Annotated in this window: 46 protein-coding genes (2 of these 46 only partly in view); 9 read left to right on the top strand and 37 right to left on the bottom strand. The window is 57.6% G+C overall.

Going from position 1 to position 57,671, the window contains the following annotated elements; translation table 11 throughout:
- The 5 genes from ACGK9W_RS04305 to cysP form a co-directional block, all read right to left on the bottom strand.
- Positions 1–680, bottom strand: the 5' end (the start) of a protein-coding gene (locus tag ACGK9W_RS04305) for a Lon protease family protein (protein ID WP_405419216.1). 1,720 nt of this gene lie to the left of the window's left edge; the window shows 680 of its 2,400 coding nt (coding positions 1–680); the start codon lies at positions 678–680; its stop codon lies beyond the left edge, outside the window.
- A gap of 130 nt (positions 681–810) precedes the next feature.
- Positions 811–1,902, bottom strand: coding sequence for a sulfate/molybdate ABC transporter ATP-binding protein (locus ACGK9W_RS04300; protein ID WP_405419213.1), 1,092 nt, complete (start codon positions 1,900–1,902; stop codon positions 811–813).
- Positions 1,903–1,911: 9 nt separating this feature from the next.
- Positions 1,912–2,742 carry a sulfate ABC transporter permease subunit CysW gene (cysW, locus tag ACGK9W_RS04295; protein ID WP_053114946.1) on the bottom strand — a complete coding sequence of 277 codons (831 nt, stop codon included), beginning with the start codon at positions 2,740–2,742 and terminating at the stop codon, positions 1,912–1,914.
- 3 nt (positions 2,743–2,745) lie between these two features.
- Positions 2,746–3,618: a sulfate/thiosulfate ABC transporter permease CysT gene (cysT, locus tag ACGK9W_RS04290; protein WP_008172088.1), complete on the bottom strand. Its 873-nt coding sequence runs from the start codon at positions 3,616–3,618 to the stop codon at positions 2,746–2,748.
- 18 nt (positions 3,619–3,636) lie between these two features.
- Positions 3,637–4,671 carry a thiosulfate ABC transporter substrate-binding protein CysP gene (cysP, locus tag ACGK9W_RS04285; protein WP_008172090.1) on the bottom strand — a complete coding sequence of 345 codons (1,035 nt, stop codon included), beginning with the start codon at positions 4,669–4,671 and terminating at the stop codon, positions 3,637–3,639.
- A 256-nt stretch (positions 4,672–4,927) separates the two neighbouring features.
- Between cysP and ACGK9W_RS04280 the strand changes: the two genes are divergently transcribed.
- Together ACGK9W_RS04280 and ACGK9W_RS04275 are read left to right on the top strand one after the other, a co-directional pair.
- Positions 4,928–6,412 carry a hypothetical protein gene (locus ACGK9W_RS04280; protein ID WP_405419208.1) on the top strand — a complete coding sequence of 495 codons (1,485 nt, stop codon included), beginning with the start codon at positions 4,928–4,930 and terminating at the stop codon, positions 6,410–6,412.
- Complete coding sequence (locus tag ACGK9W_RS04275) at positions 6,409–7,449, top strand: succinylglutamate desuccinylase (protein WP_405419206.1); 1,041 nt, start codon at positions 6,409–6,411, stop codon at positions 7,447–7,449. The genes ACGK9W_RS04280 and ACGK9W_RS04275 overlap by 4 nt, the downstream gene beginning before the upstream one ends.
- Before the next feature lie 80 nt (positions 7,450–7,529).
- On the opposite strand, the gene ACGK9W_RS04270 is transcribed toward ACGK9W_RS04275, so the two are convergent.
- From ACGK9W_RS04270 to ACGK9W_RS04215, 12 genes are all read right to left on the bottom strand, one after another.
- Positions 7,530–7,802, bottom strand: coding sequence for a hypothetical protein (locus tag ACGK9W_RS04270; RefSeq protein WP_199185522.1), 273 nt, complete (start codon positions 7,800–7,802; stop codon positions 7,530–7,532).
- Positions 7,803–7,985: 183 nt separating this feature from the next.
- Positions 7,986–9,215: a hypothetical protein gene (locus tag ACGK9W_RS04265; protein ID WP_008172094.1), complete on the bottom strand. Its 1,230-nt coding sequence runs from the start codon at positions 9,213–9,215 to the stop codon at positions 7,986–7,988.
- A complete protein-coding gene (locus tag ACGK9W_RS04260; protein WP_008172095.1) occupies positions 9,212–9,526 on the bottom strand; it encodes a hypothetical protein in 315 nt (104 codons plus the stop codon). The genes ACGK9W_RS04265 and ACGK9W_RS04260 overlap by 4 nt, the downstream gene beginning before the upstream one ends.
- Positions 9,527–10,243 carry a sulfite exporter TauE/SafE family protein gene (locus ACGK9W_RS04255; protein ID WP_338355072.1) on the bottom strand — a complete coding sequence of 239 codons (717 nt, stop codon included), beginning with the start codon at positions 10,241–10,243 and terminating at the stop codon, positions 9,527–9,529.
- 14 nt (positions 10,244–10,257) lie between these two features.
- On the bottom strand, positions 10,258–14,103 hold the full coding sequence (locus tag ACGK9W_RS04250) for a hypothetical protein (protein WP_405419201.1): 3,846 nt from the start codon (positions 14,101–14,103) through the stop codon (positions 10,258–10,260).
- Positions 14,100–17,561 carry a hypothetical protein gene (locus ACGK9W_RS04245; protein WP_405419198.1) on the bottom strand — a complete coding sequence of 1,154 codons (3,462 nt, stop codon included), beginning with the start codon at positions 17,559–17,561 and terminating at the stop codon, positions 14,100–14,102. The genes ACGK9W_RS04250 and ACGK9W_RS04245 overlap by 4 nt, the downstream gene beginning before the upstream one ends.
- Positions 17,558–17,893 carry a hypothetical protein gene (locus tag ACGK9W_RS04240; protein WP_405419195.1) on the bottom strand — a complete coding sequence of 112 codons (336 nt, stop codon included), beginning with the start codon at positions 17,891–17,893 and terminating at the stop codon, positions 17,558–17,560. The genes ACGK9W_RS04245 and ACGK9W_RS04240 overlap by 4 nt, the downstream gene beginning before the upstream one ends.
- A gap of 9 nt (positions 17,894–17,902) precedes the next feature.
- Positions 17,903–18,865, bottom strand: a complete 963-nt coding sequence (locus ACGK9W_RS04235; RefSeq protein WP_039881919.1) for a hypothetical protein — start codon at positions 18,863–18,865, stop codon at positions 17,903–17,905.
- Positions 18,862–20,898: a hypothetical protein gene (locus ACGK9W_RS04230; RefSeq protein ID WP_405419192.1), complete on the bottom strand. Its 2,037-nt coding sequence runs from the start codon at positions 20,896–20,898 to the stop codon at positions 18,862–18,864. Before ACGK9W_RS04230 ends, ACGK9W_RS04235 begins: the two co-directional genes overlap by 4 nt.
- A 57-nt stretch (positions 20,899–20,955) precedes the next feature.
- A complete protein-coding gene (locus ACGK9W_RS04225; protein ID WP_405419190.1) occupies positions 20,956–30,783 on the bottom strand; it encodes a DUF6603 domain-containing protein in 9,828 nt (3,275 codons plus the stop codon).
- A 1-nt stretch (position 30,784) separates the two neighbouring features.
- Positions 30,785–31,381, bottom strand: coding sequence for a hypothetical protein (locus ACGK9W_RS04220; RefSeq protein WP_273071005.1), 597 nt, complete (start codon positions 31,379–31,381; stop codon positions 30,785–30,787).
- 397 nt (positions 31,382–31,778) lie between these two features.
- A complete protein-coding gene (locus ACGK9W_RS04215; RefSeq protein WP_039881921.1) occupies positions 31,779–32,654 on the bottom strand; it encodes a LysR family transcriptional regulator in 876 nt (291 codons plus the stop codon).
- A gap of 94 nt (positions 32,655–32,748) precedes the next feature.
- Between ACGK9W_RS04215 and ACGK9W_RS04210 the strand changes: the two genes are divergently transcribed.
- A complete protein-coding gene (locus tag ACGK9W_RS04210; protein ID WP_008172104.1) occupies positions 32,749–33,249 on the top strand; it encodes a lactoylglutathione lyase family protein in 501 nt (166 codons plus the stop codon).
- Between the two features lie 52 nt (positions 33,250–33,301).
- Here the strand turns inward: ACGK9W_RS04210 and ACGK9W_RS04205 are convergent, their stop codons facing one another.
- The 3 genes from ACGK9W_RS04205 to ACGK9W_RS04195 form a co-directional block, all read right to left on the bottom strand.
- Positions 33,302–33,838, bottom strand: a complete 537-nt coding sequence (locus ACGK9W_RS04205; protein ID WP_008172106.1) for a GNAT family N-acetyltransferase — start codon at positions 33,836–33,838, stop codon at positions 33,302–33,304.
- A 98-nt stretch (positions 33,839–33,936) separates the two neighbouring features.
- On the bottom strand, positions 33,937–34,200 hold the full coding sequence (locus tag ACGK9W_RS04200; RefSeq protein ID WP_008172108.1) for a Txe/YoeB family addiction module toxin: 264 nt from the start codon (positions 34,198–34,200) through the stop codon (positions 33,937–33,939).
- The gene (locus tag ACGK9W_RS04195; protein ID WP_008172109.1) at positions 34,197–34,439 is read right to left on the bottom strand and encodes a type II toxin-antitoxin system Phd/YefM family antitoxin; all 243 of its coding nucleotides are present in this window, start codon (positions 34,437–34,439) and stop codon (positions 34,197–34,199) included. The genes ACGK9W_RS04200 and ACGK9W_RS04195 overlap by 4 nt, the downstream gene beginning before the upstream one ends.
- A 427-nt stretch (positions 34,440–34,866) precedes the next feature.
- Here ACGK9W_RS04195 and istA point away from each other — a divergent pair, with 427 nt between their 5' ends.
- The gene (istA, locus tag ACGK9W_RS04190) at positions 34,867–36,411 is read left to right on the top strand and encodes an IS21 family transposase (RefSeq protein ID WP_169054557.1); all 1,545 of its coding nucleotides are present in this window, start codon (positions 34,867–34,869) and stop codon (positions 36,409–36,411) included.
- 14 nt (positions 36,412–36,425) lie between these two features.
- Positions 36,426–37,181, top strand: coding sequence for an IS21-like element helper ATPase IstB (gene istB, locus ACGK9W_RS04185; RefSeq protein ID WP_011786423.1), 756 nt, complete (start codon positions 36,426–36,428; stop codon positions 37,179–37,181).
- Between the two features lie 50 nt (positions 37,182–37,231).
- Here the strand turns inward: istB and ltrA are convergent, their stop codons facing one another.
- From ltrA to ACGK9W_RS04115, 14 genes are all read right to left on the bottom strand, one after another.
- Positions 37,232–38,536: a group II intron reverse transcriptase/maturase gene (gene ltrA / locus ACGK9W_RS04180; protein WP_405419182.1), complete on the bottom strand. Its 1,305-nt coding sequence runs from the start codon at positions 38,534–38,536 to the stop codon at positions 37,232–37,234.
- A gap of 470 nt (positions 38,537–39,006) precedes the next feature.
- Complete coding sequence (locus ACGK9W_RS04175; protein WP_405419179.1) at positions 39,007–39,498, bottom strand: hypothetical protein; 492 nt, start codon at positions 39,496–39,498, stop codon at positions 39,007–39,009.
- A gap of 81 nt (positions 39,499–39,579) precedes the next feature.
- Positions 39,580–39,882, bottom strand: coding sequence for a type II toxin-antitoxin system RelE/ParE family toxin (locus ACGK9W_RS04170; RefSeq protein ID WP_405419176.1), 303 nt, complete (start codon positions 39,880–39,882; stop codon positions 39,580–39,582).
- Positions 39,879–40,160, bottom strand: a complete 282-nt coding sequence (locus ACGK9W_RS04165; protein WP_405419173.1) for a type II toxin-antitoxin system Phd/YefM family antitoxin — start codon at positions 40,158–40,160, stop codon at positions 39,879–39,881. Before ACGK9W_RS04165 ends, ACGK9W_RS04170 begins: the two co-directional genes overlap by 4 nt.
- A gap of 360 nt (positions 40,161–40,520) precedes the next feature.
- Complete coding sequence (locus ACGK9W_RS04160) at positions 40,521–41,774, bottom strand: IS256 family transposase (RefSeq protein ID WP_008172221.1); 1,254 nt, start codon at positions 41,772–41,774, stop codon at positions 40,521–40,523.
- A gap of 99 nt (positions 41,775–41,873) precedes the next feature.
- Positions 41,874–42,032 (bottom strand): hypothetical protein, encoded by a 159-nt coding sequence (locus ACGK9W_RS04155; protein ID WP_405419171.1) that lies wholly within the window; start codon positions 42,030–42,032, stop codon positions 41,874–41,876.
- Between the two features lie 122 nt (positions 42,033–42,154).
- Positions 42,155–42,460: an NIPSNAP family protein gene (locus ACGK9W_RS04150; RefSeq protein WP_138441980.1), complete on the bottom strand. Its 306-nt coding sequence runs from the start codon at positions 42,458–42,460 to the stop codon at positions 42,155–42,157.
- A gap of 622 nt (positions 42,461–43,082) precedes the next feature.
- Positions 43,083–43,700: a DUF2931 family protein gene (locus ACGK9W_RS04145; protein ID WP_075267703.1), complete on the bottom strand. Its 618-nt coding sequence runs from the start codon at positions 43,698–43,700 to the stop codon at positions 43,083–43,085.
- Positions 43,690–45,558 (bottom strand): phospholipase effector Tle1 domain-containing protein, encoded by a 1,869-nt coding sequence (locus ACGK9W_RS04140; protein ID WP_405419167.1) that lies wholly within the window; start codon positions 45,556–45,558, stop codon positions 43,690–43,692. Before ACGK9W_RS04140 ends, ACGK9W_RS04145 begins: the two co-directional genes overlap by 11 nt.
- Before the next feature lie 161 nt (positions 45,559–45,719).
- The gene (locus tag ACGK9W_RS04135; RefSeq protein WP_200365435.1) at positions 45,720–46,034 is read right to left on the bottom strand and encodes a HigA family addiction module antitoxin; all 315 of its coding nucleotides are present in this window, start codon (positions 46,032–46,034) and stop codon (positions 45,720–45,722) included.
- Between the two features lie 10 nt (positions 46,035–46,044).
- Positions 46,045–46,323 (bottom strand): type II toxin-antitoxin system RelE/ParE family toxin, encoded by a 279-nt coding sequence (locus ACGK9W_RS04130; RefSeq protein ID WP_349557827.1) that lies wholly within the window; start codon positions 46,321–46,323, stop codon positions 46,045–46,047.
- Between the two features lie 975 nt (positions 46,324–47,298).
- The gene (locus ACGK9W_RS04125; RefSeq protein ID WP_405419163.1) at positions 47,299–47,574 is read right to left on the bottom strand and encodes a hypothetical protein; all 276 of its coding nucleotides are present in this window, start codon (positions 47,572–47,574) and stop codon (positions 47,299–47,301) included.
- Between the two features lie 89 nt (positions 47,575–47,663).
- Entirely contained in the window at positions 47,664–47,978 is a 315-nt protein-coding gene (locus ACGK9W_RS04120; protein WP_008174257.1) for a HigA family addiction module antitoxin, read from the bottom strand.
- Between the two features lie 14 nt (positions 47,979–47,992).
- Positions 47,993–48,274 (bottom strand): type II toxin-antitoxin system RelE/ParE family toxin, encoded by a 282-nt coding sequence (locus ACGK9W_RS04115; protein WP_008174260.1) that lies wholly within the window; start codon positions 48,272–48,274, stop codon positions 47,993–47,995.
- A 408-nt stretch (positions 48,275–48,682) separates the two neighbouring features.
- Between ACGK9W_RS04115 and ACGK9W_RS04110 the strand changes: the two genes are divergently transcribed.
- Positions 48,683–49,669, top strand: coding sequence for an integron integrase (locus ACGK9W_RS04110; RefSeq protein ID WP_405419159.1), 987 nt, complete (start codon positions 48,683–48,685; stop codon positions 49,667–49,669).
- 45 nt (positions 49,670–49,714) lie between these two features.
- On the opposite strand, the gene ACGK9W_RS04105 is transcribed toward ACGK9W_RS04110, so the two are convergent.
- Complete coding sequence (locus ACGK9W_RS04105) at positions 49,715–50,062, bottom strand: 4a-hydroxytetrahydrobiopterin dehydratase (RefSeq protein ID WP_008172116.1); 348 nt, start codon at positions 50,060–50,062, stop codon at positions 49,715–49,717.
- Between the two features lie 128 nt (positions 50,063–50,190).
- Between ACGK9W_RS04105 and imuA the strand changes: the two genes are divergently transcribed.
- From imuA to ACGK9W_RS04090, 3 genes are read left to right on the top strand one after another with little or no spacing between them, the layout of a single operon-like run.
- Positions 50,191–50,880 carry a translesion DNA synthesis-associated protein ImuA gene (gene imuA / locus ACGK9W_RS04100; protein WP_092031874.1) on the top strand — a complete coding sequence of 230 codons (690 nt, stop codon included), beginning with the start codon at positions 50,191–50,193 and terminating at the stop codon, positions 50,878–50,880.
- A gap of 9 nt (positions 50,881–50,889) precedes the next feature.
- On the top strand, positions 50,890–52,308 hold the full coding sequence (locus ACGK9W_RS04095) for a DNA polymerase Y family protein (protein WP_008172120.1): 1,419 nt from the start codon (positions 50,890–50,892) through the stop codon (positions 52,306–52,308).
- Positions 52,308–55,427 carry an error-prone DNA polymerase gene (locus tag ACGK9W_RS04090; RefSeq protein WP_053114932.1) on the top strand — a complete coding sequence of 1,040 codons (3,120 nt, stop codon included), beginning with the start codon at positions 52,308–52,310 and terminating at the stop codon, positions 55,425–55,427. Before ACGK9W_RS04095 ends, ACGK9W_RS04090 begins: the two co-directional genes overlap by 1 nt.
- Before the next feature lie 52 nt (positions 55,428–55,479).
- Here ACGK9W_RS04090 and ACGK9W_RS04085 read toward each other — a convergent pair whose 3' ends face one another.
- Both ACGK9W_RS04085 and oadA read right to left on the bottom strand, forming a co-directional pair.
- Positions 55,480–56,814, bottom strand: a complete 1,335-nt coding sequence (locus ACGK9W_RS04085; protein WP_053114931.1) for a sodium ion-translocating decarboxylase subunit beta — start codon at positions 56,812–56,814, stop codon at positions 55,480–55,482.
- Positions 56,815–56,827: 13 nt separating this feature from the next.
- Positions 56,828–57,671: the 3' end of a sodium-extruding oxaloacetate decarboxylase subunit alpha gene (gene oadA, locus ACGK9W_RS04080; protein ID WP_053114930.1), read on the bottom strand. It continues 944 nt past the right edge of the window; the window shows 844 of its 1,788 coding nt (coding positions 945–1,788); the start codon falls outside the window, past its right edge; it ends in the stop codon at positions 56,828–56,830.

The raw sequence follows: 57,671 nt of genomic DNA, 5'->3' as shown, positions 1-57,671 counted from the left end.
CGCATCCTGGGTATCTGCTGGATGGTTTGCTGAAGCTTTTTCTGAAGCTCCTCAACCTTGGATTCGACCAGCGCTTTCTCCTCGTCCGAGAAGTTCTTGTATTCCTCCGGGTCGATCACCTCGCCCTTGCGCATCGGGGCAAAGGTAAAGCCGGCCGGCGTGGTGATCATGGCAATGTTGTTCCGGTTCGCCTCTTCCTGGATATCAAACAGGCCCTGATGCTGACGCTTGGCCATTTCTTCCTGGAGTTCCTGCAACCTGGCCTGGTATTCCTCGCTTTCGAAGGCAGCAGGGATTGCTGTTCGGAGCTCCTCTGCCAGTTCATTCATGTGTTTCTTGAATTGCCGCCCTTCACCGGCCGGCAGTCGAATGGCGCGTGGCCGCTCTGAAAACTGGAAGTTGTAGACATGGCACCAATCCGGCGGGACCGGCTGGCTTGCCGCATGCAGGCAAAGAAAGCGTTCGACCAGCTCGTGCTTGCCGGCACCGGAGGGTCCGAGAACAAAGAGATTGAAACCGTCTGCCTGAATACCGGCACCAAATTCCAGCGCCCGCAGTACCCGGTCCTGACCATACGGACGCTCAAGATCCTGCAGGTCTTCGGTAGTGATGAAATCCAGCTTGTCTTCGGGGCAACCGTGGTAGACCTGGTTTTCCGTTAACGGGGCGGGTAGTGGCATTACATCCTCCTGATGGTTCCCACCCGAAAGTGGGATACGCCGATTACGTCGAACGAGTAATCCGGGGGCAACGGCCCCTCATCAGGAAACTATAGATGATGGCTGGCGCCCTGCTCCAACGATCAGGGCACTAACGCCACTCGAGGGTCTTGGGCTCCACCGCATGTTCGCAGAACAGATGCCCCACATCCGGCACGGCGAAGCAGCGGTCACCCCGCTGGGGCTGACGGGCGTTAAACTCGGTATGGCTGATGCCAACCTCCCAGAGCTCCTCGCACTCCCAGCCATCGGGCTTGAGTTCGATGCGAACTTCCGCACCGATCAGGTTGATTGCCTCGATCCGGAAAGGCAGATGGGCCTCGTCACTGGCAGACTGGGTGAGGCGCACTTCGTGGGGCCTCAGGTAGAGCTGCGCGTCATCGTTTTCACAGCCTTCGGGCAGTCGAATCCAGGCGTCACCCTGGCGCATGACACCATCGCGGATCTTGCCAGACAGCACATTAACCTGCCCCAGAAACTCGAATACAAACCGGCTGTCCGGGCGACCATAAAGCTCCAGGGGTGTATCAACCTGCTCAATCCGGCCATTGCTCATCACAACCACCTGATCGGAGAGCTCCAGGGCCTCCTCCTGATCGTGGGTCACGAACACACTGGTGAAATGCAGCTCATCGTGGAGGCTGCGCAGCCAGCGGCGAAGGTCTTTTCGCACCTTGGCATCAAGCGCCCCGAAGGGCTCATCCAGCAGAAGAATCTCCGGGCGCATGGCCATGGCCCGCGCCAGGGCGATGCGTTGCTTCTGCCCACCTGAAAGCTGCGCGGGGTAACGGTCGGCCAGGTGTTCCAGCTGAACCATTTCCAGCAGGTCTTTTACCCGCTTGCGGATCTCGGGCTTGCCGGGGCGCTCCTTGCGCGGAAGCACATTGAGGCCAAAGGCCACGTTCTCGGCCACTGTCATGTGACGAAACAACGCATAGTGCTGGAACACAAACCCCACACGCCGGTCCCGCACATGCAGATCGGTCACATCCTTGCCGCTGAACCGGATTCTGCCCTCTTCGGGAGTTTCCAGGCCGGCAATGATCCGCAGCAGCGTGGTCTTGCCCGAACCGGAAGGGCCCAGCAACGCCGTGAGCTGGCCATCCGGAATGGTCAGATTGATGTCATGCAGGGCCTGGAACTTGTCGAAAAACTTGTTGATACCCTGTATCTCGATGCTCATTGGAAACCCTTAGTTACGACTCTGACGCCATTCAACGATGGCCTTGACGACAAGCGTGATCAGCGCAATGCCTGCAAGCAGCGAAGAAGCTGCAAAGGCGCCCACGGTGTTGTAATCCTGGTAAAGCAGCTCTACCTGCAACGGCAGCGTATTGGTCTCGCCCCGGATGTTGCCCGAGACCACCGACACGGCACCGAACTCGCCTACAGCCCGGGCGTTGGTGAGGATCACGCCGTAAAGTAGCGCCCAGCGGATATTCGGCAGGGTCACCCGCCGGAACAGCTGCCAGCCGGACGCGCCCAGCACCACGCCGGCCTCTTCCTCTTCCCGACCCTGTTGCTGCATCAGCGGGATCAGTTCTCTGGCCACGAACGGACAGGTCACAAACACGGTGACCATCACGATGCCGGGCCAGGAGAACATCAGTTGAATGTCGTATTCACCGAGCCACTGCCCCACCCAGCCATTGCTGCCGTAGAGCAGCAGGAAAAGCAGGCCGGCAACCACAGGCGAAACGGCGAACGGGATATCAATCAATGTGGTGAGCAACTTGCGCCCGGGGAACCGGAAGCGGGTCACAAGCCAGGCCAGAAACACGCCGAACACCATATTCAACGGGACCGTGAGCAGCGCAACCACGAGCGTCAGGCCAATGGCATGAAGCGTGTACTCGTTGAGAATATTGCTGACGTAACCGGCCCAGCCCTCGGCAAACGCTTGCACAAAAATCAGCACCAGGGGCATGAACAGCAGAAGCACCGTCAGGCCGACGGCGATTCCGATCAGAGTGCGACGAACCAGAGGGCTGTCGCCAACGCGGCGATGTTTACGCGCAGCCATACCCTAACCTCCGTGCAGGCGCTTGAGATAGCGCCCCTGCCAGACGTTGATCGCCAGGAGCAGCAACAGCGATACCGTCATCACCACTGCGGCAATGGCACTGGCCGCCGGAAAATCGTATTCCTCCAGGCGAACAAAGATCATCAGACTGATCACTTCACTGATGTAGGGTGAGTTGCCGGCAATAAAGATAACCGCGCCGTACTCACCCAGGCTTCGGGCAAACGAAAGCGCACCACCGGTCACCACAGCCGGCCAGAGTGTCGGGAACAGGATTTTCCGAAAGACCGTCATGTCCGAAGCACCCAGGCTCATGGCGGCTTCTTCATCCTCCGGCGCCATTTCCTCCAGTACCGGCTGAACCGTGCGCACCACAAACGGTACACTGGTGAAGGCCATCGCCACCACAATACCCAGCGGTGTGAATGCCACTTCAATACCCAGATCGGCGAGATACTGCCCATACCAGCCGTTCTCGGCAAACAAGGTTGCTAGTGTGATGCCGGCCACGGCGGTTGGCAGCGCGAAAGGCAGATCCATGATCGCATCCAGCAGCCGCTTGCCGGGAAACTCGTAACGCACCAGCACCCAGGCCATCAGCAGGCCGAACACGCAGTTGAATAGAGACGCTGCCAGGGCTGCCAGCGCGGTGACTTTATAGGACGCAACCACCCGCGGATCGGTGATCACAAACCAGAACTGCTCCCACCCCATGCCGGCGGCACGGATAAACAGGCCGCTGATGGGCAGAAGCAGCACCAGGCTGATAAAGAAAAGCGAAATGCCGAGGCTCAGTCCGAACCCCGGCAAAACGCGTTTGGTGGCGGGAGCGCTCAGCCGCTTTGACGGGCGCTCCGAAACGTCAGTGGTGGCCATGAATCAGCTGCGCATCCCTTAGCGGCGACGCTGCAACTGGTCCAGTTTGCCGCCACTGGCAAAGTGGGTCTCCATGGCATTTTCCCAGCTGCCGGCGATGTCCTGAATCGGCATCAGCTTCAGTTCGGGGAACTTGTCAGCCACTTCCGCTTTCACGGTTTCGTTGTGCACCCGGTAGTTGAATCCAGCCAGCATGCGCTGGGCTTCTTCGGAGTACAGATGCTTCAAGTAGGCCTGAGCCAGTTCTTCGGTGCCCTTCTTCTCGATGTTCTTGTCGATCCAGGTCACCGGGAACTCGGCCAGGAAACTCACTCTCGGGACCACAACCTGGAAATTCTTGTCCGGGTTCAGGGCCGGAATGTTGTTCACTTCGGATTCGAAGGTCAGCAGCACATCACCCAGGCCCCGTTCCACAAACGTGGTGGTGGCACCACGACCGCCGGAGTCGAATACCTTAACCTGGCCCAGCAGGTCGCTGAGGAAAGCATCAATCTTCTCCTGGTCGTCACCGAACTTGTCCTGGGCAAAACCCAGCGCCGCCAGGTAGGTGTAGCGGCCGTTACCGGAGGTTTTCGGGTTCGGCATGATCAGTTCGACATCTTCGCGGATCAGATCATCCCAGTTCTGGATATTCTTGGGGTTACCCTCGCGCACCAGGAACGCCATGGTGGAATAGTACGGAGAGCTGTTATTTGGCAGGCGTGATGCCCAGTCCTCGGGAATCAGGTTGCCGCGCTCGGCCAGAATGTTTACGTCGGTGACCTGGTTGTAGGTAACCACATCCGCACCCAGCCCCTGCAGGATGGCGCGCGCTTGCTTGGAAGAGCCAGCGTGTGACTGCTGGATATCGACGGTTTCGCCGGTTTTTTCTTTCCAATAGTCCTGGAAAAGAACGTTGTATTCGGCAAACAGCTCGCGGGCAATGTCGTAGGATGAGTTCAGAAGCTCACGCTCCTGGGCAGAAGCCGGCCCTGTTAGCGAGAACGCCAGTGCCAGCGCACTGAACCACAGGCCCTTACGGGCTTTGGAACCGGAAAAAATCGAATTCGGCATAGTCGGCAGAGCTCCCAGTTAACTCGGAATCTTTATATACGCCAGAGGAATAGGTCGGCGTTTTCTTAGAACGCAAAGATAAAGTAGTCACCTAGGAACAACAATACTCCACCTAGATGATTTATAACTCCTTTAATAACTTTGAGCTATATAAATCACCATTGAAAACCCTACCGATGATTTAGCGTCGCTGAGGTGGTGTACAGCGCATCTTCCACTACTATCAAGGTAAGTCAGCGCTAGAGAAGACGTTGCCGTGGGACTGTCGATCAAGACAACAGAGTTTGCGCCGGAAGAGTTTGAACGTTTTGCCGCCAAGGTCAGGACGGATCTCAAGGCACTTACTCGTCTTCTGAACAGGCCCGGCTTTGGCGAAGGCGCAAGCTCCATCGGAGCCGAGGTAGAGTTCTACATCGTAAACCCGGCCCTGCGCGTTCAACCTATCAACACCGAAATCGCCGCCCGCGTTCAGGACCCTCAACTGACGGTTGAGCTTAACCGCTTCAATCTCGAATACAATCTCAGCCCCCAGGCTTTCAAGGGCTCTCCCTTCGCCAGAACAGAGCAGGAGTTGCTCTCTGCGATCCAACGGATCAACCAGCACGCCGCATCACTGGATGGAGAACTGGTGCCGATCGGCATTCTGCCCACGCTTCGCCAGTCTGATATGGGTGCGAAGGCAATGACAGACGAGCCCCGCTATCATGCGTTATCCAAAGCGCTGATCCAGCAACGGGGAGAGCCATTCAGCATCCATATTGGTGGTAACGACGTTATCAATCTGGAAGCTGACGACGTCTATATGGAAGGAGCAAACACGTCCTTCCAGCTTCACTGGCGGGTGCCCGCACACCGTTTTGCCGATTACTTCAATGCGGTCCAACTGGTCACGCCGGTTGTCCTCGCTCTGGCCAGCAATTCACCCAGCCTGTTCGGCCACCACCTGTGGGACGAAACCCGCATTGCCCTGTTCAAGCAATCCATCGACAGCCGATCGCCCAACCATAAAACCTGGCGCCATCCGCCACGGGTATACTACGGCAATGGCTGGACACGCAGCGCCTGGGAACTCTTTGCCGCCTCGGCATCGCTCTATCCGCCCATCATTCCACTGATGTCGGAGGAAGACCCGATGGCGGTGATTGATCGCGGTGATGTGCCGAAACTGGCTGAACTGCGACTGCATCAGGGAACCACCTGGCCCTGGAACCGTGCCATCTACGACCATACCGAAGGCGGCCACCTGCGCATCGAGATTCGCTCAATGCCCGCAGGCCCTACGGCTGCTGATATGTGTGCGAACGGGCTGTTCATAATTGGCGCTGCGCTGGCAGTCCTTGATGATATTCATCATCTGACGTCGATACTTCCCTTCCATTACACGGAACACAACTTCTACCGCGCCGCGAAATATGGCGTTGGCGCAGAAATCATATGGCCACACAAGAATCAGGTTCAGTTGCAGGATACGCCCCTGTTAAACGTGGCCCGGGATCTGCTACCCCGCGCCCGGGACGCACTGGCACAAACAGCCGTGGACGAGTCAGAAATTCACCGCTTGCTGGGAATTATCGAAGGCCGCATTGAAACCGCCATGTCGGGTGCCCGGTGGCAACGCCATATCACCGAATCCCTGCTCGAATCCCTGAGCCCCGATGAGGCCTTCCAGACCATGCTCTCCCTGTACATGGCCAACCAGAAGACAAATACGCCGCTCCATGAATGGACATTGTCGCCGTGAGTAACTCGAACGTCCTCGATTATTTGAATGATCCCTCGCCCCGGACCCTGGGCCGCTCCGCCCTTGAGTGGCTGAACCAACTACAAAAGCCCACGATTATTCGTGTTGCCGGTCGTGATCGCTCCCGGACCCGAGCCATGGCAACGCTGCTTCACGGCAATGAGCCTTCAGGTCTGTTTGCCCTTCACAGGTGGCTACTTGAGCAGCATACCCCCGATGTCAACATGCTGTTTCTGCTGGGAGGCGTCTACCCGGCGAAGATCCCACCCATGCTCTCACTGCGCCAGTTGTCGGAAGGACGTGATCTGAACCGGTGTTTCAAAGAGCCGTTTGAGGGAGAAGAAGGTGCGATCGCAAAGGCCATGCTGGCAGAGTTGCACAAAGTGAAACCAGAGTGCCTGCTGGACGTACACAACACCTCAGGCACGGGCCCCTCCTTCGCGGTGACCATCACCAATGATGCGGCCCACCAGGCGTTGACCTCTCTGTTCACAGACCGCCTCATAATGACAGATCTTCGCCTCGGCGCCCTGATGGAATACTCCGAGCAGGAAGTCCCAACGGTAACCATCGAATGTGGTGGGTCCCAAGATGATCAGGCCCATCAATTGGCGTATGAGGGCCTCGTGCGGTATGCCTCAAGGCCAGACGTGTTATCACTCGAAAAGGCGGAGTGGGACGTGGAGGTACTAAGAAATCCGATTCGGGTGGAGCTGGTTCCGGAAGCAACCATAGAATATCTTCCTGAACCCTCCGGCCGGGCTGACCTCACTTTACCACCAGACATCGAACACCGAAATTTCGGGATCGTATCGCCAAATGAGCCGCTGGGATGGATTGGAAAAAAAGGCCTCAGCGTACTCAACGCCATCGGCCATAACCGGACCGAGAACATGGGGCAGGTTTTTCAGGTCAGAGAGGGGCAAATCTTCCCCGCGCAGGCCATCAAAGCCTTTATGATCACCACCAATCCGGTGATTGCGAAGAGTGATTGCCTCTTCTACGCGGTCAAGGCGACTGGTGAGCCCATTTTCTGACAAGAAACAATAAGGCAAGCGACCCTTTCGTCCCTCCAATATGGCATGGACTCGCCCATTAAGCACAAACCGTTCGTTATCTATGGCTGATACGTCTTTATCCTGTGACAATTTCGAACATCAAAGTGAAGCCACGATACGTTTAACTCAACGCTTCCAATCATCTCAAAATCAGGGTCTGTTGAATGGCTCAAAATGTCCTGGCGTACTTCTTCAGCGGCTCGTTCAGCAAAGAGACAGTCTGCCGCACGACCGAAAGTATGTTGGCTGTAGCGTGAGTAAAATGGGCTGTCTTTGGTACGCAGCCCGCTCCACTCTCTTTCTTTGCCCCAGTAGTAGTTGTTAACCGTCATGGGGCCGTATCTCCGCCTCAGACGGTCAAGGGTTATAAGGAGCCGTTCGTCCAACAGTTCCCAGGCTTTCTCTCCCCATTCTTGGAAGACCTTGGGTGGCACCAACTCGTGAATAGCAAAATACTCGCAGCGATACATGGCATTGCTCCTCCCACAAAAATAACGTTCAGGCAGCCAATGGTTTTATGGCTTGAATGTAAGAACCTGCGGAACAATATTTGCCCTTCCCGCACCTCCCTGAAGAGTAAAGGCGGACGCCATCCAGTAGGTTTTACGGCGTGGGTCTGGCTGGATATCGAGGTAGTCTCCCCATGCTCGAGCGTGGGGCTGGTGGCTAGAGGCATCGCCCAGGGCCATCTGCCAGTTTGGCAAAGCATTCGACTCTCTGTCATCCAGCCACCCGACCCCCAGCGTTGGGTGGCGGCCTCCGGCACCGCACACCGCGACTATGCCCACATCGCCCCGTTGGTTCGGGCAAACTGACGGATAAGCCCAGGCCCGGTCCGAATTCCACAGATCGGGCTCATCAATCAGCTCATTCGAACTCTTCCTGATTCTCACCACGCGTACGAAGGGAAAAGGGTGCTGAACATCCGCCGAGGCCACCCAGACGAAACCAAGAACACCGCCTGACTCCCACGCTCCGAGAACGCGATCATCCATGCGATTCATCCATTGACTTGTCGCATCATCAGGTTTTGCGTAAGGGCCGTCGCGCCAATGCCTCACAGCGACGGAAACTTGCGAGACATCCTCTTCGTCGTCAGGCCATCGGAACACCTCGATAGATGGCTGAAAATAGCTCAGGCTGGCAAAGATCGCCGTACTTCCCATGCCACGACAAAAACGGAGAGATCCGAATTCTTCCGTTGACCAGGCTTCCCGGGAGATCGCTTCACGCGCCTTCAATTGATCCAGGGACAGTCGTAACACCACCGCTCTTTGCCAGCGGTCTGTGGTTGTGCTGAAAACGTTGAACGACAGCAAGAGGTGGTTATCTGATTCGGCCAGATCGGGGTAATCCAGCCAGGTCCCCGACCACTGTTCGTCAATGTCCGTCGGAGTTGTATCCCACCAGGTCCATGTACCAGGCGCGCCGGATGAACTGACAGCGACACGGATCAGGTTTCCTTGGGTGGTCTTGGAAAACTGCAGAAGCCAGATCCAGAGCCGTCTGGCAGAGCAGTAGTGAATGAGCTGATCGCAACAGAATCCAGCGCCTGCGGGAGGCAATTCCGTGTAGGGGTCTACAAACACCCAGTTGTCGCCACCGTCGGTGGTTCGGGAACAGAACCAGTTGCCCGTGACGATAATGCGTTTGCCGGAGCATGCAAGAGCAGGTTCCAGGATTGTAGCTGCCTGTCCCCCGGTGTCGCCACTGTTCAACCGCTTGGTATCGACGATAGCTGTCATGGCTTTTTGCCTTTCCGGCCTTTTGAACCCTCGTCGATGACGGCCTCAGGCAGTGCCGATGTTTGCTCACCCGGTCCTCCCTCGGCTTCCGGCTCCGGCTGGCTTTCCGATGACGGACGAGAGATTTTGCCGGGCCCCGGCGCCTTTCGACGCGGCGAAATGTTTTGATCTTTCTGATCGAAATCAGGTTTTTCTGCCGGTTGTCCGGAGGCCACCTTTTCGGCTGCGTCTCGTGCAGGTTGCTTTTCAGGTGCCTGGTCAGTCAAGGAATGGTGTTTTCCCACTCCCTTCTTCTCTTTTGGGTCCGCCATTTATGTCACCAGTCGCAAGATATAGCCGCCCATTACGGTCCAGAACAGAACGCTATACCAGCGTTCTCCCAGTTTCCTGTTGATGGTTCTTCCCAGCAAGGTACAACCCGCCATAACAGGGACCAGAGTACCTGCCAGAACCAGATGCTCGATTTGCAGCAAGCCGGACTGACTGAACACCACGGCCTTGGTCGTGTCGCCGACCAGGGACACCAGAGAGGCGGCGCCCACAAAGTAAAAACGCTCAAGCTGCAGGCTGCGAAGTGCAACGCCCTTCAGCGGCCCCGAAGTACCTGAAATACCTGAGGTAGCGCCAGAACAGAACGCTAGCCCAACCCCCCAGGCTTTTTTCGCGCGATGATAGGGCGAAAACTCCCACACGAGGGTGACAACAATCACCAGCGCAACGGCATACCGAATCCATAGCTCTGGCAGTTTGAGCATCAGAGTCGCGCCCAGTGCGGTGCCCAGCAGAACTGCGATGATGACGGCGCCGGAGGCCCTCCAGGGCAGGGTTTTCCGGTAAACCGTCACCTTCGCAACGTTGTTGCAGGCCAACAACAAAGCAGCCACGGCGATCCCCTCTTTGGTACCGATGGCCATCATCATGGCGGGCACCAGAATCAGGGAACCGCCGAGGCCCGCTGCAGCGGAGACAATAAACGACGCCGGGATGGCCAGGGCCAGAAGGATCAGAGATATCGCATCAAGTTCCATCGGTGCGTCCTTGCTTAAGGGAAAAGTTGATTGCCGGGTCGAGGCCAGACGCTGACAACCCGGGCCGCAGCATGGGGCCAGTTGCGCACCAGATTTTCCACGGAGGTAACCGGACCCGTTGGTACTGCCGAAAAGACATCGTTTGTTGAGCCGACAACAGCCAGGAGCAGTATCCGATGACCGGTCGAAACGCCGGAAAGGTCCACGTTGATTGACACGGCTCGTGGCATTCGAGCAGCCAGGTCAACCGACAAACGGTTCAATGGCGTGCCGTCAGCCGCCAGCGCCACGTTCCATCCCGGAGGTGTTGGCTGCGGCGCTCCGCCGGTCAGGCTGCGGACAAAGGGCACGAGGTTTGTGCAATCGGTTCCCAGCAATGTGTTTTGAGAGGCTCCGGAACGCCATAACAGCACCACAAACGCTCCGTTTGCTGCCACCGGCCGGGTGTCTCGATGGTGCAGCAACACATCAACGGTGCTTCGCTCGCGGTATACCTGCCAGACTGAGTTCCTGACTCGCCGGGGTACCACTGTTTCCATCAGGTCAATCTCCGAACCGGGTAACGCTGGTACGGCTGCGTTTTGCCAGGGTGCCCTGTAAACACCCGGCGAGCCGTTCTCGTCAAGTGCGTTGGCCATGACGTCAGCCCACAAGGCTGCATCTATTCGTCTTGCGCCCGGGTTTGCGATGCCTCTCAAGCGGCGGTGGCGCTCAACGAGATCACCCATTTGATCACTCCACTCACCATTTGGGATGACGCTGGGGTAAATCCACCGGAAGGCGGTCTGGAACGTCCAGAGTTGGTAGCGCAGGTTTCCGTTCCAGATGTTGGTTCCCCGGAACGATGGCGTTGTCCCTACTGGGGCCTCGGGCCGCACGACGATATCCGGACTTGAGAAGAAAGGCTCTGCCGCTGCCCCGGGACGAAGATGCGGATTTTGCATGGGGGTCGGGAACATGCGACGGTCATCCCTCGGGTGCACGCGCACATAGGTTCGGGCGGGCTCAGCTGCAGCGAGATTGACCTCCCAAACGCCCCGGGACTGCAAGGTGGCCCTCATCAACCGGGGTGACGTGCCCGCGCCGGACGGATCTTGCCAGATGTGAAGGTCCTGCACGACCGCTTCCGGCAGACCGTTCACGAACAGCTGCCACGGTCCGTGGGCGTTACCCGCAATTCTGGTTGCCGTCCACACCGCAGTCGAAGTTCCAACGTACACGGTATTGGGATTCGCCGGGTCAACCGTAACCGAATACGCCGGGTCGATCGGACTGGTTGCGAGAGGGGGCATGGGTGGCAGGGCCTGACCCAGGCCTGTCAGCCGACAACCGCCAGCAGCGTCATCGTAATAAAAACAGGAGTCTGCAGCAGCGGTTGGCGAAACGGCCGCCACCGCTGCGGATGTTGGCGTAGCTGGAACCGCCGGTGTCCAGGTATTGGTCTGGCCGGTTGTCACGAGATAGAAATCGCTGGTTCCCGGAACTGGAGCAATATCTGTGAAAAACGTAGCCTGCGGTGTTACCAGTGGCGCAGCCGGCGCCGCAACGCCCGGGCCGATCAACGCGGTTGACGTCCAACGCCCCGCATTACCGGGATCCTCGCTGTAACGGATAACCCCCTGATTAAATAAGGCCAACAGGGTGCGCTCATCGACCCATTTCACCGTGACCACCGGCCCAAAACCTGCTGGCGGTACCCCAAAGGCCATGTTGGCTGCAGTGCTCGGGGTTCGGTTGCCCGGACGGCCATCCCGCCACTGCACAAAGGTGCCAGCGGCGGTTATGGGTAATACTCTCCACGTGTTCGGGTTGCTGGTACCCAGATTGTCGGTCACCCAAACCCTGTTGGTCCCCAGCGCTACCCTTCCCAGGTTCCCTGCCGCACGTCGAACAGTATCGATACCCGAATAGAAGTTACTGGCATTGGACTCCGGATCGTTGTTGATCAGATTACACGGCGCTCGGTATCGGCCCGCCGGGTCACAGGCCCAATCCGCATTGGCAAATTGCCCCATCACGTAGTGGGACTGAACCGGGTGAAACGTTACCCCACCACCGTCGCCCTGCATCGACGTCTTCATCTCCCAGACGGTGCTTCCCACCCGGACCTGTCGGCCATTGTCCTGACAACCGAGCATCGAAAAATGGCTGGAGGTGGGATGACTGGCACTGAAGATAGATTCGATGGACGCAAGACCCACGTTTCGGCTGCTGAAGGTATTGGTTTGGCCATCGCGCAGGGAAACGAACACGCCGCCATCGCAACCCACCCAGATTTGCCGGGATCCATCTGCATTGGTGGCTTTCCTGAGAGAATGAACGTCCGGGTGAACTGCATCGCCGATCAGACCAGGCTGTGTGGCTCCTGAGTTCGTGCCGACTGGCTGATCGGAAACGCCCGGAGACGGTACGAGGTTGTTGCCATTCACGTCGAAAGCCCAAATGGACGCGTTCCAGTTATTGACCTGAATGAGCGACCCGCCGATATAGACCCGGTCTGTCCGTACCGGCGGTGGAACCAGAGCCGTATTCCGGGTCGTAACGACGATGGCCTGATCATAGTCACGCTGCCCGGGCCAGAGATTGGCGGCGGATGGAATGTTATTCAATGGGTTGGCAATGGGCGCAGCATCACCCGGATTTGCTATTTGCCAGATATGGGGCACAGGATTCCCACCGGCGGGATTAGTGGTCACCTCACCGAGAATATACAAAGCGGTGTTGTCATCATTCACCGCCATGCTCATTCTTCCATCCAACCTTCCCGTGGCCGGGACAGTCGGTGCCGGAAGAAAGTTCTGCGTAATCCAGTTGAAGGTGTTGCCGTGATCGTCTGAGAACGCAATGCCTGAGCTTCGAAAACACACAAACAGACGATTTCCGACATAACACAAATCGGTCGGCGCACGATTGACCGGGGCCATGGCGGCCCCGTTTGCGGGCGGCGATGGCGCGGGGGCAGGCAACGGCAGGGCTGACCAGGTAAACGAGAGGTTACCGCCAACCATGGATCGAGTGCCCAGATAAAGTCCGCCGCCCTGGATGTTCCAGCCAAGATCCCGACCACCTGAAGTGGCTGCGATCACACGATCTCCGGCAGCTCCGGGTGCGGAGCCGGGAACGCGTACCATGCGTGTTATCGACACGCCCTCCAGAGCGGCAATGCCCGTCGCAGTTTCCCAGGGGTCCGAACTGACCGCACCGGCGGCGGGTCCTGATGCGGCGAGAATGCCAACCCCGCGAATTGCATCAGCGCCATCAACACCCTGCATCGCGTCGAATTCACCGGTACCCACCATCACAAAATCAGCACCGGCGTTGGCACCGAAGTTCACCAGTAAACACCCACAGGCGAATGCGCTGGTGTTGCCACCGAACCGCCTGGGCTCGTTGGCCCAGCCCCCCAGGGGTTCCCAGGTAGCGCCACCGTCGCCGGTATACCAGACGCCACCTTTGGCCGTGCCTGCGTAGGCGCGTTGGCCATCAGGGCTTACGGCCAGATCACGAACCCGGCCAGACACTCGCGGCCTACCCTCAGCCTGCCCCTGACGAACCACCGAGGGCCCGATCGGCACCCACCGATTGGTATTGTTGGCGGGAAACGCCATGGGGGCGGGCCCCAGGCCAGCCGAAGAACGGGCAGACGTTCGGGCCGGAGGTTCGCCGAATGGACCAATACCCTCGCGCTCCATTAACGCCTTCATGGAGGCCGCCAACGCCTGTTTGTCGGGTGAACCCGAAATTGATGTTAAGAAGCTATCCCTCGCGACCGCGTTTTTTCGCTTCTCGGCTTTCCTCTTGCGGCGCCGTGCAAGCGCTCGTTCCTGAGCGAGAGTAGGATCAACCGGTACATCACTCATGACTGATCCTCCTCAATGATCCGAATCCAGCCCTCCTGGAATTCGTGAGGCGTTCTTGGCAGAAGTGCTGACTGCGTCGCGGCAACGATGGGGTCGTCTCGCCAGGTCAAGGGGCCGGTCCGACGGGTGAACTGTTGCTTCTCGCCCAGAAGATTGACCTTGGGTAACCGAATCTCTTCAGGATCAACAAGCACCGGACCTACCCGAACAGAGGGGATAACCCGCTTAAGGCCATCATTGATCCAGGCGTCATTAAGAGCCAATGACTTCCTCGGCAGAACGCCGGAGGTAAGGTGTACCTTGCCAGCAGGCAGCATCAACATCGTCAGCGTATGGCAGGTACCGGGCCGGACGTAGAAAAGATCCTCGTCAACCAGATAAGGATGGTCCAGTGGCTGGACATCCGGAACATGAACCTTGCCCAGCAAACCCAACTGCCCTCGCCGACGACCGCTCTCCCGAGCCAGCGCACCGATGGACTTGTCGACGAGATGGAACTGGTCGTAGTTGTCATCAATAAAATATCCGAGCAGTGAATCGTCGCTGCGCTGGAGATCGCCCAGCCGTACCGGAAACGCCTGATCCCGGAGCGCCTCGAACGCGGCCTTGCGGGTATTCGCCGTTTCAATTGAATCCACTCGCACATCGTCAAGATCGTCGGGCACATCCAATCTCAGTGTCGCCTTGACCACAGCGATGGGACGCCCCACCAGGCCGGCAATAGATGATGACCCCAAGGTACTGAAGGTATCCACTGTCCAGAGTGTGGTGTCGATTGCCCTCAGTAAACCTGCCAGAGAGCTTTCGGTAGTCGGTAGCTCCCCCTTCCGATGCTGCACATCCGTTCTGATCACCCCGGAAACAAGATTGCCCACGGGCGTTGCATCGGGCGGCAGATCGGCCATAGGCCCAGCGCCCGGGGGCAAGGGCCTCCCCGGAGCTGGCTCCCAGCGGACCGCTCCGGTCAGCTCATGATGACTGATCTGGCCCAATGGATTACCCCTCTTATCGAAAGCTTCGAGAGATTCATCAATGTGGTCAGGTAACAGAAAGCCGGCAACAGGGTTAACCGCCAGGGTTGGCTCCAATTGATTCACAAAGGCTTCAGGAGCCAGTGCCGGGTCGCCCTGGTAGGCCGGATCGACCAACCGAAAAAGCCAGCGCCCGCCCCCCTGGATGCGCAGTGGCATCTTCATGGCAGAGGTATCATCTGGAATTTCCAGGGGTGTGGTGGTTTGAATGTCCGTGGTAGGCACATCAAGGACACGGCCAAATGCATCAACCAATCGAAGCGCCTTAAAGGAGATGGTTCCCCCGAACAAGGTCAAAGGATCGGCAATAACCTCCGGTCGGTCATCGGCGCCAGGCGTGGAGAAGAACCCGCCCAGATAGTTCAGACCCAGGAGTTGTTCCCTGACACCATCCAAAGAGGCCGACGCCAGATCCTGGGGTTTGATGAAATCCGCCAGGGTATTCAATGTGTTTTCCTGCGATGCCGTCAGCGTATCGCCGGTGGCGTCCCTCTCCTGCTCCGCCGCAATCCAGCGACTGATACCTGCCTGAAGAGCCGTCCCCAGGCCCCGATGCAGCGGGCTACGCCCGGTAATCTCAACCATCTGGACATCATTGGCGTCGGTTTTTCGAACCATCTCCAGTTCATCGAGCTCCCAATCAGTCAAAGAAGTCGAGCCCTCCAATTCAATCCGCCATTCCAGCCAAAGCGGCACCCAGGGCTGTCGCCAGGCGGTAACCCCCAGTGGGCTCGGGCTCAGCCCCTCAAGGTAAGAGGCAACAGCCAGCTCAGCCGTGATTTGCTTTTTCAGGGACGTCTCCCGGAAAGAGAATTGCTGCCAGGTTTCCTTTCCCGGCGCTTGCGGATCCGCAAGGCTGCCAGACAAGGTGTACGCCCCGCTGCCGTCGTAGCGACCATCTGCGGAGTAGAGCCGGAGCATCTCTCCTTCAATGCGGCTCTGATACTTCGGGCGAACCTCGTCCTTGTCGGTGGCAGCGTTGGCCAGCCAGCGGCTGCAGTAGGGATTCAGAACCAGAGCTTCACGTACGATGGTCAACACTTCGGGCGGGATTGCGCCCGATCCCAGCGTGGGCACCAGGTCTTTCGCCTTGACCACGCCTTTGATGCCTTTCACCGCCTCATTGGGGTAACGGCACCGTAAACGGCCATTATCATCGTGGAGCCCGTCATAATGATGGCGCAGGCTTGGCTTGGCACCTTTTATGGCCAGCGACGGGGGCTGGGGCATGAAAAGACGGGGTGCGGGTCGTTCAACGGTGCGCCGGTCTTTGAGCGCACCCCGAATCGCATCGGATTTGAGCTCGATTGGTGGAGCTTTGGGCGCTTGCATTTCCTCGCTGAAGACAACTTTGTCACGCCAACGAGGCAGCGGCGACACCCGTTCGGCGGTGCTCTCCTTGCTCATCCTGGCTCGCCCTTTTCGCCCGACCGAAGTTGCGTTAACCGACGCGGAGTCCTCAACGCGCAGATGATCGAGTTTGGCTGCAGGCAAGGGTTTGCCCGGACGAGAGCTGAACATGTCGTCGTGCTCTCGCTCGGCAATATCCCGCAGGCCGTCCTGAGTGCCCATACGGTCCATCAAATCGCTGGTGAAGGCAGCGGCCAGCATTTCAGCGGCACGCCTCTGGGAAACGCTATCGCCAATGGCATCTGCGCCGAGCGCGGTAACCAGATCATCCGTATCAAACCCGGCCGCGACCGACAGCGCCTCTGAGGATGGTCGCTCGTCAATGACAGGCATGTTCTCTCCGATGGGGACGCCTGAAATCATGCCGTGAAAAAGCGACATGAAGGTGGGAGATTTCTGGGCAATAAACAACTTGGAGGCTTTATCAACCGGCAGGCCCATTTCCGGAGTCATGTCGGCGTATGTGAAAGATTCAACGCGGCCTTTTGCCACAAAACTGGTTGGAGTTGCCTCAGCTGGCTGCTTCATCTCCCCTTTCGATAACAGACGTTCCAACACGGCCAGATCCGGTTCGTTGCTGGGCGGCTCGGCTTCCGGATCCAGATACCATCCAAGGTCGGCCATCACATCCAGCAAGTCTTTTTTGCTAACCACCGCCAGCGGATCTTTGTCCATGTCCGTATACCAGCCCGCAACGGTGTAGGTACCGGCATCTTTCTCAAAACCGTCTTTCGCGGTCTTTCGAAGTTCTGGCAGATCTTCCAGGGCATCATGGAAAGCGAAACGATTGGCACTGGCATGATAAGACGCGGTCCAGAGGGGCGATCCGCCTACGGTCCCGTCCAGAGGTTCATAGGTAGGCTGTTCCGAGGTACCGAAATTCGATCCGTTAAAGGAGCCCAGAGGCCGAATGCTCGCGGTTTTTGCATCGATCACCCAGCCTCTTATCATGGGCCGTTTAATCCCGACGGGGAAAAGCGCTCGCACCACAACCCAGTGGTTGGGAAGCTCTGTCATTTCCAGCTCGCCGCCTGCAGCTGATTCGCCCCCCTCAGGAGCGCATCGGGAAGTGCCCAGTGCAGGTGAACACCATTTTCCGGCACCTGCCCTTCAGCAAAAGGCGCAGGGTCGCCAGGCCCACCGGTCACGGACACCAACGGCTCCGGGTTGGATTCTTTTGCAACATAGGCCTGAACATCGATGGGAACCAGGATGCGTTTGTTCCGCCGCAAATCCGGGTCCCAGGTATTGACGGCGGCCAGGTCAGTATCCGCTCGAACCAGCCAGGCCCATCGTTCGTCATAGACCGCTTTCGTGAGGGTCTTTTTCTTCAACAGGTGTTTGAACATAGCGCCCCCTCACAGCTTGAATGTGGCGTTAACCATGGGCTCATAAGCCACGGTCGCCCGGAACATGGCAGATATCGGTGGAACCTGAACCTCCCCAAACACCTGCCGCCATGGGAATCGAATTAACTGCAAGGCGTACTCCGCGCTATCCAGACCATCGCCCGCGCCGGTTTCATCATGCTCAGCCAGAGCCGCGGATAGCCGCCGAATATCAACAACACCGGATGACCCCACGCGAAACGGCACATCTATGTCCTCCACGTCGAGGTAGCTGAAGTCGCTCTTCCTGCGGGGAGTCAGCGTTGCTGAGCGTTGGTTACCGTTATCCTCGTGTTTGAAGCCAAACTGGACGCCCTGGCGCGGTTCCTCCAGGTGAACAACTTTGGGAACACCATCAAACAGGCAGAGCAAAACGGCGGGGGCCAACCTTTCCAGACGCAGCAGCCGGATTCGTCGGGGATCGTCCTCTTCGAACCGGGCTTCGTCGCCCTCCTCCGGGTCTACATCAAAAGCCCGAACATGCATGCCCGGCCACCCGGATACGGCGGCGGAGCGAAGCAGAAATCCGGTAATGGGACCCGTTTGCCCAGTCAGACGTGGGGCGAGCGTGCGACGACGTACGTTGCGCTCTTCGGTATCCAGTTCGGCGCGGATGGCGTTGTATTGGGCATCCAGTTGGATGCGGTCGTCACTATTCACCGTGCCAACGCTGAGCGCGCCCTGGACCAACGCATCCGTCCAACGCCGATCCATGTAAAACCAGCGAATCGATTCTTGCGGGAGTAGTTCGGAGTCCGCCACCAGATTGGCAAATGGAACCCCGTTGAGCAGCCGCAAGCTGACTAACCAGTTCCTCAGCTCCGCGGGCATCGCGGTGTTTTGGTCAATCCTGAATTCGCTGAGCGGAGCCCGTGCGGTTTTTTCCAGCTCCTGGCCGAGGTTTTCGAGGATGTCCTGGTTTTTGTTGATCATGACTCGTCCTCATCCGTGAAATCTCTGGGGCGGTCCCGCAGGATCACATCCAGATTGTCATTCAAGCCCTCTCTGATCAGGCGATCTGTGACCGGAAATGCAGGGCCGGTCAGGTGTTCGTTGATCAGTTCATTCGACAGCGTGCTGGACACCAGATCGACACGCTGCCGGTCCAGATCCGCCTCCAGGGTGTCCCGCAAATCGACTTTGCCCAGTTCACGTGTAAGCAGGTCTTCTTTGGGCACTTGGACACCCCGCAAACCCTCGAAAACTTTGTTCAGGTCGCCGACGAATAAGGCCGGCGGCAGCCCCAACCCCCGAGCAAGCACGGTGGTGGGCTGACCATTGAATTCCAGAGGCCGTCCCGGTCCGACTTGGGGCATTGGATTTCCCAGAAACTTTTCAGGGGTTCTCACAACAGCATCGGCAAAGAAACGCCCTGAAAGCCGGCCCAGATGGCGGATGTCGATTTGATCAATGCTTGCCCCGAGCACCTCCTCCCAGAGAGTTCTGTTTTTTATGAGCAGGGACTTCAGTCGGGCAGCGTGATAGTCGTTTTGTCGCCACCGCATCAACGAAGCGATGATTGACGGTTGAGACAGTGTGAGAAGACGGCCCGTTTCAAAGGCAGTGGCCAGTGACAGATCTTCTCGGCCATCCGGTATAACCACTCGGAGCTGATCTGAACTATGTGCCAGTTTCAGTCGATCAGCACTGGAATTTCGGGTGGGATGCGGCACCAGCGGTCCTCTGTACCAGGACCGTACCTTGTCACCCTCACGGGTTTGGTGGCCCAGACCGACATGCCCACTTTCGGCAACCTCCAGAGGCAGGCGGCCACTCACGGATTTCTGACCTGGCCCAACATCGCCAAGCAGGCGGGAGTCCAGGTTTTCCATCAATGATCGGAAGGTGGTGTCGCCGGTCGTGGTGAAACTCCAGTGCAGTAAAACCGGGAACCGATATTCGGGGTCCAAAGGCAGGGCCTCGAAGGTTTGAATCACCCGAAAGGGCTCGGCCATATTGAGAGCAATGTCTGCCGAAGTGGAGCCTTTGGACTTTTTGATGGCCCAGGTACCGGAGCCGGAATATGGGACCGCGCCGGCCGTTGCCGCAGCGCCGGACTTGAATTGTGTCGACCGGGAGCCTTTGACGCCCGGCGCCAGAGGCACCGGCTGAGTCAGATTCTGAAGGTCGCCGGCATTGATTCCCGCAGCTCGTGGAGCCAGAGCCGTGCCCATCACCTGATGGTCGTCGTAACTGGCCATACTCTGGTGAACGGTACTCTTGACCATGAAAGGTGTAACGAACGACGGCACCGGATCCGGGGACCGGTCCAACAGCACATCGTATTGGCCCTCAAGATTCACCAGGCAGGCCAGATACTTCACCGGGGCATCATTGCCGTCTTCGTCCTTGCCCGGCACAGGCAGACGGTTGCTGATGACAACGGCAAGAAACCCGTCATCATCCCCCATCATCAGTTCGGTATCGTGGATGTCCACTTCCCGGGCATGAGCCAGCAGGTCAACGTCGTTTTTGGTGGGAAAAACCTTATCGATGATTGATTTTCTGATGGCCAGACAGTTGCCCTTGGCGACTTCTTTTAATCCATCGAGTTCAACACCCGCGGTTACACAATTCGCGACATCAACGCTGGTTTCCAGCCTGGCTTCCCCTTCGGCGATGAGCACAAGTGCCAACCAGGGTGTATTGGCGGGTGCACCGTCAAGGCGGCGCTCCCAGGGCAGAGTCCGCCTTTTGATGACCACCTGTGGCAGGCGGCTGCCATAGCTACCAAAGGAATTGGCCGGTGGATAGGTCGACAGAATCTGATCAGGCGGCAGGATGTAGCGCGGCGACCGAATCCTGAGGTGAATATTCTCCTCGTCCACCTTCAGCGCACTGGCATCCAGACTGGCCTCCGGCGTTTGCGCTGAGAATTTCTGGTTGGCCCTTATACGCCACAGTCCCGCCTCAAGAGGCGGATTCAGTTTGGCGTAGAGCTTGAATTTTCCTTCACCAACAGGCATCGCTTGCTTCCTTCTTGCTATCCTCTTTCGCCGGTCTCTGCGTGGATCTGCCCGGCGTTAATCGTCCTGTGCCGGCACCCATTCGATTTCACAGTTGCTGCCGCCAACGGCGCGCAGCCTTGAAACCGTTGCGGGCAATCCCTTTTCCGCAATCAATTCGGCCATCGCCTCAGCCGAGGCGACCGCCCCAATCATTCCCGCAATTTCACGGGCGCCGCCCTGCAGGGCCCGAACGGAAACACCGGAATAACCGGCAAGGGAATTGATTTCAAACAGCAGCACCGAGCGCGCCCCTGCCTGAACAACCACCGGCTGAACCGGCTGCCTGAGGTGCCGTGCACCGTGCAGCTCTATTTCCACATCACTGGCAGACCGACCCTCACCGGCTTTCAGAATCACACCAACACAGGTAACCGTGTGATCAAACCGGGTAGACACGGCAGCCGCACCACGCACCACATTCTGGGCCAGATGCCACCCCACGGAGGCTCTTCCGGCTGTGCCGTTCAGCGACAGAACGCATCCGGCCCCCAGCGCTGATCGACCGGTCAGGCGAACCAGTCTGGATTGATCGTGCCAGCCCACAATTCTCAGACCAGTGGCGCGACCATCGCCTCCACCACTGGCCTGCACGGCAATTGTCGCAGTGTGTTTCGGAACGGCGATCTGACGATCCTGAACCTGCTCATCGGCAACCACAGCACCATTGCCCAATAACATGACCACTCGTGCCGCGCCGGTGATCTTGAGTTCAGGCCGGGTATCTTCCCCATCAATTGCGGCATCCGGAGATCGCATGGTGACTATATCTCCCGGGCGCAGTTTGCTACCGGGCGCCTGGGGGACCGGTCCAGCTCCTGTTCCGAGGCCCTTCACATAGGCGGCCCCCGCACCCGAGCCAACCCGGCCGCCGAGATACGTCTGGCTGGCGCTGGTAACGCTGGTGCGAGGTACAGAGCCACGAACAACGACCGTCAGATCGTTGAAGCTGGACGGAGCATGGGTTGTGTTTAGTTTGATCGGCAGACTGCGGCCCAGTCGGCCGCGAACGGATTCGGTGGACGGTGCCGGACGGCGCTTGATGCGTTTATCCGCAACGGTTGTGGTCGCATCCCGCAAGGCTACGCCCGCCCCGTTGCTCATGAATCCGGTCACGAACGGCTTCGTTGGTTTGATGACCCGGGGGCTCTCATCCAGAGACATGAAGGCGGTCGAACCGTTGCTGGCATTCGACGCCTCCAGGCCATCCATCAGTGTGCCAAACATGGGTGGCGCGGTGCGGGAGCTCTCGTAGATAGCCTGCGCTTTGGCACTGCGCTGCCCTGTGGCCAGAAGCCCCTCGGGTAACGCGCCGGTGCCGTCCGCAAACAGATACTTCCGGGCTTCAATAAAGGCTTCATCAATGCTCGCGCTCTCGGCAACAACTCCCAAAGCGGTGGCCCGGTTCAGGTTGTCGGCCCGCAACGTACCGGCGGCAGACAACGGAAGTGGGCGCCGGCCTGCTTCAACCCGGTAGTAATCGATTTCCGGGCCGGTTTGCGAACTCATGTCCGCCTCGGCAACCATCTTTAACCGGCTGCCAGCGAAAATAACGTCGCCTTTCGGAATGGGACTGGAGGGTTGCTCGGGATCTTCTGGCGGCCCCCAAACACCGATCGGGAAGGCTTCCAGGCCATAGGTAGGACCTTCCTCGGCAGTCTTTTCGTCCTTCATGCCCTCCACCAAGGGGCGCAGGTCCGAGGTGCGATCCGTCCATGTGTTTCCAACCCTGCGCTCAAGGCGAATTTCCAACTCACCCTTCAACCCGGCGGCGTTCATTGGGCTCAGCCCCATCGCTACCGCGGCGCCACTCGGCAATTTGGGCGTAATGTCCTTGTCGATGGCCGGGTTGTTGAAGTCAAACCGGGTGACCGGGCCGGTTGCGACAACCGACACTTCGAACTCTGCGAAGACTTCGAAGGGCCGCTCATAACTACCGTCACTGGAGGGTGCCGAGGTTTCACCCTCCGTGGACGCGGGCAATGCCCCCTTACCCGCTGCCCCCGAGAGCGTCCGCGCCCGGCCCGGCGAGGTTTCTTCCAGATACTTGGGTACGAACTCATCCCAACCCACGAATATGCCGCGAATCTCGCGGGAACTGCCGAACTTCACCTTGATGTCGCAAGGACCTACTTCGATGGTCGCCTTGCCCCGGAAATCAGGCCCCTCGACCTCAATGCGAGCACCAAGACTGATGCTGATTCGAATGGTACCCAGGAAGGTTTTTATCTTCACACCGGCGGAAATGCGGGCGTAGGCGTCCGCCATGAAGTAGAACGGATCGAAATAGACAATGGCATTCGCACCAAAGGCTATGCGGGCCCAGGCGAAGCCAAAGTCGGCACTGACCTCCACTTCCACCCCTGCCATCAAGGCTTCTGATGTGAGGGCAAAGTAAGAGCCACCCTTGATCACAATGGCGTTGGACACCCGCCATTGCAGGCCCAACCTGGCAACAATCGGATACCCGTCACGCTGAAAGCTGGGATGATAGCCACCCAAGGTCAGAACAAACTGGCCCGCATTGGGGCCGAGCCACCAGGTAGCAAAAGCAAAGCCCCCCGTCAGTCGGACTTCGGGGTACAACAGCCAGCTATTGTCGGTAAGCTGCGCCTGAATCAGGAACAGCCCCTCCGAGGACGAGAACCGGGCTAGCAACCCCAGCTCAATGGATACCAGTGCGGCCTGGGGCCTGGGCAAAGCCATTCGAGCCAGACCAAAGAGATTGAGTTCCAACCCGTTGCCCACGGAAACCGACAACACCGCGACACCGTCCACCAGAGAAAAGCTGGTAAAACTGATGCCGGCGGCAAACCAGAAGTTACCCGGCTCCGGAGGGAAGTATTCGGCAAGCTTTCGCAACTCCTCCAATGGATCGGAGGACACGCTCGCCGCGGGATCCAGAGCCTTGATGAAGGGGTATTCGCCAAACTTTGACAGGTCATCCGGAACGCGTAGCCCCCGTTTGATACCCAGACCGCCCCCAATACCAGTCAGGAAGAAGGCGGGAGGACCACCAATGGGGCCTTGAATGGCACCGAATACAAAGAACGAAGGCAGCCCTTTGTCGTCGCTGTATCCGCCGAACAAGGAGAGTCCATACACCCCGAAGCGACCCATCAGCATTCCGACGTAGCCGATCTGTCCCTCCAGGTCTGTTTTCAGAAGACCACCAGCGATAGACAGACCACTGAAGTCCCCGGAAACACCCAGGCCTTTCAAATCGACCGCCCAGTTGGTCAACTCGAAAACGTCCCCACCGAGCCAGTGCAGGCCAAGCTCCTCAACCGATGCCGTTAGCCCGAACAGTGAGACGCGCGCATCGAACAGCAGCGAAATCCCGGTAACGGACCCATCAACTTCGGTGACATCAAAACCGAATTGCTCGAGATAAAGCGGGCCTAACTGTCTCTGGATCGCCAGCCACCAGGGGCCAGGCGGATCCCCTGCCCGCAATGAAATGCCAAGGTCGCCGCCCGGGTTCTTCTGAATCGCCAACGCCGGGCTGAAGGCAGGACGGGCCGAGGGCGACGCATCGTTTCCGGCGTCGCTCATGATGTTATTGGCAACCGCATTGTCGCCGCCAGCCGCCGAGGGCACGATGGCCAGCCCATCAAGCTGAACCTGAACGCCGCCACCTAACCCTGCCGGCACCGCCTCGCCGTATAAATGAACGCCGATGGCGTCGATACTCATAATACCCAGGTTCAGCAAAGGCCCTGCATTTTTGCCAACGCGAACGCCCAGACCAGCGATGGAGAAACCCGCATTCAGTTGAAAATCGCTGCCGACCTTTTCAACGAGCAAGATCGACAAACCCGGCGCGATTCCGGGCGACGTCACCCAGTTGGCGACCACTTCGAGATCCACCGTCGGGTCGCTGCCGCCGAGCGAAATACGCTCGCCCGGGGGCAAAGACACGAAGATGCCTGCAAGATCGCCGTTGCGGGTGAAGCCGACATCCACTTTGCCATCAATGGTAATTTTCAGGTTGTGGTCGGCCAGGTTGAAGCCGAGCTGGAACAGGCGCTTCAACAATGCTTCCGGGTCGACGATGTCGTCAAACAAAGTGGGATCAAGAGTTGGTGTGCCACCGGTGAACAGGACATCCTGCAGGGCATCAACCGCATCCGCTCCCAATGTACCAAGTGCTTCCAAGGTGACACCCGCTGCCATGGAAACAGCCTGGGACAGGAGCGCCAGGGCCACAGCTGCGGGCTCGCTGTCTTCTGTTTCACCGGACGGCGACTCTTCAACAACAACCACCCGCGGCGGCGTCTGATTCAAAGCCCACCGGAACTGAACGGACTGGTCACCCGCACCATCGGTGACGAGACCAAGGGCGGCCATTCGGGAGAAACCGGCGCCGGACACGCCGGCTTCAATTTTCGCTACAGGGCGAAGAATCAAACCATTGCCAACGTCGAATCCGCTTGCCACATAGGAAACAGCAACGGCAACGCCGCTCGCGCTGAGTCGCACCCGGTCGAATCCGACCGTTCCGACATCCGCTATCGAAAGAGCCGCGGCCAGTTCAATGGCAGGGCCCGTGGGGCTGGCATCCAGAGTGATCTCCACAGGATCCGTGCTACCCAGTGACAGTCGACAGATTCCCGTCGCAGGCGTCGATGTCGAAACGACAGTACCCGCAGGGTCGAGAGCATTGGCCAACTGCGAAATTGCGGTAACAACCAGATTGGGCAGGCGGGATAAAAGTACCCCGGCGGGGTCTGCGGCAAAGGTCTGAATTCTGGCGTCGGCAAACTGATTGGATTCCAGAAGATCCAATGCGCTACCCAACTCAAACACTGCCGTAGCCACATTTTTTTGCAGCGACGGCGTCGGGTTGGCCCTTTCGGCAATCAATGCGTTAAGCGCGACCGGGATGGCCATACCTGCTCCAGTCGCCAGAAGTGATCCCAGGCCCGGTCCCGAAGGGTAAATCTGCATGGGCGCTGCAGGGGCAGCCCGCAAGAGGTCGATGCGAATGTCTGGCGATAGGGAGATAGCAACGCCCTTCCCATCAAAGGTCGCCGAACTGGAAACGAGGGTGCTAATCGAGCCGTTGGTGGCTATGGACAGGCCGCCGCCCAGGCTGATGATGACCGGAGTCGCGCCCAATGAATGACTTGTTTCGATGGCGACGGCTACATTCAGTCGTTCTGAGGCCACCCCGTAGGTTACGGACACCTCATTACTGAAATCGAATCCGCCTCCGGTGAAGCCGGGTATCAACAACTGGCCGAGCGCATCGAACGCCTGAATCGCCTGGCCAAACGGGTCGGCCTTCCAGGGTGCAGCGCCTGTCTTCAGCCAACCCACCGGGTCCATAAACAACGCCCAGGGCAGCAACACCCTGCGTGAGGGCAGTTCAGAAGGCGGCGCCAGCAAATCCAGGCCATCCATTATCACCTCAATGGCGACCCTCGCATCGTCAGAAGCGGTTTCGCGGAGGTGATCAACCAATCCCGCCAGAAGCGTTGACGGGATGAACCCCGCTCCCAGTTTCGCCAGGGCGGCCTGCTCGGAAGTGCTTAGCGATGACAGAAGATTGATTGACGTCGCGGACAATGAACCAGGAGTTTGCCAGGCAATAGTCAGGGCGGGTGAAACTCCACCCGTTGCTGCACTGGCTACAAGCCGAAGACCACCCACATCCGGCTCGATTGCGCCGATGGAGCCGGAGATGGAGGCCGAGGATGCCGAAGCAAATAGCGTCAGGCCCAGTGGAACAAGGTCTGCCGCCACATGGTTTACGTCCAGAGCAAAGGCGCGGGAGTTCAGATCGACGGCAATGGTTGCCGCATCGAGTGCCCAGGATATCTCGGCGCCTGCGCCACCAAATCCGCCAAGCGCCCTTAGTGCGCCGGCAAGGTTGGCCGGAGATGCATCTACCGCCGCGTTGATTGCGGCACTGGTATCCAGAATAAGCTGATCAAAACCTTCCGGATCATAACCACCTCCGGCAACCAGCCCGATGTCGGCAAGCAGTTGGCTGAGATCCGGAGATGCCGCAGCCAAGCGCCCCACAACTTCGGCCAGAATCAAATGAACCTCAGACGTGGGCAAGCTCGGCGAGGCTACACCAGCCCCGCTTTCAATCACCCACTGGTCCCGCCGCACCCCGAAGCAGTTGGCCTCGTGCAGAACTATCCGGGCGCCAGATACCCGCGTGCTACCGGCCAAGGGCAGGTACAACCGGGCAGATACCCAGCGCACCTCAATGTCGTTCTGGCCGGCGCCCGGGCCACCAACAAGCCAACCATCCTGAACGCCGAAATGCAGATCCACGATGACCTGCCTATCTGTTTGCACCTCAAAGCCATCGCCACCGGGGCCTCGATCGCAGGTCGCCAGTTCCAGGATGGCCCCCGCCCCGAGGAAGACGCCGCCGAGATTGGCATCAATAACTGGCAGATCCACACCGGCGTGCAGTTTGGTTGGTGGCGTTGCCGGAGGCTCATAGGTTTCGTGGCGGTAGGCAATGGCACCGGCAACGGTTGCAGCAAGACCGGCTTCCAGGGCTTCGGCGTCAAGGGCGCCGAATACCGCGTCTACCGGAAGGCCGGACCGGATCGCTTGCTGGTCCGCCCGCAAAAGCTCATCAAGGCTGTCGGGTGTTAAACCGGCGGCCCGGGACGCCCGCTCAAGAACATAGCCAAACTGCAAGAGGGCGTTGGATTCTCCGGCAATCTCCTCTTCGTTAATCGTCTCGGGCTCTGGTCGCTGGAGCTGCAAGAGGAGCCGCAACGCGTCGCCGCTCAACCCCGACAACAAGCCATTCAGGGAAACCGGCGCCCAGGGCGCGCCTACCGTTACCACCCGATCAATCGAAGTGATCGTACTTGCCGCCTTGATGGCAGCCGCCCCGGCGGAACCGAAGGCAACAACCGTTATGGGCGTGGCCCGATCCTGCAACACCTCGATCAGGCGCTGGCATTGCTCGTCTATGGCACCACGATCAGGTCTCGCTGCCGCGGCTGTTGTTGGATTCGGCAGGCAGATGGACCAGTGTCCGTTGGCGGACGCCGGAACGCCGGGTCCGCTGACCTCTCCCCGAACATCCAGGCTGTCGCTTCCGAAACAGGTACTCCAGAGGTCCTCACAGCCCACGTAAACCACAGAGTCAGGTGCGCTTCCGAAGGCTTCCTGCGGCAACAGGTTGATGGCACCGAATGCCACCAGTTCACGATAGCTCAAGCCTCCAATGTCGATGCCATTCACACCGGTTGGCAGCGAGGCTGGGCGGCCGATCAGGCCGTCGGTACCGGTGAAGCGATCAATTAACGCCTGAAACCCCTCGTCCAGGCGGTTCCGGCCCGTCATCAGATCGGCGAGCTCCGGAAGCTCCGTACCTGCCGTCCGAATCGCTTCTGCAATGGAGGCCAACTCCGTCGGCTCGCTGGAATCGAAATTGCCAGCTGGAGGTTGATACCGCCCGCGGTGGATGTCGCAGCCAGGGTCCAGCCACACCGCAACGCCCGGCGCCCTGGAGTCTGCGGCAATGGCGGCTCGATACGGCGTGCGTTCATTGCCATTGCCCAGCGGTGCCCACTGGCGGAAGCCGCTGAAAAGGTATGAGAGCGGGCTCATCGCCACCCGAACATTGCTGCAATTCAGTACCAGATCACCCATCCAGGATTTCAGAGCAGCTTCCGGGTCGCTCAAAAGCTGCTCAATGGATAGACGAGCTCCCTCGCCGTTCCAGCCAATCAGGTCCGTAAGCGCGGTGATAATCGGCGAGCCCAGTCGCCGAAGCAACGCGGCCACCGAGTTTTCGATGCCCCCCCAATCCGCGCTAAAGCGGACCGTGCCATCGCTGCTGAACTCAGGCAGCGGCAACGGAACTTCGATGGTTGAACTGTCGGATGCATCGACGGCTTCAACTTCGACTGACAGGTCTGGCGCATCCACACGCACGGCAAAGCCCGTTGAAGCCCCCCAAACCACCGAGGCACCGATCGACCGGGCCGAGACATCAACCTGCCCCATATCCAGCCTGAGATCAGATCCATCGGCTTCCCGCAGCCGGGTGCCAGCGTTAATTCGGCTCAGGAACTCCGCACTCGGCGCCGAAAAATTCAGCCACAACAACCTTGCGCTGACAAAAACGTCTGATCGCTTGTCGTCCAGAACAGTGTTTTCGAGGCGAGCTTCCAAATCAAAATTGATCCAATCACCGTCGATCGAAACCTCAAGCGCTACAGGGTCCAGATCAATGCTCCAGGGATCCGCTGCCGTCCCGGCGCCCGAAACACTGGTTGAGTTACCGGTGATGAGTTCCTGGGTTGACGTTAAAACAACCGCCATGGCTGCCGGCGAGGCAACGAGTGAATTCCAGTAGGCGGCCGTTTTACCCAGAGGGTCGGTCAGGAGTTCGATCGCCGAAGGGCCGGAGATACCGGTGGGCGGATCAAGCCCCAGCAGTTGGGAACAGATCTCGCCGGGGCGACCCAGAGTGGCCAATGCAGAAACCAAAGCACCGTCGACCAGGCTCTCGGCGGCGTCCAGCGCGGCATCGGGAGACGACAGATCCAATAGCTCATGATTGGTGCCGCCGAGCGTGACGTTGTGAGCCGTCAATGCAAAAGCCGGTTTTCCGCCGGTCAGAGTAATACCGGTTTTGATTGACCCAATTGCCGGGTCGCCCGCAAGCAGTGGCGACCCCATGCCCGCTACCTGCCCGAATACAGCAAGAAGCGACAAATTCGGCACGGCTTTGATACTGCCATCCAGGGTTGCCAGCGTAAGCAGGTCCACCTGCGCCTTCACTTCCGCCCCGGCCTGAGGTCTGAGCGAACCTTCCAGCCAGGGCGTGATGATCAATCCCCCGGCAGCTGACGACGCCACACGTAAACCAACGGCTCCGGCCAATGATCCGTCACTGAACTCAATGGCGCTTCGGCCAGAATTGACAGTACCGCCGAGCAGCGTGGCCCACTGGCCGAGCCAGGCATTGCGAGCGGGTGCGGAAGAAAGGATGGATTCAATCCAGCCGGTCAGCGCAGACACGCCATTTGTAATCAGTGACTCCAGCGGAAATGGTGGAATATTCGGAACAGATCTTAATCCCGCCAAACCGGTGAGCGCCGCAAACGGAGCGGTCGCCGCATTGGTGGTATCGAGCGCCTCGGCCTGGGCCTGAATCAGGCCCGTCATGAATTCCAGAAAATCGGAGCTCAGCTCGTTAATGTTATCCACGGTGAGCTCAAAATCCCTGGGCGCATTGGTGCCAGGGAGCTGAAGCCGTTCAAAACCGAGACTGAATTCCAGATCATCAGAGGGGCTGGTTGGAACGTCCACACCCACGGATACGGCGCCAATGTATAGGTCCCCTGGCGCAGGGGCATCGTTGGAAATAATGACTTTGATGGCTAATTCGATGTGCGCGTCGTCCCGACCCAACACCAGCCAATCGGGTTGCGCCCCGGAAATGTCCAGCGCTCCAGCGCCTTCCCGTTCGAACTGGAATACCGGAACATAGGCACTTACAGAGATTGCGGGCACTGAGCTAGCGCTGTCGTATTCGATGCCAAATCCGACTCTGGCGCCGTTGTCGGCCTCCTCCACCACTACGAAAACAGTCGCACCGGAGTCGCTGAAAAGCGGGACCCAGATAGCGCCCCCTTGCTCTTCCCTGTCCGGTGCTCCCAGCACGTCATCAACAAAAGCGATCAATGCCTCTCGCTGCTCGTCGAGGTACATCATCGAACTGAGGCCGCGCTTGCTACCGTTGGGATTGCCTAACGGGTCCTGGAACCAGTCACCCTGTAGTTCACCGTCTCGGGTCAGGCCAACTGCTTCCGCCAGTGTGCCAAAAACGTCCAGATTCTGGTCAGCACCCATGTCAGACTCCCGGCATCAGTGAAAACCGGGCAACAGGTTGCACCAGCATTTTGTTCGGAGCAGCGGCGATCGCGCCAGGAACCAGCGGCAAACCACGCTTGTCGTTGCCAACCTCGGCGCAGAACACGGAAGCGACTTCCAGCACGGACTCCCAGGCGAACGCCTGAATCGCGTCCCGCCAGGCCAATATAAGTTCTTCCGGGCCCTCGAGGTCTTCGAACGTGGACATAACAAGGCCGCTTGGCGACTGTTTGGTGCCAACGCCAATCGGTACCGGAATACTGAGCTTTCCATGCTCTTCGCATTCCGCGCTCACCGTTACCGTGATAACGCCGCTGGAGAATTGAATACGGGTTTGGTCACTGTGGATGAGCAACTCGCTGTCGCCTTTGGTCCAGACAACCAGGGGTGTGCTTTTTCGCGGCAAATCGAGAACCAGTCGAACCACTTCCGAAAGCACACGCTGGGCGTCTTTACCGGGAACAGTCAGCAGGTCTGGTGACAGGTCACCGACATCAAGCAGAACATCAGCATCGATGCGGTTTAGCCAATCGAATTGGGAGAAGTCGACGGTGATAAAGCGGGCGAAATTTGCCATAGCGATCCCTCGCAGCGAATGCCTTGCGCAGGTTTCGAGACCGGCAGGAAAAACATCCTTCTTTCCCGTGGTAGCCGGACTGCAGCATCAAAACCCTGTTGCGTAGATTCAGGCCATAGGCCCCGGAAACAGCAAACAGCGTCATGAATTCAAGCTATGACATAAGGGAGTATAGGCAGGGTGAAGGAGGGTGCAAAAAAATTGGATAAATTTTAATCAAATGAGCCGATTAATCATACATATCATGAGTATCGGATCATGATTAACGGGCTTTCAAGGCCCCGGAATACCCGCTTCGGCGTTGGTCAAGAAAGGTCGCAGGTACGTCAAATCAGGCATGCGCCTTCCAAAATAATGTGAAAATCTGGTGACTGCGCAGAGTCATTCAAAACCTGCCTCAACCATTCAGCCACCGCTTGGCCTCAGCTATCACAGTATTCATTCTCGCCTGAAGTGATCGATTCCGGGGAACGCTGAGATACAACGTTTCGCTGACCGGGTGAGAGAGACGATGAGCTTTGATGCCCTCAGACTTTTCAAAGGCCTCAACGGCATGTGCTGGTAAAACAGCAAAGCCCAGCCCCAGGCTGACCGGCTCCAGGATCAAACCGATCTGGTTCGAGAACCCCTTTCTGGGAAACAGGCTACTGTGCTGAAACTCGGTGTAATTGGCACCAAGAAGCAAGCCGGCGTGATGACTTCCATCAGGGTGGTCGATAAACCCGAGGGTCATCAACGTCTCCCAATCCGGTTCTTCGACCGTAGCAGGTGTTACCAACAGCAGTGATTCTTGCGCGATGGGCGTACAACTCACTTCCGCCAGGGTAGATTTTGCCGTCATGAATCCGATATCAACAGTGGATTCGGCGATTGCCTTTTCCACATCAGGATTCGGCGCAAACCGGTAATCAATAATGAGCTTCGGGTGCTTGCTCTGCAGCGACAACAAATGAGGATACAGCTTCAGCCCCACACTTCCCGGAGACATAAGCCGCACAGTTCCCTCATAGGGCGGGTCCTCACCAACTGTTTGCTCAAGATTCGACAACGCCAGGAGAATGTCCTGCGCCTCGGCATAAAGCTTTTCGCCGGCACCCGAAAGCGAAAATTGTTTCCCCTGTCTGACGAGCAATTCCGTACCAAGCTGCTCCTCAAGCTTACGCACATGCTGACTTACCCCCGATTGTGTCATGTGGAGACGTTCGGCTGTGCGGGTGAAATGTCCCACTTCAACCAGCGTGCAAAACGAGCGTAACCAGGTGGTATTTATCATTACTTTTCGTAATCTTTTAAAGAATAAATGATAATTTTAACTGATAAACACCAGCATGTAACCTGCTCTCAGTCTCACTAAAGGAGGACAGGCAATGAGCAACGTGTACCCAAGAAATTTCTCGCACATCGGCATATCCGTGCCGGACCTTGAGCAAGCCGTGAAGTTCTACACAGAGGTTATGGGTTGGTATTTGATTATGGAACCAACCGAGATCGAAGAGGACGAAAGCGCCATTGGGGAGATGTGCACCGATGTTTTCGGTGCCGGCTGGGGAAGCTTCCGTATTGCTCATTTATCGACGGGCGACAGAATCGGTGTGGAGCTTTTTCAATTTAAAAACCAGACCAACCCGGAAGACAATTTCGAGTACTGGAAAACCGGCATCTTTCACTTTTGTGTGCAAGACCCGAACGTCGAGGAATTGGCTGACCGTATTTTGGCTGCTGGCGGGAAAAAACGCATGGAGAAGCCGCGCTACTATTATCCCGGCGAGAAGCCCTACCGGATGATCTATATGGAAGACCCGTTTGGCAACATTTTAGAGATCTATAGCCACAGCTATGAGTTGATATACAGCGAGGGTGCCTACTGATAAAGGCCAGAACAGTTCAAGGGGGCTTTCCGAGGCGGAGAGCCTCCTGGATTTACCAATACTGAGGATCGTTGAATGCCTCAACGCAACACGCCTGCCCCAGTGGGAGTTTAATACTGCCGCCATCCAACGACTGCCCCAGCCACCCCTCTGGATGGGTTAATTTAAATGGCGCTTCCGCAACCTCTTGAGGTACGTGTTCGAAACCCGCTTTTGAATAGTAGTTCGGATCACCATAGGTGAAAATGAGTTCGACACCCCGTTCACGCAAGTGCTCAATGCCAAAATTAATCAGTTTTTGACCAACGCCTTTCCCCTGATGGTCCGTATCAACGGCTACCGGTGACAACATAAAAGCGTTTACGCGGGAACCGAACGACAATCTCGTGAAAAAGATACACCCGACTATCTGCCCTTGCTCGGTAGCGATGAACCCGAACATGTCATCGGTTTCGGTCCCGTTCATCAACTCATGCACCAGATGGCCAATCAGCTTTTCCTCGGACTCACCTTCCGAATCAGAGAATGTCCGGGTAAACAGGACCTCGATTTCCTGACGATCAGACTCGCTAGACTTCGAGAATTTCATGGCTTGAAAACCCTATTGAGTTCCTTGAAGAACAGGCCGTTTTTATACATAACGGGAAGCAGTGGAAAAATTGTCCGGCGACAGCGGCTGGCTATGGATTATTCGTAGTGGCTCCAGAGCCTGAGGACTTTCACCACTTGCTCGTCCTCTAGCACTTGGTAGACCAGACGGTGCTGAATATTGATTCGGCGTGAATAGGCTCCCGAAAGATCACCTATGAGCTTCTCAAGCGGAGGGGGCTTGCGGTATGGATCTTCTGCTATAAGCGCCAACACTTCCTGGGCTTTTGGTTTGAGACCGCTGAAGGCCAGCTTTTTTGCATCTTTCTGGGCTTGCTTGGTGTAAACCAACTTCCATGTCACCAGTCCAGCTCCTCATCGCATTCATCCTCGGGGGTATCCATCCCCTCACGAATAGACTCCCGCATACCAGGCACGGAGAGCAGGTAAAGCGTTTCCTGAATTGCAGACCAGTCTTCCTCGGAAACCAGGACGGCTTTGTTCCGCTTACCCATGATGACGATTGGTTGGTGGGACTCGGCGGTCTCGTCGATCAACCGATATAGGTTGCTGCGCGCCTCAGTTGCTGTGATTCCGGTCATGACGCACCTCTTGCGTGTTCAACTTTTCACCAAGTGTACGCTTTTGGGTACGTACGTCAAGACGAACGTCATCTATAATCGGGATAGGGAGGCACCTCACGATGCCCCTCCTCCCACATCACCGGGCATACGGATCACGTACCACGGCGATTCAGTGACTTGACTCAACCCGTTACCGCACTGCCAGTTCCGGCAGTCCATAGCTCCGAAACAACCGGGCCGGTAAGGCTTGCCGCAGTGCTGCATATTCCGGCCCATCGTGACCGCTCATTCCGTTTTATCGTGACCGATTTTGGACGTTTTTCCGGAATCGCTGGTCACGATGCCGGAATCCCCGGTCACGTTCCTCCGGAATCATTGCCAACACGCTGGAATTCTTCAACTTTGTCCGGCATACCCCTTCCTTTTTCATCACGAGGAAGGGCGGATGCCGGCAGCGAGGATTTCCATGCGACAGATCATCGAGGTCTTGCGCCTCAAGTACGAAGCGGGCCTGAGCCATGAGCGCATTGCCCGTGCCTGCGGACTCTCCAAGGGCGTGGTCGGCAAGTATGTCAGCCTGGCCACCGCGCAGGGCATCACCTGGCCGTTGCCGGAAGGCACGGACGAGGCACGACTGGAAGCCCAGCTCTTCCCGGCCAAGACACCCCCATCTCGATTTGCTGAGCCCGACTACTTCCAGGTCCACCAGGAACTCAAGACCAAGGGCGTCACCCTGCAATTGCTCTGGGCTGAGTACGTCGAACGCCACGGCGACAAGGCCCGCCGGTACAGTCAGTTCTGCCATCACTACCGGCTCTGGCGCGGCCGGCAGCGGCGCAGCATGCGCCAGGTCCACCGGGCCGGCGAGAAGATCTTTATCGACTACTGCGGTCCCACCGTGCCGGTGGTGGACCGCAGCACCGGCGAGATGCGTAAGGCCCAGGTCTTTGTGGCTGTGCTGGGCGCGTCCAGTTATACCTTCGCCGAGGCCACCTGGAGCCAGAGCCTGCCGGACTGGATCGCCTCCCACCAGCGGATGCTGGCGTTCTACGGTGGTGTGCCGGAACTGCTGGTTCCGGACAATCTCAAGGCAGCGGTCACCAAGGCAGACCGATACACGCCCCAGCTCAACGAGACCTACGCGGAACTGGCAACCCATTACCAGACGGCGGTCTTACCGGCCCGCCCCTACAAGCCCAAGGATAAGGCGAAGGCCGAAGCCGCTGTGCTGCTGGTTGAACGCTGGATCCTGGCCCGGTTGCGTCACCGAACGTTCTTCTCACTGGCCGAACTGAACTCGGCGATTGCAGACCTGCTACCGGCACTGAACCAGCGCCCGTTCCAGGGGCGCTCCGAGAGCCGCCAGAGCCTGTTCGAAGCGCTGGACCGACCTGCACTCAGGCCACTGCCGGCAACGTCCTACGTCTACGCCGAGTGGCGCAAGGCACGACCGGGCATCGACTACCACATCGAGATCGACAAACGCCTGTACAGCGTGCCTCACGCCCTGGTGGGTGTGAAGCTGGATGTTCGGGTGACCGATACGTCCGTTGAGGTCATGCACAAAGGACAACGGGTAGCCCTGCATCCTCGCCACGGCAAGAGCCGCTTCGTGACCCTGACCGAGCACATGCCCAAGTCCCATCAGGCCCATCAGAACTGGTCACCGGGACGGTTCCTGAACTGGGCCAGTGACATCGGTCCCGCCACGCTCGACGTGGTACAGCGACAGCTTAAGGATCGCCCTCATCCGGAGCATGGCTACCGATCATGCCTGGGGCTGTTGAACCTGAGTCGACGTTACAGCCGTGACCGGTTGGAGCAGGCCTGTAGTCGAGCACTAGCTATCAACTCGGCCAGCTACCAGAGCATCAGCTCGATCCTGAAACAGGGGCTGGATCAGCTCCCGTTGCCCCTGGCCGAGGAGGAGTCGGAACTGACAGAGCTGCCAGCACACACCAACGTTCGCGGCCCCCGCTACTACCACTGATCCCGGAGAAACTGATGTTGACTCAAAACACCCTCGACGCCCTGCGCCAACTCAAACTGACCGGCATGTGCGATGCCCTGGAACAGCAGCGGGCACAGCCCGACACCCACGACCTGGCGTTCGAGGAACGCCTGGCCTTACTGATCGACCGGGAGGTGCTGCACCGGGAAAACCGCCGCCTGGAACGGCTGCTGAAGGCGGCCCGGTTGCGGGTCTCGGCCTGCGTGGAAGACATCGATTACCGCCACCCGAGAGGGCTGGAGCGCTCCCGTATGGCGGGGCTGGCCAGCTGTGACTGGATCCGCCAGTCCCTGAACCTGTGCATCACCGGGCCTACCGGTTGCGGCAAGACCTGGCTGGCGTGCGCCCTGGGCAACCAGGCCTGCCGGCAGGGGCTCTCAGTCCGTTATTTGCGGGTACCGCGCCTGTTCGAACAGCTGCGCATCGCCCACGGCGATGGCAGTTACGCCCGCCTGATGAACCAACTGTTGAAAACCGACCTGCTGATCCTGGATGACTGGGGGATGCAGAAGGTCACCGTGCAACAACGACAGGATCTGATGGAAGTGATTGAGGATCGGCACGGAAGAGGCTCAACCCTGATCGCTAGTCAGTTACCAACCGAACACTGGCACGACTACATCGGCTCCGCCACACTCGCAGACGCCATTCTGGACCGGCTTCTGCACGGCGCTCACCGACTCAATCTAAAAGGAGAATCACTAAGAAAAGCCAAGGCACAAAACACGGAATCGGTTGACCCATCGTGACCGCTCAGAGTACAAAACTGACTCCAGCGTGATGGCCGTGTGCAAACCGGTCACGATCCCCGGAATGACCGGTCACGTTCGCCGGAATACGCAAGTGCCGGCGAATGACTCAGCCGCCACGGGCCGTGGGCTGATTTCGCAGTGTTCCAGGCCAATTTGACCGAGACGCCCCGCTTTCTCAGCTCACGATACCCCTTTCGGCCCCATTGCTTCCACACGTAACTTCTCATTCTCCGCCGTATCCACTTGTCCAGGTCCCGCAGCGGGCTCAGTACTTCGGCTGCGTCGAAGTACGCTTTCCAACCAAGCAGGGTGTCTTTTAAGTCTGCGATCACCCGGGCTAATGAGTGGCCCCGTGTTCGGCGGCTCAGTATCCGGATCTGGGTTTTCAGCTTGGTGATGGCTTTGTCAGCCACTTTCAATCGCTGCCCTTTCCGGCTGAGGGTGAAGCCCAGGAAGCTGCGCTTCCAGGGCCGGTCTACCGCGCTCTTTCGTGTATTCACTGTGAGCCTCAGTGAGTCCTCGATAAGGCGCGTCAGACTCACCATCACCCGCTCGCCTGCGCGGTGACTGCCCACGTAGATCTGGCAGTCATCCGCGTAGCGAGCGAAGCGCAGGTTGCGCCGGTCCAGCTCCCAATCCAGTTCGTCCAGCACCACATTCGCCAACACCGGGGACAGTGGCCCGCCTTGCGGCACGCCCTCGGGGGTCGGAGCTTTGCGGTTGTCGATCTGAACGCCTGCCTTCAGGTACCGGTTGACCAGCCTGAGCATCGGCCTGTCCGGCGTATGCCGTTTCAGCCGTGCCATCAGCCGATCATGATTTACCCGATCGAAGAAGGCTTCCAGGTCCAGATCCACTATCCAGTTACGGCCTTCCCGAGCGCAATGCTGTCCGTATCGGACCGCATGATGCGCAGAGCGTCCCGGACGGAAGCCATAGCTGTGTGGATGGAAGCGGGGTTCCCAGTCCTGCTGGATAACCTGAGCGATTGCTTGCTGGATAAAGCGATCCAGCACCGTTGGAATACCCAGAGGGCGGGAACCGCCGTTGGCTTTGGGGATGGTGACCCGCCGGACCGGTTTTGGTCGGTAGGTCTGCTGGAGCAACTGCTGCCGAATCTCCGGCCAGTGTTGGCGCAGATAATCTGGCAGCTCATCCACGGTCATGCCGTCGATGCCCGGCGCTCCCTTGTTACGTCGAACCTGTTTCAGGGCGCGATTGAGGTTGTCCCTGCTCAATACACGCGCCATCCACGGTGAAGGTTGAACGGAGTGCGAGTCTTCCCGGTTTCCGGCAACGGGTTCATCCCCTGGTTGCTCCAGGGGCAGCGCAAGCTGCTTTGCGGATGCCATCCCGTTTCCCTGCACGGACTCTCGACTCCTGTCTCTGTTCGGGCCTTCAGTTCACGGGCGAACCTACTATGCCCTCGGCTGATTTCTGCCACGCGATCAGAAGCGATCGCTCGTCTCTCAGTGGGTCCGTCCACACGTGGCAGACCTCCCGGGGTAAGGCACAGAGCTTTCACGGCGTGAACGCCCGATTTATAAAGTACACCCCAATCGCAGAAGGAGGGCTTCGCGGTCACGTGCCCACTCGCCCCGGGTGTACCACACCTCGTATCGGGTTCCTGTTCGTCGCCCCGCCGCTTTGGATTGAGCTTCCTCCAGACCCCACCTCACGATGACGCCCTTGCCCTTCTCCTAGCCTTCGGCTCTGCGAACACCTGGCAGGAGGACTTTCACCTCCCTAGTTCTGTGCCATGCCCGGCACACACGCTGATGCACACCGGCGCCATGCCAATGGCGTCCGGTGCTGTGACTTGTTAGTGATTTTTTAGCCATCGTTCACTCTCTGCGACAATCTCCGATTTGATCTCCTGGATACCTCCATCTCTTTTGGAGTATTCCAAATCATCAACGGCGAAGTACAGGCCATACAGGACGTCCACTCCAATGGCATCACCAACGTAATGCTTCACATCTTTGTGGAGATCGAAGCGTTTAATGTCTTTCCATAGAACCGACAGTTCGAGAAGCGGCTCTACCGTGCCAGCTACAATTAACTCAAGGTGGTAACGGACAAGCTGAATAATGGCATCTTCGAAACTTGGCACCGGATATCCCAAATCCCTGACGGCCAATTCGAAAAGAGGTGCAATGGTATTCCAACTTTTTGGGGTCTCATCCAGAATAGCTACAAGGTAGTCAGAATAGGCACCTTCCATTAGTGTGCTGTCTGCATACTCGACAAGATCCTCGGTGCCTAGTCCCCCAGCAACATACCTAGCGATGACAATTGGATCGGAGCTGGACACATCAAAACTCACTAACGCCCGGCTCACGCGCCGGTTTGGAGCCGCCAAGCGGCGGAAAATCGGTCGCTGTGCAGCCGTTGGTTATGTTTCATCATCACCGAGTTCAGACACCCGCAATAACTGGCTACTGCGACGCACGGTCAAAATATCAACCTGATCTTTGACGCTGTAAACAACCCGATACGTTCCGGATATCAGCTCCCTGATGCGAGGCGACCCCACCTCGGGAACCATACGTCCACTTTTAGGAAAATCAGCTAACCGCTCTACCGTGGAAAATAACCCATCAACCCACTTTACCGCAGCATCTGGTTTGTCTTCTGCAATGTACCGAGCTATATCCTCAACACGCTCCAGCGCAAGCGGAGACCAAACAATCTTCATCGGGCCAGACCACTCAGAACCCGAGCCTTCGCGTCTTCATGCACAATACCATCCCCGGAGGCTATTTGTTCTTCCGCCTTATACACCTCTTCTAGTATTTCCAGACGTTCTTGCATCTTCTCGTACTCGTGAACATCCAGCAGTACAGCAACGCCACGACCTCTTTGGGTCAGCACCATAGGACGACGGTTGTCATGGAGTTGCTTTACAAATGTGGCTACCCCTGCCCGAAATTCAGACAGAGGGCGGATATCTTCATCTACTCGGACCCTTGACATAAAAAGCACCTCAGTACATTTAAGTGTACATTAAAGAGTACGATTTTGCCTGGCGAAGAGCAAGGTGCTTAGGGGGAGGAACATAACGCCCTTGTTTAGCGGCGCACATGTAGCGCAGCGAAATGGGCGTCCGGTGTAGGGCCGCGAGGCCCGAAACGTACTACAACTATTTGTTAAAGGCTTTTGCAGTAAGCGCTCGGTAGCCACTACAACACCGACGATATTGTCTGAAAGACGCTCACAACTGTCAGGAACCCGCCAATGACGATCAGTCGTCTTTGAGAGAGATCGATGCCCTGAATCAGAACAAAGGTTCCGACCAAGCCGCTGAGAGTTATTGTCAAATCTGGTGTATGACCATCAGGCAGCGCTCCTGTCAGATTGATCCTCCACCGGTATTCCATCCTGAAACTGCACGTTGTCCACGACCAGCTTCAGTTGGTTGAACCCCTTGATCCGCTTCCAGCGTTTCTGGGCGGATTGGAGCAACTTGAACACCATCGATAACGTGGTGTCGCGATTGCCACAAGACCGGCTCCGCTTGGTTCTCAGCCGTACTGTGGCGAAGGTGGATTCAATCGGATTGGTGGTCCGTAAGTGAATCCAGTGAATCGCCGGGAAATCGTAGAAGGCCAGCAGCTCATCCCGGTCCTTCTCCAGGTTTTCCATGGCCTTCGGGTACTTGTCCCGGAACCGCCGCAAAGCGCTGTCAAACGCCTTGTGGGCGCTGTCACGAGTCTCTGCCAGGTAGATCTCATGCAAGGCTGACTTCACCTTCGGTTGCACCGACTTGGGCAGCTTGTCCAGCACATTGGCCGTCTTGTGCACCCAGCACCGCTGGTGCCGGGTGTCCGGAAACACTTTGCTCAGAGCCTTCCAGAAGCCCAGTGCGCCGTCACCCACAGCCAGCCTGGGCGACGGCTCCAGACCACGTTCCCGCAAGTCCGTGAGCAGCTCTCGCCAACTGGCCTCGGACTCCCGGTGGCCATCCTCGACAGCCACCAATTCCTTGTGGCCATGCTCAGTCACGCCGATGATTACCAGCAGACAGAGTCGATCGTCCAGCCGGACGTTGCTGTACACGCCGTCGGCCCACCAGTACACATAGCGTTTCTGGCTCAAGTCCCGGCGCTGCCAGTCCTTGTGCTCATCCAGCCACTTCGCCTTGAGCCGGGAGACCGTGTTCGCCGACAACCCGTTGGCCTGCTCGCCGACCAGCGCGCTCAGGGCCTCCTGGAAGTCACCGGAGGAGACGCCCCGCAGGTAGAGCCAGGGAATCAGTTCCTCCAGACTCCGGGCACGCTTCAGGTAGGGTGGCAGCAGGTGGCTGTTGAAGCGAATGCCAGAGCCACTGCGGTCCCGGACTTTGGGAACCTGGACTTCTACGTCGCCGACGCCGGTCTGAACAGTGCGTTTGGGAAGGTGCCCATTGCGCACCACAGCACGGCGGCCATCCGGTGTCTTGACGTCTGCGCACTGCTTCAACAGGCTCTCCAGCTCCGTCTCGACAGCCTGTGCAATCAGATCACGGGCACCCTGACGGATTAACTCGTGCAAGGGATCGTTGCCGGCTACCTCTGGTTGTGAAAGAGCATGCAGGTTAGACTTGGACATGGCGTATCATTCCTCTGTTGGTTGTGATCGTCGCGGTGATCAACCAACAGGATACGCCACCCCTTCAACCTGCTTCCATACACCAGAAATCACCATAACTCAGCCGCTGAAAAAGCCTCCGCTAAACTGGGCACCACCAACCGCATAAACAAACACCAAGTAAACCACTGCCAGCAAATACAGCAATACTCGTAACGGCTTAAACTCAAAACGCTTGTAGTAGGCTTGGTCTTCTGGAGAAAGATCTTCCTTGTTCACCGGGAACTCCCTTTAGCCTTTAACGCCTGCATAAACGGCGGCTTTTGCGCAGCGAAGCGGAGAAAAAGCCGTCCGGTGGAGGCCCATCGGGCCGGAACGAATTTGATGCACTTGTTACAAGCTTACTCAAAAACCGGCCTCATAAAACTGCGCTCACAGCTTAGTACACAACGAGTTTCTTCGGCGTATTTGAATGCGGCTTGGCAATCGGAGTCTTTGAACGAGGCTTCACGGTATTTTTCGTAGGCTGCCAAAGACTCGAAGGTGAATAACGCGATAGCAATATTGTTGGCACCCTCGGACGGCAGAAAATACCCATGATGCTGACCGCCGAATTTCTGGACCAAGGGTATCCACATTTTCGAGTAGCGCTCGAACTCGGCGGCTTTGTAGGGATCTATAACGTACTTTAAGTAGCAGGTAACCACTTGAACTACCTTTCAGTTGACCTTGTAACGCCAACGTTTAGCGGCGCCCATGTAGCGCAGCGAAATGGGCGTCCGGTGGAGGGCCAAAGGCCCGGAACGAACTACAACGACTGGTTATGCTTTTAAATCTGAGCTTAACGTGAGGTGGTAAATTTCTATTCGCTACGGAAACGCGCCTCAAATGCCTTTGACCCCATGCCAAGCGATACTGAAAAATAAACAAAAGCTAAAAGAGAGGCTAAAGCGTAATCCTCAGAAAATATCGTTTTCCCGACAGCAATCGCCATCACCGCAGTAAATATTCTTACCCATGGCCTCGAAACGAGGACTCCACCACAAGTCTTGCACTGATAATCCTTTACTACATAAGGCCGGATGGAGAGTTTGGCATGACAATTCGGGCACTTCATAAAAGTCCTTAGCAAAATTTGACTCGCAACTCAAGCAACCGAATTACCCTCTCCTAATCAATCGGCAGCGGTCACGAAAGTTCCCCGTTAGTATTTTGTGCATAACGCTGGCGTAACGGGCCGATTTGTGGAGCGGCAGCGGAACAAAGCGGTCCCGTTGACGCGCTTGGTTATGTGGTGACTTACTCCCAACCTCAACCGATGACGGACAATTACCAGCCATCAATCGGTATACCGTGCTTCTCAATATAATCTCGACTGTCACGATTATAGCGTTCAGTGATTTCACGGTAATGCTCTGGGTGTGTTTCTATTTCTGAGGCCTCGTAACGCCCCACCTCAATCGCATTTTCCGCGCCGTTCATGATCCAGACAACCACCGTGCCGCCCGGCGCCAGACCAAACGTCAGGTCGTTGAGAGGCATGTCAAAGGTTTTACCGTAGCGTTCAATCGGAGCGATTTCTTTCATTTTCTCCTCAATCTCGCGGGCATTCTCAAGCTGGATCAACGCCCGGTAAGATTGCTGCTCAGCAAACGAGAACCACTTGATGAGCACAAGCCCCGGCATTGCCTGCCACTCCGCGTTTTTGCCCGACGGATGTTTCCAACAGCAGGTGATTATCCCGATAGGTGCCCGCCAACCGATTTCCCCCGATACCGATTCCAGGATAAAGGTCTCAACCCACGCATCGTAGTGCTGAGGTACGACAACGGAGATACTTCGGTAAGTAGGGTCTGGGCCATACGCTGGTCCTTCCGATTTGCTCTGATCCGAACACCCCAGTAGCACCAGAACACAGAAGCTAATGGCAAGCGTTTTAACACTCATGGTATTGCCCCTCACTCCATTGCCCTTTATTCGGATGGACAGTTCGACGGCCATACTTGCCGGGCTTGAAAGGGTACAACGGGCCAAGCTGCAGATAGTGATCGGAATGATGAATATATCGCTGTTTCAGTAGCGCGTTAGATTCCGGAGTCATCAATAGCGGGCTGCCATGCCAGACGTGGGCCGCGAGATTTCTGGCGATAGTCATTAGTTCCGGCGGCAAAACCAGCTGAGGGCTTTCCGTAGGTATAGGATCGAATGGCACACCAGCATCCACCGCCAATTTGTGCATCAGATACAGCGGAATACGGGAGTACTCACTAAGAACCTCGCGGTCCAGCCAAAGGCGAAGCGTAATGTCGCCACCACGCAAACCGGGTGGGCGTTCCTGTTCAATTTCAAGTGTGGCGAGTGGGTTCAGTGGCCCGATCCAACCCTCGTGTTTGATCAGCGCACGTTCCTGCAACATGCGGGAGAATTCAAAACTGGCTTCGGGATTGCGGCGATCCTTTCCTTTGACAACCAAGGGCGGACGAACTTCAACCCGTTCTCGAAAGCGATCCGGGTAACCGCCGCCAATATCAGAGTGAACACCCGGAAGCACCCATTCGCTGAAGTGCTCCGGCAAATCGCCGGATTCACCTCGCAGGCTGTTCAGTGAGAAGTTGTGCCGGCGCTCATCCCGCGCGGCAAACTGAACCACCCGTTCAGCATCCTCCGGCCGCAGGTTGACGTTGATGCGTCCGGTTTCTGCATCGTGTGCAGAGAAGTCCAAATTGCCGAGATCGGCAATCCCCGCAACGGTATCGAAAAGACCTACAAAGCGAACGGTGATCTTCTTCGCCCAGGGTATGCCCTGCTGTTTAAACGCGGCGGCCAGCGCACCGCCTTCATCCTGAACTTCCCGGCTGATGAAATGGCGGGCCGTAGCCGCGCCACGGCTGAAGCCGAAAACGTCAAGCACGAGTTCGTCGATGGGGTCACTCACAAAACGGATGATATCAGCCGCCAGCGCCTCGCTGCCTTGGTCAATTTTCTTGAGTATGCCTTGCTCACCAAGTCCAAGCCCCATGCTGGGACCATCATCCGATTCGCCGGACTTGGTGCCAACACCGGAAACGTAGGTCGAGATGCGGTGAGCTTCCTTCCATTCCTCACTCTGGAATTGACCCTGCTGATACATTCGCTCCAGCTTGGAGACATTGGTTTCCGCACTGAGGTAACTGCCTTCCATCACCTGCGACAGTTCGGCACTGCACTCGTCCTCGGAGATGGCCCCAGCCGCATTGGCCGTAAGACAATCGTCCATCTGTCGCTGGTACGTCTGTGTGTTATCGCGGTTGTTGCCGGTGCCATCGAAAAAGATGCCAGCCTCCACCCGGACCTTAGGACGGTTCTCTTCTTCGGGCGAATCCTCTGGCGATTCGTCAGAAACACCTTCGTCAATCAACGCGCCTTTCTGCGCAGCTTTGCGCACAAACTCCTGCGGATCTTTGTCCAGCAACTCTTTGGCGGCAGGGGTAAGCTGGCCTTTGTCATCCAGCGCACCAGCCATGGCGAAGTCCACAACCGGTGCCGTATTCGTGGCGACACCCAAAATCACTCGTGGATTACCGCTGACAATGGAACCACCATGACTGGTGGGGCTGCCAAGGTATGCCACCGGCATACCATCGGCTAACGCCAACGGGTAGCCTTGAGTAATAACCGCACCACAGCCGGTGACATCACCAACGCGAGCGATAGGTTTACCTTCAACAAGGATGCTGGAGCCGTTTGGCATGATGGGGGAAGAGCCGTGCCCTTTGATCGGGCAAACGTGCATATCGCCGACGCAGGCGGCAATCAGATTGCTCATGGTGAGAGTTCCTTTCTGTGATAAGTAGCGTCCTGGCTATCCGTGATTAAACATTGTTCAAAACCGGCAATTTTAGCATGGTTGGCACCACATAACGCCCGGCTCACGCGCCGGTTTGGAGCCGCGAAGCGGCGGAAAATCGGTCGCTGTGCAGCCGCTGGTTATGCCCTATGTCCGATTTCGGATACAGCAGTCCACGGACGAATATTCTTCAACTGATCCTCTAGGGCATCTTCGGCAATCTCAGTGTCATAGGCTGCCTGAGCTCGCAACCAGTAGCCGTTAGACAAACCAAAGAAACGACAGAGCCGCAGGTCCGTGTCGGCGGTAATCGAACGTTTTCCCGCAATGATCTGGCCTATTCTCTGGGCAGGCACCCCGATTTCTTTGGCCAGGCGGTACTGAGAAATGCCCATCGGCTCCAGAAAATCTTCTTTGAGCAACTCGCCTGGTGTAACAGCGTCAATGTTGCGCATGAGCCACCTCCTAATGGTAATCAACAATTTCGACATCTTCCGCGCCGGCCTTGGTCCAGCGGAAGCAAACCCGGAACTGCCTGTTGATTCGAATGCTGTGCTGACCTTGGCGGTCACCATGCAATGGCTCCAACATATTTCCGGGCGGTACTTTGAGATCATCCAGCTGGCTTGCAGCCTGAAGTTGCCGAATTTTCCTCAAGGCAACTCGCTCAAAATTGACGAAGCGTCTGACGCGGCGTCCGCTTGCTAGCTTCTCAGTATCCTTACACTTGAACGATATGATCATGGCTCAATAATGACGGGGTGCGTTATTAACGTCAAGCGTCATTATCTGGCAAATAGATCTGGAGAAAGGCATAACGCTGAGGTAACCGGTGCAGGAGCGCCAGCGGAGGGAACCAAAAGCGGTACGCTTTTGGCGTCCGGTTGACCGCCTTGTTAATGGCCGTTCACCACCGTGGTTGAGCCTGACACCCAGGCCGCATGCCCTCTCCCGGACAGCTTGCACCAACTCGACGGATGGCGAAAGGAACCAGAACGCAAAAGCCGCCGACCCGATTACCATTTAAGACGGACGGCCCCACGACTGGGGCACGTCATGAATACCGACACTGCTGGGCATTGTGGCAACCAAACCAGACAGCGAATTTTCCGGCCTTGGCGATCACCAGAGTGAGCGGGCTTACAACCAATCCCGGTGCCAAGGCCTTTGCACCCCACTTGCTAAAAACTCACGAATGCCGGGCCAATAACGATTAGGTAACCGGCACCGGAGCGCAGCGGAGGGAACCAAAAGCGGTACGCTTTTGGCGTCCGGTTGACCGCCTGGTTAATGGCCGTTCACCACCGTGGTTGAGCCTGGAAACCCAGACCGCATGCCCTCTCCCGGACAGCTTGCACCAACTCGACGGATGGCGAAAGGAACCAGAACGCAAAGGCTACCCGCCCGATTACCGTTTGAGACGGACGGCCCCAAAACTGGGGCACGCCATGAATACCAACACCGCTGGCCATTGTGGCAACCAAACCAGACAGCGAATTTTCCGGCCTTGGCGATCACCAGAGTGAACGAGCGTTGCAACCAAACCCGGTGCCAAGGCCTTTGCACCGCACCCGCCAAAAACTCACAAATGCCGGGCCAATAACGCCGACGTTTAGCGGCGCCCATGCAGCGCAGCGAAATGGGCGTCCGGTGTAGGGCCGCCAGGCCCGAAACGTACTACAACAATTTGTTAAAGGCTTTTCAGTCAGCTCCCGCCCGTCACGACAACACCAAAGATATCGTCTGTAAGACGCTCACAACTGTCAAAAACCCACCAATTACGGTAAGTCTTCTGTTAGAGAGATCGATCCCTTGAATCAGGATAAAGCTCCCAACCGCGCCGCTGAAAAAACCTCCGCTGAACTGAGAACCACCAACCGCAAAGACAAACAACAAGTAAACCACTGCCAGGAAATACAGCAATACTCGTAGCGGCTTGACCTCAAAACGCTTGTAGTAGGCCTGGTCTTCTGGGGAAAGTTCTTCTTTGCTCACCGAAAACTCCCTTGAGCCTTTAACGCCCGCCATCACCGGTGACAAAACCAGAGCGAAGCGGAGGTTTTGGCATCCGGTGCATGGCCTGGTTATGCAGCATGTAGCGGCTTGATCCGATCCACTTCTTCCTTGACCGACTGAGCGGCGGTCCAAAGATCAACAGATCGCTGCGCATTCAGCCAGAATTCCGGCGAATTACCAAACAAACGTGCAAGCCTAAGCGCCATTTCAGGGCTGACAGCACGACGCTCGCGCAGTAATTCATTAACTGACTGGCGAGAGACACCCAGAGACTCAGCCAACCCCGAAACAGTCAGGCCATAGTCCGGAAGAAAATCCTCCCTCAGCATTTCGCCAGGATGAGTCGGTTTGCGCTGCATACCGGCAGTATTAAGAATAGCCATAGTCATCCCCTCACTCAGTGGTAGTCACACACCTCGACTTCATACGCATCGCCATCTTCAAAACGAAAACAGATACGCCACTGATCATTTATTGAAATTGCATGCTGCCCCTGCCTGTCTCCCGACAGCGGGTGAAGGCGATTGCCAGGCGGCACTTTCAAATCCTCTAACTGTACGGCCAGATCCACGTATTCAAGTTTTCTAGCGGCTCTCGATGCAACATCCGCAGGAAATTTCTTTGACTTGCCCTTGGAGTAAAGTTCTTGGGTTCGTTTGTCAGCAAAGGATTTGATCATGAAACGAAGTGTATTGCGTCACGTGACGCTTGTCAATATGGCCTGAGAATTACTGCATAACAGCTAATTATACGAACGCGTTCGTATATCACCCGTTCGTAAAACTCCATTCGAAAATACTCAAGAAAATACGAGTTTGTTGAATAAAAACAAGCTCTTGAGCGCCACTTACCACGGCTACCGCCGGAGTTATACGCCCCCTCTTGAGCCACTCCTGCTCCCGCCATAGGCGTATAACTCCGCCATTATTTTTCTAACTTCTCAACCCTATCAGATAGTTACCGTCATTTCTCATGTGATTTTTGGAGTTTTGCGAACGCGTTCGTATAACTCCGCCAACATCACTCTCTTGACTTCAACCCAAACCGAAGTACTGTATATAAAAACAGCACTAAAGGATGAATGGATATGGATATCCCCACCCCGATACCTGCACAACCAACCCGTTTTTTGGACAAGGTTCGGAGCTTCATACGCCTGCGGGGCATGGCGTATAAAACAGAGAAAACCTATCTGTTCTGGATTAAACGTTTCATCCGTTTCCATGGCCTCCAGCACCCTGAAGCCATGGGCTCTGGAGAAGTCGAATCGTTTCTGTCTCATCTGGTTTTGCAGGCAAACGCAAGCGCTTCAACCCAGAGAGTCGCTTTGAACGCCTTGGTATTTTTATACCGTGAATTCCTTGGCCAACCTTTGGACGACCTGAAGTTCGAACAGTCCAGAAAGCCGGTGAAGCTTCCAACGGTATTCAGTAAGGAAGAAGCCAGCTCTGTGATTCGCAACCTGGGCGGAGATTACAAGCTTGTTGCCATGCTCCTCTATGGGTCTGGTCTGCGTATCAACGAAGCCCTGCGCCTAAGAGTCAAAGATGTTGATTTTGATATGCAACAGTTGATTGTTCGAGGCGGCAAAGGCTCTAAAGATCGGATTACACTGCTACCGGATCGCCTCATCGAACCGTTAAAGCAACAGATCGATTCCGCGCTGTATTTGCATCAGGCGGATCTCTTGAAGGGATTCGGCTCGGTTTATCTTCCGGCAGGCCTGGACCGCAAATATCCAGGCGCCAGTCAGGAGCCCGCCTGGCAATACATCTTCCCAGCGCAGGAGCTTTCGCGAGATCCTCGCTCTGGCACTCGCCGGCGGCATCACTTGCTCGACCGAACTGTTCAGAAGCACTTTCGCCGGGCTATTCAGGCGGCAGGTATCCGCAAACTCGCGGGTAGTCATACCTTTCGTCATAGTTTTGCTACCCGTTTGCTTGAGGCCGGCTATGATCTCCGCACTATCCAGAAGCTGCTTGGCCACTCGGATGTACGCACTACAGAAATCTACACCCACGTTGTTCGCAAGGGCGGTTTTGGTGTGCGCAGTCCGGTTGATGAAGGCTTCTAGACTCAGGAAGGACCGCGGCGGAAGGCGATTCCGCCGCGTATGAGGTTATTGCATGTCGTTGAAAGCAGCGTCGGTTCTCGCTGCCAGGATGAAGTCGTTCTTGTGCAGGCCGCCGATTTCGTGGCTCCACCAGCTCACTGCAACTTTGCCATATTCCAGAACAACCACCGGGTGATGGTCTTCTTCTTCGGCAAGTTCGCCAATCTTGTTGGTGAACTCCAGGGCCTTCACAAAGTTTTTAAGTTTGTAGACCTTATGAAGCTGTTCTTCCCCGTCAATTTCCAGAATTTCCCAGTCTGGAACCTCTTTATGCAGCTGCTGCTTTTCTTCCTCGGTCGCCTTGCTTGCGTTCGGGCTGCAAGCTTCACAGCTGTGTGCTTTCAGGTCACTCATTTCAACCTCCATGGTTGATGGCTGTATTACAAGCGTGGGTCGTGCCCTTCGCTTTATCAACCCTTCTCTTGAAATCCGGCGGCTTTCCGAATACTGTATATTTAAACAGTATTTTGAGAGTTTTCATCATGAGCGAGCTTCTGAACACGCTGATGCAGGATGCCCGTGTCTGGCAGGGGCACCGCCACACCCAGACCACACAGCCTGCGCAATCAACCGGTTACCAGGTGCTGGATAACCAGCTCGGAGGCCTGGGCTGGCCCCGGGGTGCCTTGAGCGAATGCCTGCTGGATGCACCGGGTATTGGTGAGCTGCATTTGCTTCTGCCGCTGATGCAACGGGTGTGCGAAGAGGGCAAAAGCGTGTTCTGGCTGAACCCGCCGCATACGCCCTATGCCCCTGCCCTGGCCCGGGAAGGCGTCAACCTGGACCAGGTGGTGCTGATCCATACCGATGATGAGGGCGACTTTTTGTGGACACTGGAGAACTGCCTGCGCTCACCAGTAACAGGCCTGGTAATGGCCTGGCCGGGCAAGCTGGCCTCACGGGAAGTCCGTCGCCTGCAACTGGCCGCCGAAGCCGGGAGCAATGTGTGTGTGCTGTTCCGGGAACGACGTTACGCCGGGCAGAATTCTCCGGCTGCCCTGCGGCTGGAGCTGGAACCGGGGGAGCAGCAGGATCTCAAGGTGAATGTGCTCAAGCGCCGGGGTAGCTGGCCCGGGCAGCGCTGTTCACTGGCCATGGCCCAGCGGGCCGATCTCTCCTTCCGTGAAACCACCCGGGTTGTCCGGGGCCCCTGGTCGGGTTCAACCGGGTAATAACGCTCCATGCTCTGGCTGTATCTGCATTTCCCGCACCTGGTGCTGGACCATATTCGGCGCACCCGTGAAGATGAGGGCGCCCTGGTGGTGGTTGAAGGCTCTGGCCAGAAGGTGATCCAGGCCTGCCCGGACGCCAGGAGCCAGGGTATTCGTAGCGGCATGCGCCTGAAAACCGCCATCAGCCTGGCTCCGGATCTGGGCATGGTGCGGGCCGATGAAACCCAGGAAGCCAGGATTCTGGAAGATCAGGCCCGCTGGCTGTACCGCTATGCGGCCCATATTGTGTTGGTGCCGCCCGATGGTCTGCTGGCCGAAATTGGCAGCCTTCAAAAACTGTATGGCGGGCTGCCCGCCGTTTGGCAAACCGTGGAACAGGGGCTGAATGAGCGCCAGCTGAATGCCTGGATCGGTATTGGCTATACCCCTCTGTCGGCCCGGCTGATTGCCCGCGCCGGCAAGGGGGAATGCACGGCAGACAAAGGCCACATTCTTCGAAGCCTGAGCCAGATGCCCCTGTTGGCAGCTGAATTCAACGAGAAAGCCTGTACCCGTTTGCAGCGCCTGGGGCTGAACACGTTGGGGGAGGTGTTTGATTTACCGCCCGGCGAACTGGCACGGCGTCTGTCTCCGGAGTTACTGGCTTACATCCAGAAAATCCAGGGCACCCGGCCAGATCCCCGCACGCCCTGGCAGCCGCCCCACTCGTTCCGGCAACAGGCGGATTTTGTGCAGGAAATAGAACACACCCAGGGGCTGCTGTTTCCGCTCCAGCGCATGCTTGTCGAACTGGAAGAGGATCTGTGCTGGCGCCAGCAGGATACCGACAGCCTGCGGCTGGTTCTGAAGCACCGGCATGCGGAACCAACCCGGCTGCAGATTCGCACATCCGGGCCGGAGCACCGGGCCGATCATTTCTTGAACCTGGTTCGTCTGCGGTTGGAGCAACATTCCCTGAGCGCCCCGGTTATCTCCATGGTTTTGCTGGTGAAGCGTTTCCTGTCACGGGAAGCACCCTCCGGGCAGGATCTGCTGGGTGAAACCCAGGATCTGAATGAAGCCTGGCATACCCTGATCAGCCGGCTGCAGGCGCGCCTGGGCGATCAGGCTCTCAGGCAGCTCTCGCCCCAGGCGGATCATCGTCCCGAACGGGCCTGGTCGGCCTCGGAAGTTCTGCGTAAAACCGGAACGCCGCCAGTACCGGCAGCAGAACTGCCCAGGCGGCCGCTCTGGTTATTGAAAGGCCCGCAACCGCTGACCGAGGCGCCCGTTACCTGGTTTTCCGGGCCTGAGCGCATCAGCGGTGGCTGGTGGGATGGCCAGCGCGTGCACCGGGATTATTACATTGCCCAGTTGAGCAGCGGCCAGTTGGCCTGGGTCTTCCGGGATGCCCGGGAAGGCTGGTTTGTGCATGGGTGGTTTGGCTGATGTCCGGGCAGCAGTATGCAGAGCTGTTTTGCTTCAGCAATTTCACCTTCCTCACCGGGGCCTCTCATCCCCACGAACTGGCTGAGCGAGCGCATGAGCTGGGCTACACCGCCCTGGCCATCACCGATGCCTGCTCCGTTGCCGGCATTCCCCGGGCCTGGGCGGCGCTGGCAGAAAGTCCTGTAAAACTCATTACCGGCAGCTGGTTTGAGTTGTCGGATGCCCCCACCGGCGCCGCTTCTCCTCGCTTTATCCTTCTGGCCCGCACGCGCAAAGGCTATGGCCAGCTTTGCCAGTTGATCACTACCGGCCGCCGGCGGGCTGAGAAAGGCCATTACCAGCTGTATTACCGGGACATTGAAACCCACACCCTGGATGACTGCCTGTGTCTGTGGCTGCCCCCATCGCCTACCGAAGCGGATTCCGATCAGGCGCTGGCCTGCGGCGAGTGGCTGGCCCGACTGTTTGACCCCCGGATCTGGATTGCCGCGGCCCGCACCCTGGAATCCGGCGAGGAGCAGCGGCTGGCACGGATACACTGGCTGGCCGATCAGCTGCGCATTCCCGTGGCTGCCGTGGGCGAGGTGCACATGCACAGCCGGGAGCGCCAGCCGCTGCAGGATGTACTGACAGCCCTGCGCAATCACACCAATCTGGAGAATGCCGGCCACTGCCTGTTCCAGAATGGCGAGCGATACCTGCGCCCCCTGCCCGTTCTGCAACGGCTGTTTCCGGAAGCCTGGCTGCATGAAACCCTGACCATTGCCAACCAGTGCACCTTCGAGCCCGGCAGCCTGCGCTATGAATACCCGCCAGACCTGGTGCCGGAGGACGAGACTCCGGCCGGCTACCTGAAACGGCTGACCCGCGAAGGCGAGCGCCGGCGTTACCCGGATGGCACACCACTGCAGGTTCAGAGCCTGATCCGCAAGGAGCTGGGCCTGATCTCGGAGATGAACTACGAGCATTACTTCCTCACCATCCACGATATTGTCGACTTTGCCCGCAGCCGGGGGATTCTCTGCCAGGGGCGGGGGTCGGCAGCAAACTCTGCGGTTTGTTATTGCCTGGGCATCACCGAGGTGAACCCGGCCCGGGTGGAACTGCTGTTCGAGCGGTTTATTTCCAAAGACCGAAACGAACCGCCCGATATCGATGTGGATTTCGAGCACGAACGTCGTGAAGAGGTTATCCAGTATATCTACCGGCGTTATACCCGTGAGCGCGCCGCCCTGGCTGCCACGGTGATCCGTTACCGGCCCAAAAGCGCCATTCGGGATGTCGGCAAGGCCCTGGGGTTTGATCCGGCCCTGGTGGAACAGCTGCTGGAAGGCATCGACTGGCGGGACAAGGCCACCAACTGGCGCCAGCAGATTCTCGACAAGAAAATCACCCGCAACCCACAGGTGGCGGACCAGTTCTTCACCCTAGTGAATACCCTGCTGAGCTTCCCCCGACATCTGTCCCAGCACGTGGGCGGTTTCGTGATCAGCGCCGGGCCACTGGCCGAACTGGTGCCAGTGGAGAACGCTGCCATGGCCGACCGCACCGTAATCCAGTGGGACAAGGACGACCTTGAGAGCCTGGGGCTGATGAAGGTGGATGTGCTGGCCCTTGGCATGCTCTCCGCCATTCGAAAAGCGCTGGAACTGATCAGCGATGAAAAAGGCCAGCCTTTCCGGATACAGGACATTCCCCAGGAAGACCGTGACACCTACGCCATGCTTCAGACAGGCGACAGCATCGGCGTATTCCAGGTGGAATCCCGGGCCCAGATCAACATGCTGCCCCGCCTGAAACCGGAAACCTATTACGATCTGGTGATTGAGGTGGCCATCGTTCGGCCGGGCCCCATCCAGGGTGACATGGTGCACCCGTACCTGCGCCGAAAGCACGGCCTGGAGCCGGTGGATTACCCGAACGATGCCGTGCGCAAGGTGCTGGAGCGCACCCTCGGTGTGCCCATCTTCCAGGAACAGGTGATCAAACTGGCCATGGTGGCGGCCGGCTTCTCCGCCGGCGAAGCCGACCAGTTGCGCCGGGCCATGGCGGCCTGGAAATCCCACGGCGACCTGACCCCGTTCCGGGAAAAGCTAGTCACCGGTATGCTCGAACGTGGTCACGATGCCGACTTCGCCGAACGGCTGTACCAGCAAATCTGCGGCTTTGGCGGCTATGGCTTCCCCGAATCCCACGCCGCCAGCTTTGCCCTGCTTGTCTACGTCTCCGCCTGGATCAAACGGCACTATCCGGCGGCCTTTTACTGTGCCCTGCTTAACAGCCAGCCCATGGGGTTCTATTCTCCCTCACAACTGGTGCAGGACGCCCGCCGGCACAATGTCACCGTGCTGCCGCCGGATGTAAATGCCAGCCAGTGGGACCACAACCTGCAAGACGAAGACCGCCATCTGCGACTGGGCCTGAGGATTATCCAGGGTCTGTCCGTTAGCGGCGCCGAGCGTATCCACCAGAACCGGCCAGCCGAGGGCTACCGCTCTGCCAGCGAGCTTCGCCGCCTGGCCACCCTGAACCAGCGGGATATGGAACTCCTCGCCGGCGCCAACGCCATGCCGGGCTTCACCGCCAACCGCCACCAGGCGTACTGGCAACTGCTCGACCATGAACAACCTGCGGAGCTGTTCGCTCAGGAGACGGCGGTCGATTATCAACCGGACTACTGTGAGCAATTGCCGGAACCCTCCGAAGGCCAGAACGTGCTGGCCGACTACGCCAGCCAGGGCCTCACCCTGCAGCGTCATCCGCTAGCGTTATTGCGGGAACAGGGCCACCTGAAGTTCTGTCTCAGCGCCGAACAGCTCAAATCCACCAAAGCCGGCATCCCTGTCCAGGTCGCCGGCCTGGTCACCGGCCGCCAACGCCCCGGCTCCGCTTCCGGCGTTACCTTCGTCACCCTGGAAGACGAAACCGGTAATGTGAACGTGGTGGTGTGGCTGGAAACGGCACGGCGACAGCGCAAGCCGTTACTGACTGCCCGATTGCTGCATGTGATGGGAGTGCTGGAGCGACAGGGGGACATTGTGCATGTGATGGCAGGTCGGCTTTCGGACCTCAGCCACCTGATTCAGTCGTTACCCGTGAATTCCAGGAATTTTCATTAGACACAAAAAAACCCCGCACAGAGGCGGGGTTTTTTGTACTGCGGTGAACAAATCAGCCAAGAAGCTTGATCATTACACCCGCAGCAACCGCAGAGCCGATAACGCCAGCCACGTTCGGGCCCATGGCGTGCATCAGCAGGAAGTTCTGCGGGTTGGCTTCCAGGCCCACCTTGTTGGAGACCCGCGCTGCCATCGGCACCGCAGATACACCGGCAGAACCGATCAGCGGGTTGATCTGCTCTTTGCTCAGCTTGTTCATCAGCTTCGCCATCAGAACACCCGAGGCAGTACCCACACCGAAGGCCACGATACCCAGGCCCAAGATACCCAGGGTCTGGGCGTCCAGGAACTTGTCTGCCATCAGTTTGGAACCAACGGACAGGCCAAGGAAAATGGTCACGATGTTAATCAGCGCGTTCTGGGCCGTGTCGCTCAAACGCTCGACCACGCCACATTCACGCATCAGGTTACCGAAGGTGAACATACCCAGCAGCGGCGCTGCATCCGGCAGGAACAGAACGACCGCAATCAGAACCACCAGCGGGAAAATGATCTTTTCCTGCTTGCTGACAGGGCGCAGCTGCGTCATCTTGATCTTGCGCTCTTCAGCGGAGGTCAGTGCTTTCATGATCGGCGGCTGGATCATCGGCACCAGTGCCATGTAAGCGTAGGCAGAGACCGCAATGGCACCCAGCAAGTGCGGGGCCAGAACACTGGAGACATAGATGGAAGTCGGGCCATCTGCACCACCAATGATACCGATAGCGGCGGCTTCCAGAATGTTGAACTCCAGAACACCGGTCCAGTCCAGCAGCGCAGCACCAATGACAGTACCGAAGATACCGAACTGGGCAGCGGCACCCAGCAGCAGGGTCTTGGGGTTAGCCAGCAACGGACCGAAGTCGGTCATCGCGCCCACACCCATGAAGATCAACAGCGGACCAACCGTACTGCCAATGATCACGGAGTAGAAGTTATAGAGCATGCCATTGCCGTAACCGAAATCCTGGGCCAGGGAGTTGGCCATCGCCATTTCGGAGTAGCTGGCCTCTTTTACGGCCACCTTGAAGGCGTCTTTCAACTCTGGCGTCACCGCCTGCCCGACCTGGTAGGCCACATCCAGAGGTGCGGCCAGAGCAGCCAGAATCTGAGTTGACTCTTCCTTCAGGGCAAAATGGATGGCATTTTCCGCCGCAGTCAGGGCAAGGCCTGCCTCCGGAATATTCGCCAGGATGCCGCCGAACCCGATGGGTACCAGAAGCAACGGCTCAAATTTCTTGTTAATCGCAAGATAGAGAAGCAAGAGGCCGATGGCGATCATGATCACCTGGCCGATCTCGATGTTGAACAGGCCACTACCTGTCCAGAGTGTCATTAATTTATCCATGGAATGCTGGCCCTTATGCGATTGTCAGCATTTCGTCATCAGGGGAGACGGCATCACCGACCTTGATGAAGACTTCGCCGATTGTGCCGGCTTTTGGCGCGCGAACCTCGGTTTCCATTTTCATGGCCTCGAGGATAATCATCACATCGCCCTCTTCCACGGTGTCACCCGGAGAAACCAGAACCTTGAAGATGTTGCCGCCCAGCGGTGCAACCACAGGCTCGCCTTCACCCGCTGCAGGTGCCGGAGCCGAGGAAGCAGCCGGTGCGGAAGCGGCACCGCCCTCGCCCTGGATCTGGCTGATCTCGCCACCTTCGGAAACGGCAACCACAAACTTCTTGCCATTCACTTCAACGGTGTAGGTCTCAGGGCCTTCAGATTTCGCGGCCGGAGCAGCGCTTTCAGCGGTCGGAACCGGCTCGAACGCATCCGGGTTGTCACGGTTTTCCAGGAACTTCAGGCCGATCTGCGGGAACAGCGCGTAGGTGAGAACGTCGTCTTCAACGTTGTCAGACAGTTTGATACCCTTCTCGTCGGCCAGCTTCTTGAGTTCGTCAGTCAGCTTGTCCATTTCCGGCTCAAGCAGATCCGCCGGACGACAGGTCACAGGCTCTTTGCCATCCAGAACACGCTCCTGCAGTTCCTTGTTCATCGGCGCCGGTGCAGCACCGTACTCGCCTTTCAGGATCGCAGAGGTTTCTTTGGAGATGGACTTGTAGCGCTCGCCGGTCAGAACGTTCAGTACCGCCTGGGTACCGACGATCTGGGACGTCGGGGTTACCAGCGGGATGAAGCCCAGGTCTTCGCGAACCTTGGGAATCTCGTCCAGAACCTGATCAAACTTGTCGCTGGCGTTC

This window comes from Marinobacter flavimaris, from assembly GCF_045057155.1.
Taxonomy (GTDB): Bacteria; Pseudomonadota; Gammaproteobacteria; order Pseudomonadales; family Oleiphilaceae; genus Marinobacter; species Marinobacter manganoxydans.
The sequence above is the reverse complement of the archived record's forward strand: the minus strand, read 5'-3'. Positions and strand labels throughout refer to the sequence as shown.

Coding starts and splice junctions, on each gene's coding strand:
- ACGK9W_RS04210 (WP_008172104.1), top strand. CDS start 32,749: ATGAGCAACGTGTACCCAAGAAATTTCTCGCACATCGGCATATCCGTG.
- ACGK9W_RS04130 (WP_349557827.1), bottom strand. CDS start 46,323: ATGATCATATCGTTCAAGTGTAAGGATACTGAGAAGCTAGCAAGCGGA.
- ACGK9W_RS04085 (WP_053114931.1), bottom strand. CDS start 56,814: ATGGATAAATTAATGACACTCTGGACAGGTAGTGGCCTGTTCAACATC.
- ACGK9W_RS04205 (WP_008172106.1), bottom strand. CDS start 33,838: ATGAAATTCTCGAAGTCTAGCGAGTCTGATCGTCAGGAAATCGAGGTC.
- ACGK9W_RS04170 (WP_405419176.1), bottom strand. CDS start 39,882: ATGAAGATTGTTTGGTCTCCGCTTGCGCTGGAGCGTGTTGAGGATATA.
- cysW (WP_053114946.1), bottom strand. CDS start 2,742: ATGGCTGCGCGTAAACATCGCCGCGTTGGCGACAGCCCTCTGGTTCGT.
- ACGK9W_RS04135 (WP_200365435.1), bottom strand. CDS start 46,034: ATGCGCAACATTGACGCTGTTACACCAGGCGAGTTGCTCAAAGAAGAT.
- ACGK9W_RS04220 (WP_273071005.1), bottom strand. CDS start 31,381: ATGGCAAATTTCGCCCGCTTTATCACCGTCGACTTCTCCCAATTCGAT.
- ACGK9W_RS04235 (WP_039881919.1), bottom strand. CDS start 18,865: ATGATCAACAAAAACCAGGACATCCTCGAAAACCTCGGCCAGGAGCTG.
- ltrA (WP_405419182.1), bottom strand. CDS start 38,536: ATGGCATCCGCAAAGCAGCTTGCGCTGCCCCTGGAGCAACCAGGGGAT.
- ACGK9W_RS04120 (WP_008174257.1), bottom strand. CDS start 47,978: ATGGCTATTCTTAATACTGCCGGTATGCAGCGCAAACCGACTCATCCT.
- istB (WP_011786423.1), top strand. CDS start 36,426: ATGTTGACTCAAAACACCCTCGACGCCCTGCGCCAACTCAAACTGACC.
- cysT (WP_008172088.1), bottom strand. CDS start 3,618: ATGGCCACCACTGACGTTTCGGAGCGCCCGTCAAAGCGGCTGAGCGCT.
- imuA (WP_092031874.1), top strand. CDS start 50,191: ATGAGCGAGCTTCTGAACACGCTGATGCAGGATGCCCGTGTCTGGCAG.
- ACGK9W_RS04140 (WP_405419167.1), bottom strand. CDS start 45,558: ATGAGCAATCTGATTGCCGCCTGCGTCGGCGATATGCACGTTTGCCCG.
- ACGK9W_RS04090 (WP_053114932.1), top strand. CDS start 52,308: ATGTCCGGGCAGCAGTATGCAGAGCTGTTTTGCTTCAGCAATTTCACC.
- ACGK9W_RS04160 (WP_008172221.1), bottom strand. CDS start 41,774: ATGTCCAAGTCTAACCTGCATGCTCTTTCACAACCAGAGGTAGCCGGC.
- ACGK9W_RS04215 (WP_039881921.1), bottom strand. CDS start 32,654: ATGATAAATACCACCTGGTTACGCTCGTTTTGCACGCTGGTTGAAGTG.
- ACGK9W_RS04105 (WP_008172116.1), bottom strand. CDS start 50,062: ATGAGTGACCTGAAAGCACACAGCTGTGAAGCTTGCAGCCCGAACGCA.
- ACGK9W_RS04240 (WP_405419195.1), bottom strand. CDS start 17,893: ATGTTCAAACACCTGTTGAAGAAAAAGACCCTCACGAAAGCGGTCTAT.
- ACGK9W_RS04265 (WP_008172094.1), bottom strand. CDS start 9,215: ATGACAGCTATCGTCGATACCAAGCGGTTGAACAGTGGCGACACCGGG.
- ACGK9W_RS04300 (WP_405419213.1), bottom strand. CDS start 1,902: ATGAGCATCGAGATACAGGGTATCAACAAGTTTTTCGACAAGTTCCAG.
- ACGK9W_RS04115 (WP_008174260.1), bottom strand. CDS start 48,274: ATGATCAAATCCTTTGCTGACAAACGAACCCAAGAACTTTACTCCAAG.
- ACGK9W_RS04260 (WP_008172095.1), bottom strand. CDS start 9,526: ATGGCGGACCCAAAAGAGAAGAAGGGAGTGGGAAAACACCATTCCTTG.
- ACGK9W_RS04255 (WP_338355072.1), bottom strand. CDS start 10,243: ATGGAACTTGATGCGATATCTCTGATCCTTCTGGCCCTGGCCATCCCG.
- ACGK9W_RS04110 (WP_405419159.1), top strand. CDS start 48,683: ATGGATATCCCCACCCCGATACCTGCACAACCAACCCGTTTTTTGGAC.
- ACGK9W_RS04225 (WP_405419190.1), bottom strand. CDS start 30,783: ATGGGTGCTGACCAGAATCTGGACGTTTTTGGCACACTGGCGGAAGCA.
- cysP (WP_008172090.1), bottom strand. CDS start 4,671: ATGCCGAATTCGATTTTTTCCGGTTCCAAAGCCCGTAAGGGCCTGTGG.
- istA (WP_169054557.1), top strand. CDS start 34,867: ATGCCGGCAGCGAGGATTTCCATGCGACAGATCATCGAGGTCTTGCGC.
- ACGK9W_RS04245 (WP_405419198.1), bottom strand. CDS start 17,561: ATGACAGAGCTTCCCAACCACTGGGTTGTGGTGCGAGCGCTTTTCCCC.
- ACGK9W_RS04230 (WP_405419192.1), bottom strand. CDS start 20,898: ATGCCTGTTGGTGAAGGAAAATTCAAGCTCTACGCCAAACTGAATCCG.
- ACGK9W_RS04095 (WP_008172120.1), top strand. CDS start 50,890: ATGCTCTGGCTGTATCTGCATTTCCCGCACCTGGTGCTGGACCATATT.
- ACGK9W_RS04165 (WP_405419173.1), bottom strand. CDS start 40,160: ATGTCAAGGGTCCGAGTAGATGAAGATATCCGCCCTCTGTCTGAATTT.
- ACGK9W_RS04145 (WP_075267703.1), bottom strand. CDS start 43,700: ATGAGTGTTAAAACGCTTGCCATTAGCTTCTGTGTTCTGGTGCTACTG.
- ACGK9W_RS04270 (WP_199185522.1), bottom strand. CDS start 7,802: ATGACGGTTAACAACTACTACTGGGGCAAAGAAAGAGAGTGGAGCGGG.
- ACGK9W_RS04250 (WP_405419201.1), bottom strand. CDS start 14,103: ATGAGTGATGTACCGGTTGATCCTACTCTCGCTCAGGAACGAGCGCTT.
- ACGK9W_RS04195 (WP_008172109.1), bottom strand. CDS start 34,439: ATGACCGGAATCACAGCAACTGAGGCGCGCAGCAACCTATATCGGTTG.